This is a genomic window from Cupriavidus sp. Met-2 (assembly GCF_049843575.1).
Lineage (GTDB): Bacteria > Pseudomonadota > Gammaproteobacteria > Burkholderiales > Burkholderiaceae > Cupriavidus > Cupriavidus metallidurans.
Map to the genome: position 1 here is coordinate 1 of NZ_JBBHZL010000004.1, position 57,193 is coordinate 57,193.

At 61.8% G+C, this 57,193-nt stretch carries 53 protein-coding genes, 2 tRNA genes and 1 pseudogene (1 of these 56 cut by a window edge); 17 read left to right on the forward strand and 39 right to left on the reverse strand.

Translation table 11 applies throughout. The features are described 5' to 3' along the window. Together WD006_RS10515 and WD006_RS10520 are read right to left on the reverse strand one after the other, a co-directional pair. The coding region (locus WD006_RS10515; RefSeq protein ID WP_425648199.1) for a reverse transcriptase domain-containing protein at positions 1–401 on the reverse strand (401 nt) is incomplete at its 3' end. A 561-nt stretch (positions 402–962) separates the two neighbouring features. After that, a pseudogene (locus WD006_RS10520) lies at positions 963–1,475 on the reverse strand (IS5-like element ISPre1 family transposase); the annotation flags it as partial. A 193-nt stretch (positions 1,476–1,668) separates the two neighbouring features. On the opposite strand from WD006_RS10520, the gene WD006_RS10525 reads away from it, so the two are divergent. The 4 genes from WD006_RS10525 to WD006_RS10540 all read left to right on the forward strand — a co-directional run bounded on the left by WD006_RS10525 (position 1,669) and on the right by WD006_RS10540 (position 7,200). After that, positions 1,669–2,694 (forward strand): IS110 family transposase, encoded by a 1,026-nt coding sequence (locus tag WD006_RS10525; protein WP_141123344.1) that lies wholly within the window; start codon positions 1,669–1,671, stop codon positions 2,692–2,694. Positions 2,695–3,201: 507 nt separating this feature from the next. Beyond that, positions 3,202–4,143: a LysR family transcriptional regulator gene (locus WD006_RS10530; RefSeq protein WP_058655490.1), complete on the forward strand. Its 942-nt coding sequence runs from the start codon at positions 3,202–3,204 to the stop codon at positions 4,141–4,143. Positions 4,144–4,658: 515 nt separating this feature from the next. Then, entirely contained in the window at positions 4,659–5,825 is a 1,167-nt protein-coding gene (locus WD006_RS10535; protein WP_226929782.1) for a glutathione-independent formaldehyde dehydrogenase, read from the forward strand. Positions 5,826–6,309: 484 nt separating this feature from the next. Beyond that, a complete protein-coding gene (locus WD006_RS10540; protein ID WP_017514782.1) occupies positions 6,310–7,200 on the forward strand; it encodes a LysR family transcriptional regulator in 891 nt (296 codons plus the stop codon). A gap of 22 nt (positions 7,201–7,222) precedes the next feature. On the opposite strand, the gene WD006_RS10545 is transcribed toward WD006_RS10540, so the two are convergent. Continuing rightward, positions 7,223–7,516 carry a helix-turn-helix domain-containing protein gene (locus WD006_RS10545; RefSeq protein WP_009459591.1) on the reverse strand — a complete coding sequence of 98 codons (294 nt, stop codon included), beginning with the start codon at positions 7,514–7,516 and terminating at the stop codon, positions 7,223–7,225. Here WD006_RS10545 and WD006_RS10550 point away from each other — a divergent pair. Further along, on the forward strand, positions 7,474–8,289 hold the full coding sequence (locus WD006_RS10550) for a substrate-binding domain-containing protein (protein ID WP_017514781.1): 816 nt from the start codon (positions 7,474–7,476) through the stop codon (positions 8,287–8,289). The genes WD006_RS10545 and WD006_RS10550 overlap by 43 nt on opposite strands. Positions 8,290–8,407: 118 nt before the next feature. Continuing rightward, positions 8,408–9,376 carry a Dyp-type peroxidase gene (locus tag WD006_RS10555; RefSeq protein WP_020924940.1) on the forward strand — a complete coding sequence of 323 codons (969 nt, stop codon included), beginning with the start codon at positions 8,408–8,410 and terminating at the stop codon, positions 9,374–9,376. Positions 9,377–9,413: 37 nt separating this feature from the next. Here the strand turns inward: WD006_RS10555 and WD006_RS10560 are convergent, their stop codons facing one another. The 5 genes from WD006_RS10560 to uvrC form a co-directional block, all read right to left on the reverse strand. Further along, a complete protein-coding gene (locus tag WD006_RS10560; protein ID WP_009876631.1) occupies positions 9,414–11,357 on the reverse strand; it encodes a tyrosine-type recombinase/integrase in 1,944 nt (647 codons plus the stop codon). A 226-nt stretch (positions 11,358–11,583) separates the two neighbouring features. Then, a tRNA-Gly gene (locus tag WD006_RS10565) sits at positions 11,584–11,659 on the reverse strand. 83 nt (positions 11,660–11,742) lie between these two features. Beyond that, positions 11,743–11,818, reverse strand: a tRNA-Gly gene (locus WD006_RS10570). Positions 11,819–11,998: 180 nt separating this feature from the next. Continuing rightward, a complete protein-coding gene (gene pgsA / locus WD006_RS10575; protein WP_011517005.1) occupies positions 11,999–12,598 on the reverse strand; it encodes a CDP-diacylglycerol--glycerol-3-phosphate 3-phosphatidyltransferase in 600 nt (199 codons plus the stop codon). A gap of 133 nt (positions 12,599–12,731) precedes the next feature. Further along, positions 12,732–14,753, reverse strand: coding sequence for an excinuclease ABC subunit UvrC (gene uvrC / locus WD006_RS10580; RefSeq protein ID WP_029307406.1), 2,022 nt, complete (start codon positions 14,751–14,753; stop codon positions 12,732–12,734). Positions 14,754–14,865: 112 nt separating this feature from the next. Between uvrC and earP the strand changes: the two genes are divergently transcribed. Further along, the gene (gene earP / locus WD006_RS10585) at positions 14,866–16,017 is read left to right on the forward strand and encodes an elongation factor P maturation arginine rhamnosyltransferase EarP (RefSeq protein ID WP_011517007.1); all 1,152 of its coding nucleotides are present in this window, start codon (positions 14,866–14,868) and stop codon (positions 16,015–16,017) included. Between the two features lie 129 nt (positions 16,018–16,146). After that, on the forward strand, positions 16,147–16,707 hold the full coding sequence (gene efp, locus WD006_RS10590) for an elongation factor P (protein WP_008642375.1): 561 nt from the start codon (positions 16,147–16,149) through the stop codon (positions 16,705–16,707). Between the two features lie 119 nt (positions 16,708–16,826). Here efp and nagZ read toward each other — a convergent pair whose 3' ends face one another. The 21 genes from nagZ to WD006_RS10695 all read right to left on the reverse strand — a co-directional run bounded on the left by nagZ (position 16,827) and on the right by WD006_RS10695 (position 36,425). Continuing rightward, positions 16,827–17,876, reverse strand: a complete 1,050-nt coding sequence (gene nagZ, locus WD006_RS10595) for a beta-N-acetylhexosaminidase (protein ID WP_029307405.1) — start codon at positions 17,874–17,876, stop codon at positions 16,827–16,829. A 14-nt stretch (positions 17,877–17,890) separates the two neighbouring features. After that, positions 17,891–18,322: a holo-ACP synthase gene (gene acpS / locus WD006_RS10600; protein ID WP_011517009.1), complete on the reverse strand. Its 432-nt coding sequence runs from the start codon at positions 18,320–18,322 to the stop codon at positions 17,891–17,893. Then, positions 18,319–19,101 carry a pyridoxine 5'-phosphate synthase gene (gene pdxJ / locus WD006_RS10605; RefSeq protein WP_029307404.1) on the reverse strand — a complete coding sequence of 261 codons (783 nt, stop codon included), beginning with the start codon at positions 19,099–19,101 and terminating at the stop codon, positions 18,319–18,321. Before pdxJ ends, acpS begins: the two co-directional genes overlap by 4 nt. Positions 19,102–19,129: 28 nt before the next feature. Then, complete coding sequence (recO, locus tag WD006_RS10610) at positions 19,130–20,026, reverse strand: DNA repair protein RecO (RefSeq protein WP_011517011.1); 897 nt, start codon at positions 20,024–20,026, stop codon at positions 19,130–19,132. Between the two features lie 5 nt (positions 20,027–20,031). Further along, a complete protein-coding gene (gene era / locus WD006_RS10615; RefSeq protein ID WP_011517012.1) occupies positions 20,032–20,970 on the reverse strand; it encodes a GTPase Era in 939 nt (312 codons plus the stop codon). Continuing rightward, positions 20,967–21,737, reverse strand: a complete 771-nt coding sequence (gene rnc / locus WD006_RS10620) for a ribonuclease III (protein WP_008644793.1) — start codon at positions 21,735–21,737, stop codon at positions 20,967–20,969. Before rnc ends, era begins: the two co-directional genes overlap by 4 nt. A gap of 4 nt (positions 21,738–21,741) precedes the next feature. Continuing rightward, a complete protein-coding gene (locus WD006_RS10625; RefSeq protein WP_011517013.1) occupies positions 21,742–22,134 on the reverse strand; it encodes a DUF4845 domain-containing protein in 393 nt (130 codons plus the stop codon). 53 nt (positions 22,135–22,187) lie between these two features. Next, positions 22,188–23,087 carry a signal peptidase I gene (lepB, locus tag WD006_RS10630; protein ID WP_011517014.1) on the reverse strand — a complete coding sequence of 300 codons (900 nt, stop codon included), beginning with the start codon at positions 23,085–23,087 and terminating at the stop codon, positions 22,188–22,190. A 45-nt stretch (positions 23,088–23,132) separates the two neighbouring features. Further along, positions 23,133–24,926 (reverse strand): translation elongation factor 4, encoded by a 1,794-nt coding sequence (lepA, locus tag WD006_RS10635; protein ID WP_011517015.1) that lies wholly within the window; start codon positions 24,924–24,926, stop codon positions 23,133–23,135. 247 nt (positions 24,927–25,173) lie between these two features. Next, complete coding sequence (locus tag WD006_RS10640; protein WP_011517017.1) at positions 25,174–26,679, reverse strand: DegQ family serine endoprotease; 1,506 nt, start codon at positions 26,677–26,679, stop codon at positions 25,174–25,176. A 129-nt stretch (positions 26,680–26,808) separates the two neighbouring features. Beyond that, the gene (locus WD006_RS10645) at positions 26,809–27,888 is read right to left on the reverse strand and encodes a MucB/RseB C-terminal domain-containing protein (RefSeq protein WP_011517019.1); all 1,080 of its coding nucleotides are present in this window, start codon (positions 27,886–27,888) and stop codon (positions 26,809–26,811) included. 8 nt (positions 27,889–27,896) lie between these two features. Next, positions 27,897–28,553, reverse strand: coding sequence for a sigma-E factor negative regulatory protein (locus WD006_RS10650; RefSeq protein ID WP_011517020.1), 657 nt, complete (start codon positions 28,551–28,553; stop codon positions 27,897–27,899). A gap of 136 nt (positions 28,554–28,689) precedes the next feature. Next, positions 28,690–29,289, reverse strand: a complete 600-nt coding sequence (gene rpoE / locus WD006_RS10655; protein ID WP_008644807.1) for an RNA polymerase sigma factor RpoE — start codon at positions 29,287–29,289, stop codon at positions 28,690–28,692. Positions 29,290–29,544: 255 nt separating this feature from the next. Further along, on the reverse strand, positions 29,545–30,777 hold the full coding sequence (gene fabF, locus WD006_RS10660) for a beta-ketoacyl-ACP synthase II (protein ID WP_011517021.1): 1,233 nt from the start codon (positions 30,775–30,777) through the stop codon (positions 29,545–29,547). Between the two features lie 211 nt (positions 30,778–30,988). Next, positions 30,989–31,228, reverse strand: coding sequence for an acyl carrier protein (gene acpP, locus WD006_RS10665; protein WP_008644813.1), 240 nt, complete (start codon positions 31,226–31,228; stop codon positions 30,989–30,991). Between the two features lie 169 nt (positions 31,229–31,397). Continuing rightward, positions 31,398–32,147 (reverse strand): 3-oxoacyl-ACP reductase FabG, encoded by a 750-nt coding sequence (gene fabG / locus WD006_RS10670; protein ID WP_029307401.1) that lies wholly within the window; start codon positions 32,145–32,147, stop codon positions 31,398–31,400. A gap of 20 nt (positions 32,148–32,167) precedes the next feature. Further along, positions 32,168–33,103 carry an ACP S-malonyltransferase gene (gene fabD / locus WD006_RS10675; protein WP_029307400.1) on the reverse strand — a complete coding sequence of 312 codons (936 nt, stop codon included), beginning with the start codon at positions 33,101–33,103 and terminating at the stop codon, positions 32,168–32,170. Positions 33,104–33,176: 73 nt separating this feature from the next. Continuing rightward, a complete protein-coding gene (locus WD006_RS10680; RefSeq protein WP_024569908.1) occupies positions 33,177–34,157 on the reverse strand; it encodes a beta-ketoacyl-ACP synthase III in 981 nt (326 codons plus the stop codon). Between the two features lie 78 nt (positions 34,158–34,235). After that, positions 34,236–35,315: a phosphate acyltransferase PlsX gene (plsX, locus tag WD006_RS10685; protein ID WP_011517025.1), complete on the reverse strand. Its 1,080-nt coding sequence runs from the start codon at positions 35,313–35,315 to the stop codon at positions 34,236–34,238. A gap of 192 nt (positions 35,316–35,507) precedes the next feature. Further along, positions 35,508–35,687, reverse strand: coding sequence for a 50S ribosomal protein L32 (rpmF, locus tag WD006_RS10690; protein WP_008644820.1), 180 nt, complete (start codon positions 35,685–35,687; stop codon positions 35,508–35,510). Positions 35,688–35,807: 120 nt separating this feature from the next. Continuing rightward, complete coding sequence (locus tag WD006_RS10695) at positions 35,808–36,425, reverse strand: DUF177 domain-containing protein (protein ID WP_029307399.1); 618 nt, start codon at positions 36,423–36,425, stop codon at positions 35,808–35,810. 166 nt (positions 36,426–36,591) lie between these two features. Between WD006_RS10695 and WD006_RS10700 the strand changes: the two genes are divergently transcribed. Both WD006_RS10700 and WD006_RS10705 read left to right on the forward strand, forming a co-directional pair. Next, positions 36,592–37,191 (forward strand): Maf-like protein, encoded by a 600-nt coding sequence (locus WD006_RS10700; RefSeq protein WP_029307398.1) that lies wholly within the window; start codon positions 36,592–36,594, stop codon positions 37,189–37,191. A gap of 3 nt (positions 37,192–37,194) precedes the next feature. Continuing rightward, positions 37,195–37,926 (forward strand): SAM-dependent methyltransferase, encoded by a 732-nt coding sequence (locus WD006_RS10705; RefSeq protein WP_011517029.1) that lies wholly within the window; start codon positions 37,195–37,197, stop codon positions 37,924–37,926. A 56-nt stretch (positions 37,927–37,982) separates the two neighbouring features. Here the strand turns inward: WD006_RS10705 and WD006_RS10710 are convergent, their stop codons facing one another. Genes WD006_RS10710 through WD006_RS10725 form a run of 4 tightly spaced genes read right to left on the reverse strand, consistent with a single transcriptional unit; the run spans position 37,983 to position 41,288 of the window. Further along, entirely contained in the window at positions 37,983–39,143 is a 1,161-nt protein-coding gene (locus WD006_RS10710; protein WP_029307397.1) for a S49 family peptidase, read from the reverse strand. A gap of 41 nt (positions 39,144–39,184) precedes the next feature. Next, positions 39,185–39,568, reverse strand: a complete 384-nt coding sequence (locus WD006_RS10715; protein WP_011517031.1) for a Rieske (2Fe-2S) protein — start codon at positions 39,566–39,568, stop codon at positions 39,185–39,187. Continuing rightward, a complete protein-coding gene (locus WD006_RS10720) occupies positions 39,561–40,220 on the reverse strand; it encodes an HAD-IA family hydrolase (RefSeq protein WP_011517032.1) in 660 nt (219 codons plus the stop codon). The genes WD006_RS10715 and WD006_RS10720 overlap by 8 nt, the downstream gene beginning before the upstream one ends. 57 nt (positions 40,221–40,277) lie before the next feature. Then, a complete protein-coding gene (locus WD006_RS10725; RefSeq protein WP_029307396.1) occupies positions 40,278–41,288 on the reverse strand; it encodes an RluA family pseudouridine synthase in 1,011 nt (336 codons plus the stop codon). A 981-nt stretch (positions 41,289–42,269) separates the two neighbouring features. Here WD006_RS10725 and WD006_RS10730 point away from each other — a divergent pair. The 5 genes from WD006_RS10730 to WD006_RS10750 all read left to right on the forward strand — a co-directional run bounded on the left by WD006_RS10730 (position 42,270) and on the right by WD006_RS10750 (position 49,210). Continuing rightward, entirely contained in the window at positions 42,270–45,350 is a 3,081-nt protein-coding gene (locus tag WD006_RS10730) for an Rne/Rng family ribonuclease (protein WP_060784183.1), read from the forward strand. A 245-nt stretch (positions 45,351–45,595) separates the two neighbouring features. Next, on the forward strand, positions 45,596–46,720 hold the full coding sequence (gene moaA, locus WD006_RS10735) for a GTP 3',8-cyclase MoaA (protein ID WP_029307394.1): 1,125 nt from the start codon (positions 45,596–45,598) through the stop codon (positions 46,718–46,720). 37 nt (positions 46,721–46,757) lie between these two features. Next, positions 46,758–47,369 (forward strand): molybdenum cofactor guanylyltransferase MobA, encoded by a 612-nt coding sequence (gene mobA, locus WD006_RS10740; protein WP_008648393.1) that lies wholly within the window; start codon positions 46,758–46,760, stop codon positions 47,367–47,369. A 94-nt stretch (positions 47,370–47,463) separates the two neighbouring features. After that, positions 47,464–48,750: a molybdopterin molybdotransferase MoeA gene (gene glp / locus WD006_RS10745; RefSeq protein WP_029307393.1), complete on the forward strand. Its 1,287-nt coding sequence runs from the start codon at positions 47,464–47,466 to the stop codon at positions 48,748–48,750. Positions 48,751–48,928: 178 nt separating this feature from the next. Beyond that, complete coding sequence (locus tag WD006_RS10750; protein WP_008648396.1) at positions 48,929–49,210, forward strand: hypothetical protein; 282 nt, start codon at positions 48,929–48,931, stop codon at positions 49,208–49,210. A 153-nt stretch (positions 49,211–49,363) separates the two neighbouring features. Here WD006_RS10750 and WD006_RS10755 read toward each other — a convergent pair whose 3' ends face one another. The 6 genes from WD006_RS10755 to WD006_RS10780 all read right to left on the reverse strand — a co-directional run bounded on the left by WD006_RS10755 (position 49,364) and on the right by WD006_RS10780 (position 55,818). Then, positions 49,364–50,710 (reverse strand): DNA recombination protein RmuC, encoded by a 1,347-nt coding sequence (locus tag WD006_RS10755; RefSeq protein WP_029307392.1) that lies wholly within the window; start codon positions 50,708–50,710, stop codon positions 49,364–49,366. Between the two features lie 19 nt (positions 50,711–50,729). Next, positions 50,730–51,725, reverse strand: a complete 996-nt coding sequence (locus WD006_RS10760; RefSeq protein WP_029307391.1) for a 2-hydroxyacid dehydrogenase — start codon at positions 51,723–51,725, stop codon at positions 50,730–50,732. Between the two features lie 5 nt (positions 51,726–51,730). Next, complete coding sequence (locus tag WD006_RS10765) at positions 51,731–53,161, reverse strand: sodium:proton antiporter (protein WP_011517040.1); 1,431 nt, start codon at positions 53,159–53,161, stop codon at positions 51,731–51,733. Positions 53,162–53,259: 98 nt separating this feature from the next. Then, positions 53,260–53,946, reverse strand: a complete 687-nt coding sequence (locus WD006_RS10770) for a LutC/YkgG family protein (protein ID WP_011517041.1) — start codon at positions 53,944–53,946, stop codon at positions 53,260–53,262. Between the two features lie 75 nt (positions 53,947–54,021). Then, complete coding sequence (pncB, locus tag WD006_RS10775) at positions 54,022–55,200, reverse strand: nicotinate phosphoribosyltransferase (RefSeq protein ID WP_029307390.1); 1,179 nt, start codon at positions 55,198–55,200, stop codon at positions 54,022–54,024. Between the two features lie 87 nt (positions 55,201–55,287). Then, on the reverse strand, positions 55,288–55,818 hold the full coding sequence (locus WD006_RS10780) for a hypothetical protein (RefSeq protein ID WP_011517043.1): 531 nt from the start codon (positions 55,816–55,818) through the stop codon (positions 55,288–55,290). A 418-nt stretch (positions 55,819–56,236) separates the two neighbouring features. On the opposite strand from WD006_RS10780, the gene fdxA reads away from it, so the two are divergent. Together fdxA and WD006_RS10790 are read left to right on the forward strand one after the other, a co-directional pair. After that, on the forward strand, positions 56,237–56,560 hold the full coding sequence (gene fdxA / locus WD006_RS10785; RefSeq protein ID WP_008648407.1) for a ferredoxin FdxA: 324 nt from the start codon (positions 56,237–56,239) through the stop codon (positions 56,558–56,560). 75 nt (positions 56,561–56,635) lie between these two features. Further along, positions 56,636–57,193, forward strand: partial view of an NAD(P)/FAD-dependent oxidoreductase gene (locus WD006_RS10790; protein WP_008648409.1) — the 5' portion only. Its footprint extends 546 nt past the window's final position; 558 of the gene's 1,104 nt are visible here — the first part of the coding sequence; the start codon lies at positions 56,636–56,638; its stop codon lies beyond the right edge, outside the window.

A 57,193-nucleotide genomic window follows, 5' to 3' on the forward strand; every position in this document is an offset into this window, starting at 1 on the left:
ATGTGATCAAAAGCCGCCTTGATATCAAACTCCACCACCCAGTCGTATCGCCAGCAGCGCTCGCGTGTGATCGCTATGGCCTGTTTGGCTGAACGCCCTGGTCGGTATCCATATGAGTCCGGATGGAAAAGCGCATCCAGCTTCGGCTCGATGAGGAGTTTGACTACAGTTTGTGCGATACGGTCGCTGACCGTAGGCACTCCCAGCCTGCGTATACCCCCCGATGCCTTCGGTATCTCAACAACCTTGACCGGCGGCGGGAAATAAGACCCCGACGACATTCGATTCCATAGCTTGTAAAGATTCTTCGGCAGGTTCCGCTCAAAATCGGCAATGGTCTCATCGTCGATTCCAGCAGCTCCCCGGTTGGTTCTGACCTGCTGATAGGCCTCCCATATCACGCGCTATGTTGTAAGGTTTGTTCGAACTCACGCCACTCATCCCCTGAGGTTGACAGCGTTCGTTGACAGGATAACGCCTCCCCTTCGCTCCGCCTTCATTACAAAGGCTTCATCACTACTACAGGAGGCTCCGCCCCTCATTCCAGCATTGGTATTCTTCCTCATGGTTTTAGCCATTTGTCATTTTCCTTTGCATCTGGAACAAGGTTCTCACGTTCCGTACCCAAGCCTGTATGGAGATCATGCCGCCTTTACACCGGCTGCCACTGGGGCCGTAAGCAGGTAACGCCCCAACTCGTCCTGAAGCCAGTACTCAACCTCAGTTTCGACAGCACTTTAGGGAATAACGATGCGTCATCGGACGGTTTGCTTTCGCTCATCTTCTCCATACTCACCTGCCATCATCATGGGATGACTTTTCCTCGGTTGCTCACCACCGCACCTTTTGGATGCAGCAGCACCGGGTGGTTTGAAGCCTGCTCCTGCAAGCCGACTTCGGAAGGCCTACTTCCATCTTCGGTACAGCATCACAGGTCATACGACCTGTGTTCGTGACACACAGTACTGGTTACCCTTCTTGGTCTGATGCATTTCCGGGTCGCGCTTACCGTCCTTGTTCTTGGTCGAACTCGGCGCATTGATCAGCGTGGCATCGACGATCGTGCCTTGGCGCAGCGACAGCCCTCGGTCGCCCAGATAGCCATTGATGACAGCCAAGATGCCGGCGGCTAGTTCGTGCTTCTCCAGCAAACGACGGAAGTTGAGGATGGTGGTTTCATCGGGGATACGCTCCAAGCTCAGCCCCGCGAACTGGCGCAAGATGGTGGTCTCGTACAGCGCCTCTTCCATCGCTGGATCGCTGTAACCGAACCAGTTTTGCATCAGGTGCACGCGCAGCATCGCCATCAGCGGATAGGCCGGACGACCGCCTTCACCCTTGGGATAATGCGGCTCGATCAAGGCAATCAAACCCTTCCACGGCACCACCCGATCCATCTCGATCAGGAACAACTCTTTGCGGGTTTGTTTGCGCTTACCGGCGTACTCGGCGTCAGCGAAGGTCATCTGCTTCATGGGGAAACTCAGCGGGTGGAATCCGGGTATTTTGCCAAAATCTGGAAGTCTTCTTCAGATGGTATGGACGCCTCCCCCCGGCAGCGGGCCGACCGCCGCACTGTGCACGACAAGCGGATCTCGCGGCCCCGATATACAAGTGTCAAAGTAACGCGTGTGAACAGCAAGAACACCTCTAACAGGAGGATCCACCATGAAACAGAGTGTGATTGGTATGGACATCGCCAAGAAGGTTTTCCAACTGCATACCGTCGATCAGCGCTCCGGAAAAATCGAACGTTTCAAGCTGCGGCGTGAAGAGGTTTTGGCGTTTTTCGCCGAGCGTCAGCCCTACTTGGTAGCGATGGAGGCTTGTGGCAGTGCGCACTGGTGGGCGCGCCAGCTTCAGCAGTTGGGGCATGAGGTGCGCTTACTGGCTCCTCGCTCGGTACGCCCATTCGTACTCAGGAACAAGACCGATGCGGCTGATGCCCAAGCGATATGGACAGCAGTGCAGCAGCCCGACGCCCACCAAGTCGCAATCAAACAAGCTGATCAGCAGGCCATCCTCTCGCTGCACCGCATCCGCGCTCAACTGCTGAAATTTCGCATTATGCAAAGCAATGCATTGCGCGGCTTGTTCTATGAGTTCGGGATTGTGTTGCCGGAAGGCTACACCCCGCTGACCAAGGCGGTGCCTAACGCCTTCGTCGATGCGGAAAATCAAGTACCCCATGTGCTGTTGGAAAGTCTGCGCGAGCAGTGGGCACGGGTAATCCGGCTGGACGAAGAAATCCAAGCGATTGAACTCCGTTTGAAACACTGCATGCGTGAGCGTCTCGATTGTCAAAAAATTGCAGAAATCCCCGGAGTAGGCTTGTTGACGGCCACAGCCGCAGTTGCCTCGCTGGGCGATGCCAAAACCTTTCGCTCCGGTCGGCAGTTTGCCGCTTGGGTGGGACTGGTTCCTCGACAGACAGGCACAGGTGGTCGAGTTCGGCAACTGGGGCTGAGCAAGCGCGGTGACACCTATCTGCGAACACTGTTTATGCATGGTGCCCGCTCAATCATTGCCAGGGGGCAGAAGTCTGAGTGGGTTGAGCGCTTGCTTGCCAGGCGACCGTATAACGTGGTGGTGGCCGCAGTTGCCAATAAACTCGCGAGAACCGTTTGGGCTGTGCTGGTCAAAGGCTCCCGATATCGCGCAGAACTCTTTACGGCATGCCCTGTAGGGCATTGAAAAAGCTTATAGACAAAAGGCTTCACAAGGAGCGCACGCGGTAGATACGTGATGGCGAAATAGGTCAGACCGTGACGAGGTAAACCTGGTAGGGAATATGAGCTATGGGCACACCATCAGCTCGATTTTCAGATGAGGGCCTCGTCAGCGGATTCCATCAGGGCCAGTAGGCTTGTCGGCCTGCACAAACAGGCCGGATATAAGACTGCTCCTACCTATACGTCAGCATGACTACCCCATTGAGCTTCGGGAGGCGTCCATATAAGTTTCCCTAAGCTACATGAGGACGACTCGCCCACAGCGCAAAGCACCTGTGTTCGCGCTATTGGCTGTCCCGTGCGTTGTGGTGCTGACCGTCGATGACGAGTCGAACCTACTGTATGGACACTGCGCGCGGCAGCCTTTCATGCGTGCCAGCTACGTGCCCAAGGTTGGACGCGGATCGAAGCGTGCGCAGGGTTTTTCGTGAAAGTATAAAATCCAATCAACTTTATCAGAAGAAAATATATGATCGTAAGAAACTTTGAATACTTGCTTGCTTTGCACCGTGAAGGCCATTTTGGCAACGCGGCCAAAAGCTGCAATGTTTCTCAGCCGACACTCTCCGCGGGCATTAAGCAATTGGAGGAAGACATGGGTGTCGAGATCGTGCGTCATGGCCGACGCTATGACGGCCTCACTTCTGAAGGGATGCGCGTACTGTCTTGGGCTCAGCAGATGTATGACGACTGCAAAGGGCTGGAGCGAGAACTCTCCGCACTACGGCGAGGTATAGAGGGGCAATTCCGGCTAGGGATACTCCCAGGAACTGCCGGTGTAGCGCCCACATTAAGCATCGCCCTTGCTGAAAAAACACCCTTACTTCAACAATCAGTTCTGGTTTCCGGCGCTTCTTCCCTGCTACAGGCGATTCGAGAAAACAATTTGGATATCGCACTCATGCATTTGGAGGATATCCCAGGGGAAGACTTCGATACTCACCTTCTGTACCGTGAACGCATTTTCCTTTTTCACGCCGCGAGAACACAGCAACCCCGAAGCACAACGTGGGACCATGTTCTCAATAGACAACTCTGCGTGCTGAACTCGGCAGTACCTGAACCCATTCAAGATAGGCTGATGCAATGTACCGCGCAGACTATTCGCACTGATTCAATTGACGTGCTATCGGCACACGTGGCGACAGGAAAATATTCGGCAGTTCTTCCGCAATCTCTCGCCGGCCAACTCGCGCACATTCCAAATCTCCACGCAATCGCAATCAATGGACCAATGTCGCACTCAAATGTCGGATTCGTTGCTGGGAAAAATGCGTTCGAGGCACCGTCATCGCGTGCATTGCTCGAAATGGTGCACACCCCCGAACTCGCCACCACTCTTCAATCCGTTATATCGATCCATCGTCGGTTCCAGCCCAAAGCAGACTCATCTCAAAGCCCCCTGAAATAGCGAGTCTTGAAGAGCAACTCTGTATTGCTTCAACCAGGCGAAGATTGCAGGCATGCCGTGTGCGCCGCTAACAGGCGCCACGTGCTGAGCAACCCATCGAAGGCCACTAGGTCCAGGGGCAACTCGGGGGGGCAGGAGTACCTGCTGCATGCGGCCTCCTCATGTCTCGCTGGGTCGAGCTGACTGTTCCTAGATCAAGCTAGGAGGCGCGATGTAGCGATGATCGTTGCCCTCTCCCGGCTAGGAGACGAGCACGGCTCGACGATCCCGCGTAGATAGATCGTGCCTATCTGCACATAGATTATTCCAGTTTGACCACTTCTGAGCTTGATCCGATGCTGTCAAGACCGCAGAAGGAGACGCGGCCAACGGCTAGGCAATACCACGATCGTTCTTCTTGACAGCGGTAAATTTCGTTTCCCACTTCGATTTAGAAGATGGAAACATTAACGCACAGAGGTGACGAAATGACTCCGACCGGTAACCGAATCGTGACTTTCGAGAAGCCCTTGGAAATGAAGGTCAACACCTTCAAATTTCCAGAGCTGATAACCCCTCAAGGGAAAAGCGCACCCCATGGCGCTATCCTCAAAATAGTTACCACAAATATCTGTGGCAGCGACCTTCACATTTATCGCGGTTCGTTTGCTGTTCCCAAGGGAATGACCATGGGCCATGAAATGACCGGCGAAGTGATCGAAGTGGGATCAGACGTCGAAGTCGTGAAGAAGGGCGACATCGTTTCCGTTCCCTTCAATGTGGGGTGTGGGCGTTGCTACAACTGCAAGCATATGCGCTCCGATGTATGCGAGAACACCAACCCCGAAATCGACTGCGGAGCCTACGGGTTCAACCTCGGTGGCTGGACGGGGGGGCAAGGTGATTATCTCTTCGTACCGTATGCGGATTTCAATCTCCTTCGCTTCTCTGACAAGGATGCCGCCATGGAAAAAATCCGCGACCTGACCCTTCTCTCTGACGTATTACCCACAGCTTTCCATGGGTTCGCTGGCCCAGACTGGCCAGCCGCGCCGGCCTACGTCGTCGGCGAAAACATCCTGATCTTCGGTGCCGGGCCGGTCGGCAGAGCGGGTGCCGCCTGCGCCAGACTTCTGGGTGCAGGCGCCATCATCGTTGCCGATTACATTCAAGAGCGGCTGGACCTTCTCAAGCCACACGGCGTGGAAACCATCAACCTTTCCGACGGCGTGCCGATCGAGGAGCATCTCGAACGCATTACCGGGCACAGGGAGGTGGATCGCGTCATCGACTATGTTGGTGTGGACTGCCGCGGGTTTGGCGCGGAGGCTGACAAGATCGTGGAGAGCGCTGTTACCAACGCAATGCTCAAATATGTCCGCTTCGGCGGAATGACCAGTACGGTCGGTGTGTACTGCGCAAACCCGATCTCGAAAGACCCGAAAGCCAAGAAAGGCCATATGGATCTGGAATGGTCCAACGCCTGGATCAAGTCGCCGCGAATGTCGGCTGGTCAATCTCCGACGGCCAACTACAACCACGCGTTAATGCGGGCGATACTGAACGATCGCATGCCTTACCTTTCGCCGATGATGAACACTAAGTTCATCAAGCTCGAAGACGCGCCCGCCGCGTACAAAGAGTTCGACGCGGGTTCTGCATACAAGTACGTCATCGACCCGCATGGTTCAGTGCGGCATTAAGCATCCGGCGCGGGCTAAGCATCAGGATGTCTCACACTTTCTGGTGAGAGGCATTCTGGTCCCGCCAGTCTCCGGGCAGCAACTGGAGCCGGCGAATATTTTCGCCGGCATTTGCCGTCTGCCCCAGGGTACTTGCCTTGGCTCGGACCAGGAGCAGAGCCTCAGCAATCCGCAGGTGATGATCAACCGCAAGCGTGTTCAAGCGCTTGGTTCGCAATCGGCCAAGGGTCAGACGGGGACGATGCACGGCATCCATTGACGTGCGTGGCTGGAGATAGCCTTCGTCTGATCCTTATCACCCCACGGACTTGATCAGGCTCGCCTGGTGTTGTGCCTGCCTCGGGCCATCGCACGGTCAACCCAGCCCTGGCTCATTCAGCCAGAAGTTTCCAATGATGTGGCCGAACTCGCCGCCGCCAGAATGGCAGTCACTTCTATAGGGAGATAGCACAGTGTTGGATAAGTCGGAACGGGAGGGTGGCCTATGGAGCTGCGCCATCTTCGCTGCTTCGTAGTTCTTGCTGAGGAGCTACATTTCACGCGGGCGGCTGAGCGCCTGCATATCGAACAACCACCGCTATCACGAGCCATCAAGGAACTTGAGGACGAGTTGGGCGTAGTGCTCTTCGACCGAAACCGACGAGGAACAGTTCTAACGGCGGCGGGCGCGGTCTTCTTGCAAGATGTTCGCCGTCTATTCACAGTGCTGGAACAGGCTCGTGAAAATGCCAAGGCTGTGGCATCGGGCTTGCGCGGTAGCCTGCGCATCGCTGTATCAGATGGGGCTATCGATCCACGGCTGTCGGCATTTCTGGCTCGTTGCCGCGCCGAGGAGCCGGAGATCGAAATACGCTTGTCAGAAGTGCTTCTGGCAGAGCAAGTGCGTGGCTTGCGTTCGGGCGACTTCATGATCGGGTTCGCGCACACGGGCGATGTCGGCGACGGTATCGCTGCCGAACCAATCTGGCACGACCCGCTGGTGATTGCGGTGCCAGCTCGTCACTCATTGCTCACCTACAAGGAGGTGCCACTTCAAGAACTTCAAGGCCATCCACTTGTCCTGTGCGACCCGCAGGTATGCGAGGGCTATTGCCGCGAACTCAAGCGGCTGCTCAACACGTTGGAGCACAAGCTGAATGTTGTCGAGGAAGTGTCCTCGCTGGACATGATGCTCACGTTGGTCGGCGCCGGCTACGGCATCGGCTTCATGACGGCGACCAAGATTCCCATCTCCCAACGGCCGGATGTGGTGATCCGCCCCTTGGCGATGGATTCTGCCGTGATCACCACCTACCTGCTTCGGCCCGACGGCGGCAATTTATCGGCTTCGGTGGAGCGATTTATCGTTCGCCTTCGCGACTCTTCGGACGGTTGACGGAGCCTGGCAGGCTAGACACTCAGGGATCAGTGTCGGCACGCAGATTGCGTTCGGTCGCCGTCATCAGGTCAGCCGCGCTTATTCCAAGTGCCGTAGAAATTTTCAGTATGAGCGGAAGCGTGGGCACGTGCTCACCACGCTCGATCTTACCCATGTGAGAACGCGAAATGCTTGCCCGAGATGCGAACTCGTCTTGCGCGACTCCTTGAGCGACGCGCGCAGCGCGCACGGCCTGTCCGAAGGCTAACGCCGACTCGGATTCATACGTCGATGTGCCAGAAGGACGGCCTGGCTGAATTGTTGATTTCTGCATTAGCAGAAGCGTCAAACAATCTGCCACAATTAACCACGTTAAAGATAACGACGTTAAACTTCACTCTTTCCTGCAACGCTGGTTTGCCTTTCTGGACAGATCGCTTATTGGGGGCCCTCATGCATGACGCCACCAGCCAGTTTTCCCATTTCAGGCTTGCTATCGCGCCCGGAGTGCCATCCTCTTGCCTCACAACGCTTCTTGCCCTACAGCGCGCGGAGGAACCAGAAGTCACCATCACGTTCTTTGAGACCTCAGCCGATGATCTGTTGACGGGCCTTGAGGAAGGCCGCTACGACGCTGGAATGACGCTTCGGAACGCTGGTGCTCCGGCCGTGAAAAGCCAACCGCTCTGGGTGGAGAACGTGGCTGTTGCAGTGCCGCTGGGGTCCCCCTTAGTTGCCCAGGCGAAGATCACGCTTGCCGAGCTTCTGGACTATCCGGTGTTTCGCTGGCCGGCGGAGGCTTGCCTACTGCTGGATCAGCGACTGTCCTTTCTTCCGTTGAGCCAGCAGAGCATTCAGCACGTGACTTCGTTCGAGATGATGGCGCTTTGGGTGACCGCTGGCTACGGAGTGGGGCTCTCCGCGCAATCGCGCATTGAGCGTGCCCATGCGTGGGGGATCACTATGCGACCGCTTTCAGACGGCCCCTACGAGATCGTGACATATCTGCAGCGGCCCCACGGACGAGCCAATGTTGTTTCTGAGCGGTTCGAGCACAGGGCAATGTTGGTTGCCAGGGACAGGGCGGCTTGCTCGAATACCCCATAGCCCGCTCTCGCCGAGGCTGCGTGCGGGTAATTGCAGCGGCACGCGCCTGTTAGCGCGCCAGTGATAGCGCTTCCATCTCTGGCAATATGATGAATTAACATGGTCTTTGGAGGCACGAATGGTTGGAAGTGGTTGGGATCGAGTACCAATTGACTCGCAAAGCATCGATGCGCCGCTGTCGCGCGCGGCGGTGTTTCTCACGTTGACAGTCGCCGAGGGCCACGAGGCCCTTCAGGCGGTCGCCGGCGTCTTGGACGGGCTGGACGACCTGATCAAAACGGTGGGCTTCCGCGATCTCAACGGCCGGCTGTCGTGCATCACTGCACTGGGATCGGCGCTATGGGACCGTTTCCAGACCGGGAAGCGCCCGAAGGAACTACGGCCCTTCGTGCCCATCGAGGGTGCCAAGCACACCGCGCCTGCCACGCCCGGCGACCTGTTCTTTCACATCCGTGCCGAACGCGAGGACCTCTGTTTTGAATTCGAGCGCCTGCTGCTGGACCAACTGGGCAGCAGCGTGACGGTGGCCGACGAGGTGGTCGGTTTTCGCTACTTCGACTCCCGCGACCTGCTTGGCTTTGTCGATGGCACGGCCAACCCGACCGGGCACGACATCGGCGCCTCGACGCTGGTCGGCAGTGAAGATCAGGCGTTCGCCGGCGGCAGCTACTTGGTGGTGCAGAAGTATCTGCACCAAATGCAGCCGTGGGCTCGGCTCGCCAAGGACGAGCAAGAGCGGATCATCGGCCGGGAGATCGTCAGCAATGTCGAATTGCCCGACGCGACGAGCGGCCAGAAATCGCACAAGACCCTCGCCACGATCGTGGACGACGACGGCACCGAGCACGACATCCTGCGCGACAACATGCCCTTCGGCCGCCCCGGCCAGGGCGAATATGGCACCTACTTCATCGGCTACTCCAGGCATCTGTGGGTGACGCAGAAGATGCTGGAGCGCATGTTCCTCGGCGATCCGCCAGGCATGCACGACCGCCTGCTCGATTTCTCGACGGCGCACACCGGCGCCGTGTTCTTCGCTCCCGCACCGCGCACGCTGAGCGAACTCGTGGAGGCGGTGCAAGCGTAATGCAGGGGCCGCAAGGCCCCTGCAAGGTTTGAGAGCCCTATGCTCCGTCTAGAACTACTGCGCTATCCACCAGCCGACGAACGCTTTGCCGCACATCCTCGGGGATGGGGTACGGGGCAATGGCCTCGGGCATATCCGCATAGTGCTGGTAGTCGCCCATGATGACCTGGATGATCGCCGGCACGTTGGTCGGCGTGACCGCATCAATGGCCGCGCGGTCCCCCAGGTCAGGGTGCGGCTGGGTCAGCATGCGGTACAGATCCCACGAATCCGCGTGCGGGCACTGGTTCATGAGCACCTGGGCCAGCTTGTGCTTGAGCGGCACCAGTTGCCAATCGGGAACACGCTGCCCCCGATTGCCCAAACTGATGGACAGCAACTTGCCCGCTTTCAGTTCGCGGTTGATCTGGTCCTTGGACTTTCCGGCCAGCTTGCCGAACAGCGGGACCGGCAAGCTGCTTGGAGACTCGTAGATGGTCAGCATTTCCTCGCGCTCGCGCTGGATCGCGGACACTTCCGGCTCTGGGGCATGCGTCGGAGGCGGCGGTACCTGAGACAGCCGCTGGAACGTGATGCCGCCGTTGCTCGGGGTTACGACAATAGGCGTGGCCACGACGGGCGGGACGCCGGGAGGAGTGGGCTCGGCCATCGCGAGGGTCGCATCCACCGCTTCCTCCACTTCTGCCATCGCCGGCACCCCGTCGATACGGATGGTCAGATGCGCGCTCGCGGCTTCCACTTCGCCCTGTTCGAGCAGGTCGAGCCGATCGGCCCAGTCCTGCATCATCCGACGGCGCGGCTCAACGTACTTGGCGTGGTTGTAGGACGAACTCACCTTGTTGGGGTCGGAATGGGAAAGCTGCGCGTCCACCCAAATCTTCGGGTAGCCAATCTCGTTGAGCGCCGTCGAGATAGTGCCGCGGATGCCGTGGCCGGTCAGGCGCCCCTCATAGCCCATGAGCTGCACGGCCTTGTTGAGGGTGTTCTCGCTGATGCGCTTCTTGAGTTCGCTGCGGTGTGACAGCAAGTACTTCTGCGCCGGCCGCATCACCCCCAGGAGATAGCGCACGATCTCGATGGCCTGCAGGGATAGCGGCACGATATAGGGGGGCACATCCTGCGGCCGCTTCCCTGCCTTGCGCATTTCATCCTGGAGCTGCTTGACGATCTGCGGTGGGATGATCCACAAGCCCCTGTCGAGGTCGAACTGTTCGGGTTCGGCCAATCGCAGTTCGCCGGTGCGCACCCCGGTCAGGAACAGCAGCCGGACGCCAAGCTGGGTCTGCCAGCCACGGGGGTTGTAGAGCCGGAGCTTCTGGAGGAACTCGGGCATCTCGGGCAGGTGCAGGTAGGGATTGTGGGCTACGGGGGGCTTGGGCTCTGCCACCACGTCCAGGTCGGCGGCCGGGTTGACTTCCAACCCCTCGGCAATGACCAGGGCATAGCGGAACAACTGGTTGAACCAGGTGCGGACCTTCTCGGCGGTGGTGAACGCCTTGCGTTTCTCGATCGCCGCCAAGACGCCCAGGAGTTGGGGGCGGCGAATGTCGTAGATCGACATTCTTCCCAGGGTGGGCAACACGTCCTTGTTGAAGATGCGCAGGATCTGCGACAGCGTGCTTTGACGGCCTTCCTTGAGTTCCTTGCGGCGATGCTCGACCCAGGCATCGAAGACGGTCTTGAAGGTGTATTCGCCCGCCAGCTTGGCCGCGTGCCGTTTCTGGTCGCGCTCGACCTGAGGATCGATCCCCCTGGCGAGCAGGGCCTGGGCCTTGTCTCGCTCGATCCGGGCCTCGCGCAGGCTGAGAGCAGGATAGCCGCCCAGGCACAGGCGCTTTTGCTTGCCCAGCCAGTAGTAGCGGAATTGCCATGACTTGCCGCCTGCGGCTGAGACCATCAGGCCCAGGCAGTCGTTGTCGGAGAGGGTGTAGCGTTTTCCGGTGGTCTTCGCCTGCCGGACGGTCAGATCAGAGAGCGCCATTTCGAGACTCCTAAGTAATGACTTAGGCCCTATGCTCGTCATGGTCCCCGCTCAGCCCCAGCAACTATCCGGTAGCCGACCCACCCGTATTCTTGTGCCTTATTTGGTCACTCAAAAACGGTAGCTGTGGGTGGATTTCCGTGGCACTCGCTGGAATGAAAAAAGGAGCCGAAGCTCCTTTTTTCAATGACCTACAGACCCCAGTAGAAGTCTGTGGATCAAAATTTGGAGCGGGAGACGAGTCTCGAACTCGCGACCTCAACCTTGGCAAGGTTGCGCTCTACCAACTGAGCTACTCCCGCGTACAACTTTTACTGCTGTGGCAGCTTTGCTGCCATTCCGATGACTTGCACATGCTTCGTCATGTCACCGGATGCCATTAACCTGGAGCGGGAGACGAGTCTCGAACTCGCGACCTCAACCTTGGCAAGGTTGCGCTCTACCAACTGAGCTACTCCCGCAGGGCCCTGCATCTTACCGAAAAGCAGACTATCGCGCAACTTCTTTTAAACGCGCAGCTTTATGCTGCCATTTCGCGCTATGTACCGCTTATCTTGCTGCTTTCGTTTGCGTCGTCAGCAGCGAGAACGAGATTATTGCAAAGGACGATCCGGCTCGTCAACAACTTTTTGCAGCAAATCTCACTTTTGTGTCCGAGCCCCGCTGATGACCTCGCTGCGCTCGCGAATCTGCGGCCAGGCGAGCTTCATGTAATAGAACATCGACCACAACGTGAGCACGGCCGCCAGGTAGATCATCCAGCCACCAAGCAGCGATGCGTCCACACCGAACAGCGCGTCGTTGAACAGCAGCAACGGGATCGCGATCATCTGCACGGTGGTCTTCAGCTTACCAAGGAAATTTACCGCTACGCTCTTCGAAGCGCCGATCTGGGCCATCCATTCGCGCAGTGCCGAAATCGTGATCTCACGCCCGATGATGATCAGCGCGATCAGGTCGGCCACCCGCCCCAGCGCCAGCAACGACAGCAATGCGGCTGTCACCATAAGCTTGTCGGCCACCGGATCGAGGAAGGCGCCGAAGGCCGAGGTCTGATTCCAGCGCCGCGCCAGAAAGCCATCGAGCCAATCCGTCACTGCCGCGATGACGAAGAACGATGCCGCGGTGACGTTCTTGGTGTGCATCGGCAGCCAGGCCTCGGGCAGGTAATAAACCCCGACGACCAGCGGGATCATGGCCACGCGAAGCCAGGTCAGCAGAATGGGAATGTTAAGTGGCATGGGCGGTGCTAGGGCAGTGTGTTCCCGGGCAGACAACGCCGGATTGCGATGTCGATTGCCGCGATTGTCGCCGATTTCGGACCCGACACGTAGTTTCGGGCCGAAAACCGCCCAATTCGTGGGCACGCGAGGCTCAGTGCAACTGTCGGTAGATCTCCTCGGCCAGGGTGCGCGAAATGCCTTCAACGCTGGCCAGCTCGTCGATGCTGGCCGCCATCACACCCCGCAAACCACCGAAGCGCGTCAAAAGCTTCTGCCGGCGGCGCGCCCCCACGCCTTCGATTTCCTCGAGCCGCGAAGTGGTGCGTGCCTTGGCCCGGCGCGCGCGCATACCCGTGATCGCGAACCGGTGCGCCTCGTCGCGGATCTGCGCAACCAGCATCAGCGCCGCGCTGCCCTGCCCCAGTTCCAGCGACGGCCGGCCGTCGGCAAACACCAGCGTCTCGAGACCCACCTTGCGTCCCTCGCCCTTGGCCACGCCAACCAGCAGGCCGATATCGAGACCGAGTTCTTCGAACACCTGCCGCGCGACCTCGACCTGCCCCTTGCCACCGTCGATCAGCACCACGCGGGGCATGCGGGGCACACCGTCGCCGCCATCGCCAGCCGGATCGCCACCCGCCTCCTGCAGTTGCTCGACGAGCTTCTGGTACCGGCGCGTCAGCACCTGGCGCATCGCAGCGTAATCATCGCCCGGCGTGATATCGGCGATGTTGTAGCGTCGGTACTCGCTGTTCTGCATCTCGTGATGATGGAACACTACGCACGATGCCTGCGTGGCCTCGCCAGCGGTGTGACTGATATCGAAACACTCGATGCGCAATGTCGCCAGATCCTCCAGGTCGAGGCCAATGGTTTCGGCCAGCGCGCGCGTGCGCGCCTCCTGGCTGCCCTGCTCTGCCAGCCGACGAGCCAGCGCCAAGCCCGCACCCTGCGCTGCCATCTCCAGCCAGGTCTTGCGCTGACCCTGAGGCTGGCGCACCAGCGTGATCTTCCGGCCCGCCTGCATCGACAGCGCCTCGACCAAGGCGGAATCGGCCGGCCGATGACTCACCACCACGATGGGCGGCGGTGCCTGATCCAGATAGTGCTGCACCATGAAAGCGGACAGCACGCGAGCGGCGATGCGGTCGATGGGCAACTGATCCGTATCGGCAGCCGCTCCTTCATGCGCGCTACCTTCTACCTCATCTCCCTCCTCCACGATCATCGCCGCCTCGTCGACGTGGGCCGGAAAATACGCCTTGTCGCCGAGATGACGACCACCGCGCACCATTGCCAAGTTCACGCAGGCACGCCCACCCTGCACCGCCACGGCCAGGATGTCGATGTCGCGCGCCTGGCCGACTTCCTCCACGGCCTGCCGCTTGAGCACGGTCGACAGCGCGGCGATCTGGTCCCGAACCGCCGCAGCCTGCTCGAACTCCAGCTGCACCGCATGGGCTTCCATCTTGGATTGCAAACCCTCAAGCACCTCGGTCTCGCGGCCCTGCAGGAAGCGCGCCGCGTTCGACACGTCGCGCGCGTAGTCGTCCTCGCTGATCGCGCCGACGCACGGCCCGGTGCAGCGGTGGATCTGATGCAGCAGGCACGGCCGCGTGCGATTGTTGAAAACCGTATCCTCGCAGGTTCGCAACTGAAAGACCTTCTGCAAGATCTGCATGCTCTCGCGCACGGCGTGAGCGCTTGGGAACGGCCCGAAATACTGGTGCTTGCGATCGGTGGCGCCACGGTAGTACGCCATGCGCGGGAACTTGTGCCCAGTCAGCTTGAGGAATGGATAGGACTTGTCGTCGCGAAACAGAATGTTGTAACGCGGCGCCAGGGCCTTGATGAGGTTGTTCTCAAGCAGCAGCGCTTCCGCCTCGGTCCGCACCACCGTGGTGTCGATGCGCGCGATCTTGGCCACCATCATCGCAATGCGCGGCGACAACTGCGTCTTGTTGAAATAGCTCGAGACCCGCTTCTTCAGGTCGCGCGCTTTGCCGACATAGAGGATGTTGCCGTCGGCATCGAAGTAGCGATAGACGCCAGGCAACCCCGGCATACGCGCCAGGATCGGGCGCGGGTCGAACGCCGGCGCGTCGGACGATTCCGGGGTATCGGATTCGGGCGACGTTGTCTCGGTGGGAGGGACGGGTTCCTGCTCGGGCATCGGGGACGGAAAGTGTGTGACGTAACGCGCCAACGTGGGGCGCTCGCTCTAGAATCGCAAGTTTAGAGCAATTCTCCCGCCGGACTTTCCGCAGGCGGGCACCGTCATCGTCATGCCAATCCGTTCCTGGGACATCTTTTGCACCGTCATCGACAACTTCGGCGACATCGGCGTCTGCTGGCGACTGGCGCGCCAACTGGCGCAGGAGCACGGTCATGCGGTGCGACTGTGGGTCGATGACCTGACCAGCTTTTCCCGACTGGCACCCGAGATTGATGTGACGGCCACCCGCCAGCGGCTGGCCGGCGTGGACGTGCACACCTGGGATCCAAAGCCGGAGGCACCGTTCGAGCCCGTCACGCCACACGACGTGGTGATCGAGGCCTTTGCCTGCCATCTGCCCGAGCCGTTGCAGGCCGCCATGGCCGCGGCCGATCGCAAACCCGTCTGGATCAATCTTGAATACCTGAGCGCCGAGGCCTGGGTGAGCGAACATCATGCGATGGCCTCGCCCCACTCCCGGCTGCCACTGACCAAGTACTTCTTCTTCCCGGGATTTGCACACGGCACCGGAGGCCTCTTGCGCGAATCCATGCTCGGCGCATCACGCGCGGCATTCCTGGACAGCCCGGCCGCGCAAGCCACGCTTTGGCACCGTTTGGGCGTGGAGCCGATCGCAGGCGCCCTGCGGACGAGCCTGTTCGCTTATTCGAACCCGGCCTTACCTGCGCTACTCGAACAATGGCGCGACGGCACGACGCCGGTCCAATGCCTTGTGCCACAAGGATTGGCCGCCACGCAGGCGGGCGGGTGGCTCGGCGCGCCGCTACAGCCGGGTGAATCGCACCAGCGCGGCAATCTGACCATGCAATGCATCCCGTTCGTGCGCCAGGAACACTACGATGAACTGCTGTGGGCCTGCGACATCAACTTCGTGCGCGGCGAGGATTCATGCGTGCGGGCGCACTGGGCCGCCAAGCCAATGATCTGGCACATCTACCCCCAGGATGACCACGCGCACCGCGAGAAGCTCGACGCCTGGCTCGGCCGGTTCTCACGCTCCGGCGTGGTGCCCGAGGCTTCCGCCGCGCTGACGAATTTCACGCACGCGTGGAATGGCTACGGCCATGCACCGGATTGGGCGGCGTTACAGGCACAATTACCCGCCCTCACTTCCGGTATGGACCGCTGGCAGCGGCAGTTGCAGCACTTGGGAGATCTGGCGGCGAATCTCGTGGCCTTCTGCGAAAATCGGGTAAAATAGCCGGTTGATTTTTATGGCGAGCCAAGTTCAAAGGCCCAAGAACAGCAAACGCCGGCTGCGCCCTTCGCCATACCGATTTCCGGGCACCTACAACGATCCCGGACCATTTTTTTCAGGAAAACAGTTCAGATGAAAATCGCACAGGAACTCCGCGTCGGCAACGTGTTCATGATTGGTTCCGACCCGATGGTGGTTCAGAAGGCCGAGTACAACAAGTCAGGTCGTAACGCCGCTGTCGTCAAGATGAAGTACAAGAACCTGCTGACGGAAGCCCCGGGCGAATCCGTCTTCAAGGCCGACGACAAGTTCGAAGTCGTGGTGCTGGAGCGCCGCGAGTGCACGTACTCGTACTTCGCCGACCCGATGTACGTGTTCATGGACACCGAGTACAACCAATACGAAGTCGAGAAGGACAGCATGGGCGACTCGCTGAACTACCTCGAAGACGGCATGGTGGTGGAAGTGGTGTTCTACAACGACAAGGCCATCTCGGTCGAAATGCCGACGACGCTGGTTCGCGAGATCATTTACACGGAACCGGCCGTCAAGGGCGACACCTCGTCGGGCAAGGTGCTCAAGGGCGCCAAGATCAACACCGGTTTCGAACTGCAAGTGCCGCTGTTCTGCAACATCGGTGACAAGATCGAAATCGACACGCGTACCGGCGAATACCGCAGCCGCGCCAACTAAGATCTCTTAGGGCATACGCAAAAAAGGGCAGCTTCGGCTGCCCTTTTTCTTTCCACGGATCCATTCCTGCTGATTCATGTCTGGGTGGTGTCGATTCACCACCCGGCGGCCGGAGTCGCTCAAGCGATAAGATCGTGTTCCTTCAGCAGGCGCAGCGCGGCGCGGTATTCGCCTTCTTGCTGCAACTTGTTCCAGTCCAGCGGCTTGCGGCGACCGAACAGCTTGCGGATGCGCCGCTGCGAGGCCTTGCCGATCGACACATCGAGTTCATTCAAAAGCTGGTCCGCGCGATCCGGATGGTTGCAGATCAACACCATGTCGCAACCCGCCTCGAGCGCGGCACGTGCGGCCTGGGTAACGGTACCGGCCACGCTCGCGCCCTCCATGCTGAGGTCGTCACTGAAAATCACGCCCTCAAAACCAAGCTGGGTCCGCAGGATGTCCTGCAGCCAGTAGCGCGAGAAGCCTGCAGGGTTCGGATCGACGGTCGGGTAGATCACGTGGGCAGGCATCACAGACGCTAGCGCCGGGCCCATCCAGTCATAGGGACGGGCGTCCTGGGACAGGATTTCATCAAGACCGCGCTCGTCCACCGGAATGGCCACATGCGAATCGGCTTCGACATAGCCATGCCCCGGGAAGTGCTTGCCGCAATTGGCCATGCCGGCCAGCAGCAGTCCGTGCGTCAGATGGTTGGCCAGCATGGTCACTACACGAGGATCGGCATGGAACGCACGATCGCCAATGACACCACTGCGGCCATAGTCGAGGTCGAGCACCGGGGTGAAGCTCAGGTCGATGTCGCAGGCACGCAGTTCGGCCGCCAGCACGTAGCCGCAAGCCATCGCCACTTTGGTGGCAGCCAGCACGTCACGGTCCCACAGCGCCCCAAGCCGGGACATCGCCGGCAGGTGCGTGAAGCCATCGGTTTTGGCGCGCTGCACGCGGCCACCTTCATGGTCGATGCAGATGAGCGCATCGTCGCGGACTTCACGAATGGCCCGCGTCAGCGCCACCAGTTGCGCGCGCGATTCGAAGTTGCGCGCAAACAGGATCACGCCACCCGTCAACGGGTGGGCAATGCGACGCGCATCGTCAGCGGTGAGTTCCTTGCCCACGACGTCGAGCACTACCGGGCCCGGCCGCTTGCCGGAGACTTTCTTGTTCATATCGAATATCGAATTCAGTTCGAAGCGGGTTCGGATTGCGGGGCCGCCAGCTGACCACCCCGCTCGGCGATCGCGAACGCGACCGCATATTCATGTTCGTCACTGACACTGACACGAACGGTCAGGCCGCGTTCCCGCACCCATTCCGCCAGTTCGCCAGTGCAATGCGGCGCGGGCTCGCCCGATGGCTGGTTCAGCAGTTCCATCGCACGCCACGTCATCGGCCAGCGCATCCCCAGGCCGATGGCCTTCGAGAATGCCTCCTTGGCCGCGAAACGCGTGCACAGGAATGCCAAGCCGCGCTTTTCCGAGCGCGCCTTGCGTGCAAGATAGATCTTCATCTCACGCGGCCCGAGAATCTTCTCGACAAAGCGCCCACGCGTGCGCTCCATCACGCCGCGCACGCGATCAATCTGGATGATGTCGGTGCCGACGCCGTAGATCACGCGGGCTGACCGGGAACCGGGTAACGGGTACCGAGGCGCGCCGCCACCATGATGGCCTTCATCTCGCGCACGGCGTTCTGCCACCCGGCAAACACCGCATGGGCAACGATCGCGTGACCAATGTTGAGCTCCTTGATCCCCGGCAGCGCAGCAATCGGCTGCACGTTGGTGTAGTGCAGGCCGTGGCCGGCGTTGACGATCAGACCATGCTTCTGCCCCACTTCCACGCCCGCCGCCACACGGCGGAACTCGACTGCCTGCTCCTCCGCCGTATGCGCATCGGCGTAGCGGCCAGTATGGATTTCAATTACCGGCGCCTTGCACGCGGCAGCGGCGACAATCTGGTCAGGGTCAGCATCAATGAACAGCGATACACGGATACCCGCGTCGGCCAGTTGCCGGCATGCGGCGCTGACCTGCTCGAAATGGCCCGCTACATCGAGTCCGCCTTCGGTGGTAACTTCCTCGCGCTTCTCGGGCACCAGGCAGACGTCCTGGGGCTTGATCTCGCACGCAATGTCGAGCATCTCGGAAGTGATCGCGCATTCCAGATTCATGCGCGTGGCCAGCTTCGGGCGCAGCGCGCGCACGTCGGCGTCGCGGATATGGCGACGGTCCTCGCGCAGATGCAGCGTAATCAGGTCGGCGCCGGCCTCCTCGGCCTGCAGCGCTGCCTGGATCGGATCGGGATACACCGTGCCGCGCGCGTTGCGCAGCGTGGCCACGTGGTCGATATTGACCCCGAGGTCGATGACACCGGGGTTCGCGTGGAAAATCATGCCGGCTTCTCTCAGGAGAATTGGGATATTAAAGGTACTGCAGATCGATCAGGATCTGGCGCGTCTTCAGTGGCGCACCCTGCAAATAATAATGCAGCAGGAACCGCATCAGTGCGCGGCTTTGCGAAACGGTCTGCGCACGCGAATAATCATCCTGCGCCATATCCAGCAGCGTCTGTCCCGACACCACGGGCCAGCTCGACGGATCTGACGCATGCGTGCGCCGCACCCCGCGCTCAGGCTGGTAGACGTAATCGAGCCCCGGCTGCACGCGTTCGCCCGATCTGAGGCACTGATCGAACGCTACCGCAAACCCCGTCTCCTGCAGCAGCACCCGCTCGAAGCTGCGCAATACGAAGCTGGCCGGCTCGCCATGTGACAGCCGCGTCAGCGTCGCCATGTAGTGGCGGAACAGGGTCGGATGCGCGTCCTCGCGCGGACAGAAGCGCAGCAGCAGTTCGTTCAGGTAGAAGCCGGAAAGCAGCGCGTCGCCGGAAAGCGGCAGCATGCCGCCCACGTACTCCGCCTTGGTCAGCGTCTTGACCTCGCCGCGGCCGGTCCAGGACAGGGCGATCGGATGAAAATGCTGCAGCACCGCGCGCAGTGCGGAATGCGGCCGCTTGGCCCCTTTCGCGACCATGGCCACGCGACCGTGATCGCGAGTGAAGACATCGAGAACCAGACTGGTTTCGCGATAAGGATGCGCATGAAGCACGAAGCCCGCCTCATTGGTGACGCGCAGTTCCGAGCGAGCCGGAACGATACGCATCGCGCGATCCATCATTTCGCGGCCGGCCGCCACCGAGGGGCTGACCGCCGCGTTCATGGCAGGTACCGCGCCAGACCCCAGCAGCTCCGCCGCTTCCTCGGCAATCGGGTCGGCACTGCGCGCACGCGGCGCGGCAGCGCGGCGCACGTCAGGCATCTTGCTCACTCGTAGCCGTAGGCGCGCAGTCCGGCTTCGTTATCGGCCCAGCCGCTCTTGACCTTGATCCACATCTCCAGGTAGACCTTGCCATCAAACAGCTTCTCCATATCCAGGCGTGCCTCGGTGGAGATCTGCTTGAGCTTGGCGCCCTTGTTGCCGATGATCATCGCCTTGTGCGCGTCGCGTTCGACCAGGATCGTCGCGAAGATCCTGCGCAGGCGCCCTTCGGTCTCGAATTTGTCGATCACGACAGTGCTGGTGTACGGCAGTTCGTCGCCGGTCCAGCGGAACACCTTTTCGCGGATGATCTCGGACGCCAGGAATCGCTCGCTGCGATCGGTCATAGCATCGACGTCGTACATCGGCTCGCCTTCCGGCAGATACGGCCGGATGATCGCCAGCAGACGCTGGATATGATCGCGCGTCTTGGCCGACATCGGCACCACCTCCCGGAACGGGAAACGCTGCCCCATCTGCTCGAGGAACGGCATCATGACTTCGCTGCGGCCTTCGCCGATTCGGTCGAGCTTGTTGCAGACCAGCAGCACCGGAACGTTCTTGGGGAGCAGCGACAGCACCTTCTCGTCATCGGGGCCAAAATAGCCGGCTTCGACGACAAATAGCACGATATCGACCGACGACAGCGTCGACGTCACGGCGCGGTTCAGGGAGCGGTTCAGCGCGCTGGCGTGGCGGGTCTGGAAACCAGGTGTATCCGCGAACACATACTGGGTATCATCGGTCGTCTGAATACCGACGATACGATGCCGCGTGGTCTGTGCCTTGCGGGACGTGATGCTGATCTTCTGGCCGACCAGCGCGTTCATCAGCGTGGACTTGCCAACATTCGGACGGCCAACGATGGCCACTGTGCCGCAGCGAAATGCCACGGCACCTGAGGGTTCCGCCGCATCTTGCTGCGGAGGGAGAGAATCGGTCATTCCTTCAACCTGAGAGACAACTGGGGATCGGGCGGCACCGGCTGCTTGCGCGTCTTGCCCGTACGTTCGGCACGGCTGCGCTTGAGCAACTGCGGCACGAGCTTCTGGACTTCGTCGAGCGCGAGCTTGGCCGCGGCCTGTTCGGCGGCGCGACGCGACGCGCCGGTTCCGAACACGCGCACCTCCAGTTTAGGCACGATGCATTCGACTTCAAATTGCTGGCTGTGCGCCGCACCGTGCGTGGCGATGACGTTGTATTGCGGCAGGGCAATCTTGTGGCCCTGCAGATACTCCTGGAGCAGCGTCTTGGCGTCCTTGCCCAGCGTGCGCGGGTCCACCTGCTCCAGAATCGGGATATACAGCTTGCGGATCAACGCGCGCGCCGCGTCGAACCCCGCATCGAGAAACACGGCACCAACGATAGCCTCGAGCGCATCGGCAAGAATCGAGGGGCGGCGGAAACCGCCGCTCTTCAACTCGCCTTCACCCAGACGCAGCGCATCGGAAAGCTGCAGCATCTGGGCGATCTCGTAGAGCGCCTGCTGCTTGACCAGATTGGCCCGCACCCGTGAAAGATCGCCTTCGTCGAGCTTGCCAAACATGCCAAAGAGCATATCGGCCACGGCGCAGTTCAATACCGAGTCGCCCAGGAATTCCAGGCGCTCGTTGTGCTGGGCGCTATGGCTGCGATGCGTGAGCGCCTGCTGCAGCAATTCGGGCTTGCTGAATCGGTAGCCGAGACGTTGCTGCAAGGCGTCGAGGGTCATGTCGTTACTGCGTTCCCGAGTAGGTAATCAAAAAACTCAACGGACCATAAATCTGAACTTCGGTCCGGTACTCGAAGCCGACCGCGCGGATCCGCCCGGTTTCGTCCTCTTCAATATCCAGATCCTCGCCCTTGATCGACGAAATGCGATCGATCGTGGCCTGTTTGTCGAAACTGGCTGCGACTTCACTACGTTTGGTACCAGTACCCTTGGCATAGTTGACGGCGCGCTTGATGGAGAAATACTCGATCAGGCTTGGAATTACCTTCAACGCCGGTACGGCGACCGCCCCCACAATGATGAAAACGACAAGCAACGATCCCAGCGAGAACCCGCGCGCCCGATGAATCACATCGAAACGAACCCGCCCCTGTGAACCCAACCGCTTTTGACCCATGTTGCGCTTCCCTCTTTTTTGAGTGTCTTGCGCCGCGTGAAACCGTACGAGCGTTACTTGAACGATCCCACGCGCCCGAAATTACCCAGATTCATCCAGATCAGGAACGCCTTGCCCACGATATTCTGATCAGGCACGAACCCCCAGTATCTGGAATCCAGGCTGTTATCCCGGTTGTCACCCATCACAAAATAGTGACCTTCCGGCACTTTACACGTCACGCCCTGCTGATTGTAAGTGCAGTTATCGCGGAACGGAAAATCGGGATCGGCACCGGCCACGAAGGCGGGGCGATCATTGTCATTCAGGATGCCGTGCTGGGGTCCGCCCGGCAACTGCTCGACAAAATGCTTCGAGTACGCCAGACGTTCTTCGTCGAGATAATCCGGCAGCGGGCTGTATTCGGCCGGCTTGCCATTGATCGTCAGCTTCTTGTTTTCGTACTGCACCACATCGCCCGGCACGCCGATCACGCGCTTGATGTAGTCGAGCGACTCGTCCCGCGGATAGCGGAACACCATGACATCGCCGCGCTGGGGCTCGCCGAGGCTGATGATCTTCTTGTTCACGACCGGCAGACGAATGCCGTAGTCGTACTTGTTGACCAGGATGAAGTCGCCAATCAGTAGCGTGGGGATCATCGATCCCGACGGAATCTTGAACGGCTCCACCACGAACGAGCGCAGCACGAACACCGCCAGGATCACCGGGAAAAAGCTCGCCGAATATTCCAGCCACCACGGTTGGCGCAGCTTCTCTTCCGCCAGACGCGCACGCGAGCGATCGATGTCTGCGCCGCCCTGCATCGACTGCATGTCATTACGACGCGCATCGAATTCGGCCAGCGCGAGTTGCGCCACGCTCCGGCGCTGTCGCTCGAACACCAGCTTGTCCGCGACCCAGGCTATGCCTGTGATGACCACCAGCACAAAAAGTATCAGTGCAAAATTCATAACGGCTTCAAGTGATGTCGATGTTGTGTCGTCGCTGGGGTGCGCTTACTTGTCGTCCACCTGCAGGATCGCCAGGAAGGCCTCCTGCGGAATTTCGACGGTCCCCACCTGCTTCATCCGCTTCTTGCCTGCTTTCTGCTTTTCCAGCAGCTTCTTCTTCCGGCTGATATCGCCGCCGTAGCATTTGGCCAGCACGTTCTTGCGCAGCGCTTTCACGTTCTCGCGCGCGATGATATTCGAGCCGATGGCGGCCTGGATGGCCACGTCGTACATCTGACGCGGGATGATCTCGCGCATCTTGGCCGCCACCTCGCGACCGCGATACTGCGAGTTTGAACGGTGCACGATCACGGACAAGGCATCGACCTTGTCGCTGTTGATCAAGATATCCACCTTCACCACATCCGACTGCCGGTATTCCTTGAACTCGTAATCCATCGATGCGTAGCCGCGCGATACCGACTTCAGGCGATCGAAGAAATCCATCACGATTTCCGCCATCGGGATCTCGTACGTGAGCTGCACTTGCTTGCCGTGATAGCTCATATTGATCTGCGCGCCCCGCTTCTGCGTGCACAGCGTCATCACCGAGCCGACATAATCCTGCGGCATGTACAGGTTGACCGTGACGATCGGCTCGAGAATGGCTTCGATCTTGCTCGGATCTGGCATCTTGGCCGGGTTCTCGACGGTCAACACCGTGCCATCACGCTGCTGAACCTGATAGACCACGGTCGGCGCGGTCGTGATCAGGTCCATGTCGAATTCACGCTCCAGACGCTCCTGCACGATCTCCATGTGCAACAGACCCAGGAAGCCGCAGCGGAAACCAAAGCCGAGTGCCTGCGAGACTTCCGGCTCGAACTGCAGCGATGCATCGTTCAGACGCAGCTTCTCGAGCGATTCGCGCAGGGCCTCGTACTGATTCGATTCCACAGGGTACAGCCCCGCGAACACCTGCGGCTTGACTTCCTTGAAGCCCGGCAGCGGCGCTTCGGCGCGGCGCGTCATAGTGGTGATCGTGTCGCCAACCTTGGCTGCCTTCAGCTCCTTGATGCCCGCAATCACGAAACCCACCTGCCCCGCCGTCAGCTCATCTCGCTGGATCGACTTCGGCGAGAACACACCGACCTGCTCCACCAGATGCTGGGCGCCGGTGGCCATCAGCAGAACTTTGTCCTTGGGGCGAAGCGTGCCGTTGACCACGCGCACCAGCATCACCACGCCAACGTAGTTGTCGAACCAGGAATCGATGATCAGCGCCTGTAGAGGCGCGGCGGCGTCACCCTTGGGGGGCGGAACCTTGGCGATCAGCGCCTCGATCACGTCTTCCACGCCCTGGCCAGTCTTGGCCGAGCACGGTGTAGCGTCCTGTGCGTCGATGCCGATCACGTCCTCGATCTCCTGGATCGCATTGGCCGGGTCGGCCTGCGGCAGATCGATCTTGTTCAGCACGGGCACGACTTCGACGCCCAGTTCGATGGCCGTGTAGCAATTGGCAACGGTCTGGGCTTCCACGCCCTGCGAGGCGTCAACCACTAGCAGCGCGCCTTCGCATGCGGACAGGGAGCGGCTGACTTCGTAGCTGAAGTCGACGTGTCCCGGCGTATCGATCAGATTCAGGTTGTAGACCTGGCCGTCGCGCGCCTTGTAGCTCAGCGCGGCGGTCTGGGCCTTGATCGTGATGCCCCGCTCCTTCTCGATATCCATCGAATCGAGCACCTGCGCTTCCATTTCGCGATCGGACAGCCCGCCACAGCGCTGAATGATCCGGTCGGCCAAGGTGGATTTACCATGGTCGATGTGGGCAATGATCGAGAAATTACGAATGTGGTCCATCTAACGTTCTGGGAAGCACCGGCGCGCTCATGGGTAGATCTGTCGGGCGCGGGAGCAAAAAAGTTGGGGCGCACGGAGCTCGCGCCAATCCGCGATTTTACCGGATTTTCAAGGACTTCCGTCCGCGAATTGAACTCGGGCGGCGCGGGGCGCGGTGCGCCAAAATGACGTTTGACGCACCCACCACGAAACAATCGCGCCGGAACTTGTCCGGCGCGATTGTTTGAAGGCTCGATCCAGGGCCTGGTCAGCGCGTCTGATTGGGACGCAGCGTCAGCACCTGGGTAGCATCGCCGCGGCGCACGAACACGGCAGCCATCTTGTTCTTGTCCAGTCCCTTGACGAGATCGTTGAACTGCCTCGCACTGGTCACGTCGGTATCACCGAGTCGCAGGATGATGTCGCCCGGACGGATCCCGGCGCGAGCGGCCGGACCATCAACCGTGTCGACCTCCACCCCTGACTTCAGCTTGAGCTCGCGCATCCGCGCCTCGGGGATGTCGTTGACGATCAGGCCCAGTGCATTCGGCTTCGGCGCGGGTGCCTCTTCGTTACCTCCGCCGCGCTTGTCGCCGCGGCGCGGCGTGGCGCGAGGGGTGTCGGGCTCAAGCTCCGCCACCGTGATCATTACCTCGCGGGTCTGCCCCTTGCGCCACACCTGCATCGGCACGCGCGTACCCGGCTTGGTGTCACCGACCATCCGCGGCAGATCCGCAGCCTTCTCAATATCCCGGCCGTTGTACTTCAGGATGATGTCGCCCGCCTCGATACCGGCCTTTTCGGCAGGACCGCCCGGCTCGACGCTACCAACCAGCGCGCCGCGAGTGCGCCCAAGGCCCAGCGAGTCCGCCACTTCCTTGGTCACATCACCGATCGCCACGGCGATCCGCCCACGCGTCACCTTGCCAGTCGCCTTCAGTTGCTCGGTCACACGCATCGCTTCGTCGATCGGGGTCGCGAACGAAATGCCCATATAACCGCCGCTGCGGCTGTAGATCTGCGAATTAATGCCGATGACTTCGCCGCGCAGGTTGATCAGCGGGCCACCCGAATTACCAGGGTTCACCGCCACGTCAGTCTGGATAAGCGGCAGGTAGTCGCCGGTGTCGCGCGCCTTAGCCGATACGATACCGGCGGTCACGCTGCTGTCCAGGCCGAACGGCGAACCAATGGCCAATACCCACTCGCCAGTGCGGACCTTGTCCGAATCCCCGAGTGGCAGGCGTGGCAGACCCGTTGCATCGATCTTGAGCAGCGCCACGTCGGTACGCTTGTCCGCACCAATCAGCTTGGCCTTGAATTCGCGCTTGTCAGGCAGCGTCACGTAGATCGTGTCAGCCTCTGCCACCACGTGGGCGTTCGTCATCACGTAGCCATCCTGGCTGATGATGAAACCGGAACCCACGCCCCGGCTCATCTCTTCGCCCTGCCCCTGACTTTGGCCCTGTCCTTGCGGAGGCTGGCCACGGCGCGGCTGTCCCGGCGTTCCGGGCATTGGCACGCCGAAGAAGCGACGGAAGAACTCCGCCATTTCGTCGTCATCGGGGGAATTGCCGCCACGCGAGCGCACGCGCTCTGTCGTGCGGATATTCACAACCGCCGGGCTCACCTTCTCGACCAAGTCGGTAAAGTCGGGCAGGTTGTAGTTCTGGGCCGCCGCCTGAGCGTGCCCCAATTCGGAAACAGCCGGACCGAACACGAGCATGGCCACCATGACCACGACCCTTGCCAGGGCTGGAGATCTGGAAATCATCGACAAAACTCCCGGGAGATCAGCGAGAAACGGATGCTTCACAGCGCATAAGGCCGGGGGACGCCTGCAAAGCGTACTGCCTGGCGGTGTTGCGGGACTGCCACTCCACCGCCGCCGGACCAATTTCGGTCAGTGTACCGCTTTGGGCGGGCGGTATTCCACGCCGGCCGCAAACTGCCTCACCGTAGAAGCAGGCACTTCGCCGACCACGGTAATCCAGAAATCGGCCACGCGCCGTACCACGACCTGGGTGGCACCTAGCGACGCCACGCCCTCGCGGCGGGCACGCTGTTCGGATACGGGCTCGATGAAGACCGAAAGCCCCGTCAGGCCATCACTGTAGACGACCTGCAATACTTCGAAGACCTGCCCGGACTTGTTGGCCGAGGTCGGGGCATGCAACTCGCCCAGTGGGCGGCGCACTTCCCGGATCTTCTGAAAGCCCTTGATTGGCGTGTTGATCGACCAGCCTTCGTCGGCGATGCTGGCAGGCTGATAGGTAACCTCGTAATGACTCCAGGAGCTCGCGCCCTTGATCGCATTGAGGATGCGCTGCTTGTCTGAAGGCACGCCGATATCGACCTGCGAGAATGCGACCTGCTCGAGTACCTTGCCGCCTTCGCCGATCGTCTGCGCGCGCATCAGCAGGCCCGAATTCCTGTCGGCCCACAACCGCACCGCGTAACGTGCCGTGTCGTGAGGGTCCAGCGAGAAGACCTCGCACTCGACGCCGGCGACACGTTCGGCCGGCAGCTTGTGCATGTCGTACAGGTCGAGCACGTCGCTCTTGTTCGTCGCCAGCAGCGCCGGGAAACGGTCCTTGGCCTCCTGCTTCTCCACGACCACAAGCTTGGCCTCGGGAATCAGGCTGTGAACCACATCATTCTGGCGCAGCACCTCGCGCGGTTTGCCGTCCAACGTTTCCAGTCGTTCGTACTCGTTGTGTACGAGATCACTGTAATGCTGGATCCGCGATGCATGGATGATGCTGCCGCGCTGATAAATCAACGTACCAACGTAGTTCTCCCGCTGGGCAGCACGATGGATCTTGTTCAGCCACGCCGTGGCGTCACGGCGGTTCAGCGTGGAGTCAGACGGCTGCGCAGTCGCGGCGGCAGCGGTCAGACATAAGGCCAGAAAAAAGGACCTCCGCAGGCCCTTCTTTCCGTGTACGCCCGCTGCATTGGCGAGCGACGGTCCTTTATGCATGTCCGGCATTATTCCTGCGAATTGTCCTGAGAGAAGTTGACACCATTCACCACCGTACGCATGGTCGGCACAAAGGCATCGGTTGCGACCGACGTGCGATGGGCACGCAGGTATTCATCGAGACGGGGATCGCGAATCATCTGGGCACTATCGGCGGAGACCGCCATGATCGAACCCGCGGCCGCCGGCGCAGCAACGCCAGCCTTTACCGTCGCACCGGCCGGTTGCTCGACGCTTGCAACCACAGCATCCGGAGCGCCCACACCGCCTGGCCCACGCATCTGCGGCACCACGACCCAGCTCACAGCAGCCACTGCGGCGGCAATCGCGGTACCCGGCACCACACGGCGCACCCACGATGGACGCACCAGCAGTCGATGACGGCCAGCCTGCGCGACAGCCGGCACCAGCACATGCGGCTCGGCTTCAAGCTGCGCGGAGAATCGGGAGAGGAAGGCTTCGGTCGACCCTGCGTGCGTCAACTCTTCCGAACGCATCGCATCGCCGATCAACTGGTACATCGACCAGTCGGCCATACCAGCGTCGTCTTTGGCAAGGCCGAGCGCGGCATCCACGTCGTGCGGCGCCAGCTCGCCGTCCATCAATGCGGAGATCTGCTCCGCGGCTTCCATTACATGAACCGACTGCTTATGAGCCTGACCCATTTCCAACCCCAAGAAATTCCATCGAACACCGATAAATCCCGTCACTACTGCTTGTCGTTTATCGATGCAGGAATAGGCTGCAACGCTGGCTGCACGACATTCAAACTGAGAGACACCAGCATCCTGCTGACATCCCCTACCACCGCTTGCCCTCTGCCGTTCCCAGCAGCGGGCGCAACTTCTCGGCGATCGCTTCGCGCGCCCGGAAAATCCGCGAGCGCACCGTACCGATCGGACACCCCATCGCCTCCGCGATCTCCTCATAGCTGAGGCCTTCGATCTCGCGCAGCGTAATGGCGGTGCGTAATTCTTCCGGCAATGCCTCCATGGCGCGGTTCACCGTATCGGCAACCTGGCGCGTGTGGAGCATCGACTCCGGCGTATTGATATCCCTTAGTTGCTCACCGTCCGCAAAAGTTTCAGCCTCTTCGGCATCGATATCGCTGGACGCTTCCGGCCGCCGTCCCTGGGTGGCCAGGTAGTTCTTGGCCGTGTTGACGGCGATCCGGTACAGCCACGTGTAGAAAGCGGATTCGCCCCGGAACTGGGGCAGCGCGCGATATGCCTTGATAAAGGCATCTTGCGCCACATCCTCCACTTCGGCGGGGTCTCGGACAAGGCGGGAGATCAGGCGGATGATCTTGCGGTGATATTTGGTCACCAGCAACTCAAAGGCCCGTTTGTCGCCCTGCTGGACGCGTTCAACTAGAAGCTGATCGGCTTCGCGTTCACTCACGAATAGTTCACCTGCTGCAGTGTATCTCTTGGTTTCGTCGTCAAGACAAGCGTTGTATTTTACCTACGATCCAGGCGATTTCGGGTGTCGCGGAGCGCATTCTGTGACCACAACTGCGCAATAAGGTTCCGCCTGGCCACGAACGCGGTTGCACCTGCGTGCAACCCAAGGATTCGGGGAAATGCCGGGGAGTACAGGATGGGACGGGGGCCGCTGTCACCAGCCGGCCCCGTTTCATGCGAAACGCGCGCGATATCAGACGCGGCGGAAGACAAGCGTACCGTTGGTACCGCCGAAGCCGAAGTTGTTCTTCACGGCGACATCAATCTTCATGTCACGTGCCGTATTGGCGACGTAATCGAGATCACACTCGGGATCTTGATTGAAGATGTTGATGGTCGGCGGCGAGATCTGATTGTGAATCGCCAGAACCGTGAACACCGACTCCAGGCCCCCAGCGCCACCCAGCAAGTGACCGGTCATCGACTTCGTCGAGTTGACCACCATCTTGTAGGCGTGATCACCGAATGCCAGCTTGACGGCATCGGTCTCATTCTTGTCACCCAGCGGCGTCGAGGTGCCATGCGCGTTGAGGTACTGCACTTCGTCCGGATTGATTCCGGCATCCTTGATCGCAGCGACCATGCAGCGGCGCGGACCGTCGGTGTTCGGCGCCGTCATGTGGAACGCGTCACCGCTCATGCCGAAGCCGATGAGTTCAGCATAGATTCGCGCGCCGCGCGCCTTGGCCGACTCATACTCCTCGAGCATCATCACGCCGGCACCCTCGCCCAGCACGAAGCCATCGCGGTCCTTGTCCCACGGACGCGACGCCGCAGCAGGGTCATCGTTGCGAGTGGAAAGCGCGCGCGCTGCCGCAAAACCGCCGATGCCGAGCGGCGACACCGTCGACTCCGCTCCGCCAGCCAGCATCGCATCGCAGTCACCCGCCTGAATCAGACGCGCCGCCAGGCCGATGCTGTGCAGCCCGGTCGTGCAGGCCGTCACCGCAGCCAGGTTCGGGCCCTTGAGGCCGTGGATGATCGACAGGTGACCGGAGATCATGTTGATGATCGAACCTGGCACGAAGAACGGCGAGATCCGGCGCGGGCCGCGTTCGGCCAGCGTCATCTGCGTATCTTCGATCATCGGCAGCCCGCCAATACCCGAGCCCACCAGCACACCGATGCGCTCGGCGTTGGCCTCGGTCACTTCCAGGCCGCTGTCCTTGAGCGCCTGCGAACCGGCGGCGATGCCGAAATGGATGAAGGTATCCATGTTCCGGGCTTCCTTGGCCGGGATGTAATCCTCGGCATTGAAGCCCTTCACTTCGCCCGCAAAGTGCACAGCAAAGGGAGAGTGATCGAACTTGGTGATGGTGGCGATGCCGGACTTGCCGGCAACCAGATTGGCCCAGCCTTCGGCAACCGTGTTTCCGACGGGAGACACAAGGCCAAGCCCAGTGACGACGACGCGACGACGGCTCACTATTTTTTCCTACGAGTACGTGAAGCGGAATTGGATTGATTCAGGATCTCGCTGCTCCTGCCGATAGGAAGTGATTCCTTGCGAGAGGAAGCGGCTGAGATCATTCCGATTCTGCTTCGTCGAACAGACGAAAGCCACAGAAAACAGCGTGACAGGACCGTAACGGCCCCGCCGACCTGCCTTCTGTGGCTCGGAATATGAAGACGACGGCTTAGGCCTTGACGTGCGCGGTAGCGTAGTCAATAGCTTGTTGCACGGTCGTGATCTTTTCGGCTTCCTCATCGGGAATTTCCATGCCGAATTCATCTTCCAACGCCATCACGAGTTCAACCGTGTCCAGCGAGTCCGCACCGAGATCGTTCACGAACGACGATTCGTTCTTGATGTCTGCCTCGGCCACGCCAAGCTGCTCAGCAACGATTTTCTTGACGCGTTGTTCGATATTGTCCATGTAACCCTCCAGGGAAGTTCGACAAAAAGTGGGCGCATTTTAGCAGGTTTGGACCACAAAAAATCCGCCTGCCGAGCTTTGCAAGAATCACGCCCGTTTGGTTTGAAAAACAACAGCTTCGCCCGGCTTCTTTCGGCTTCTCCCTCGAAACCGATCCCGGGCGGAACCATCAATTCATGTACATCCCGCCGTTCACGTGCAGCGTAGTGCCCGTGATGTAGGCGGCCTGCGGACCAGCCAGGAACGCCACCGCATTGGCGATGTCTTCCGGCTGGCCAAGACGACCCAGAGGAATCCGGGTCTTCAGCGCCGCATGCTGCTCTTCCGACAGTACCTTGGTCATGTCGGTATCGATGAATCCGGGGGCCACGCAGTTGACGGTGACGTTGCGGCTGCCGATTTCGGCGGCCAGCGCGCGCGTCATGCCCTCGACACCAGCCTTCGCCGCAGCGTAGTTCATCTGACCGGGGTTACCGGTGGAGCCGACCACCGAGGTGATGTTGATGATGCGGCCGCCACGAGCCTTCATCATCGGGCGCAGTACGGCACGGGCCAGACGGAACACGGCCGTCAGGTTCGTGTCGATGACGGCGCTCCAATCCTCGTCTTTCATGCGCATGGCCAACTGATCCTGCGTAATGCCGGCGTTGTTGACCAACACGTTCAGACCGCCGTTCGCCTTGATGATCTCGTCGATCACTGCCTCGCAGCGCGCCGCGTCGTTGACGTTCAGCACCACACCGCCGCCCTTCAGGCCTTCGCCAGCCAGGAACTCGCTGATGCCAGCAGCGCCCGACTCACTCGTGGCGGTACCGATCACCGTTGCGCCCTGCCGTGCGAGCTCCAGCGCGATGGCACGGCCGATCCCGCGCGATGCGCCGGTCACCAGTGCGACCTGATTCTCCAGAGTCTTGCTCATGTTGCGTTTGTTCCTTGGTCTTACTTCAGCAGCGCCAGCGTTTCCTGCAGCGACGCCGGATCAAAGATTGCACCACCAACGAGGTTGCCGTCGATGCGCTTGGTCATACCGGCCAGCACTTTACCCGGACCGCACTCGATCACGTGTGTCACGCCCTCGGCGGCCATCTTCTGCACGCACTCGACCCAGCGTACCGGAGCGGCTGCCTGACGAACAAGCGCGTCCTTGATCTGAGCCGGGTCACTGATGATTGCCACGTCGACATTGTTCACCAGCGGAATGGCCGGTGCCGAAAACGACAGGCCAGCCATGCGCTCGCGCAGGCGATCGGAGGCAGGCTTGAGCAGCGACGAGTGGAACGGGGCGGACACCGGCAGCGGCAGCGCGCGCTTGGCGCCCTTCGCCTTGGCAATCTCGCAGGCCTTTTCCACGGCGCCCTTGTTGCCGGCGATCACCACCTGCGACGGGGCATTGAAGTTGACAGCCTCGACCACGCCAGCGCCTGCCGCCGCAGCCTCGGCGCACGCGGCGCGCACGTCATCGTCCGACAGGCCAAGGATCGCGGCCATGCCGCCCTCACCCACCGGCACCGCTTCCTGCATCGCCTGGGCACGGAAGCGAACCAGCGGCACCGCCTCGGCAAACGGGATCACCCCTGCGGCCACCAGCGCCGAGTACTCGCCCAGGCTATGGCCTGCAACCAGCGCCGGAGCCGGACCACCGGCGTCGAGCCATGCGCGGTACACGGCCACTGCGGCCGTCAGCATCACGGGCTGCGTGTTGGTCGTCAGGTTCAGTTCTTCGGCCGGGCCTTCCGCAATCAGCTTGCCGATGTCCTGACCCAGCGCCGTCGAAGCTTCTTCAAGCGTGGCACGCACCACTGGGTTATCGGCAAAGGCATTGAGCATGCCAACCGACTGCGAACCCTGTCCGGGGAAAACAAATGCGAATTTCATCTGAAATCCAGTCCTAGCAATTCATCTTGTCAACTGGCGCACCGCGTTCTACGCGCCGCGCGCCGGCCGCATCTTACATGCGCAGCAGCACCGCGCCCCAGGTAAAGCCGCCGCCCACACCCTCCATCAGCACGGTCTGCCCGGGCTTGATGCGGCCATCGCGTACCGCGACGTCGAGCGCCAGCGGAATCGAAGCGGCGGAGGTATTGCCGTGTTCATGCACGGTGGCAATCATGCGCTCGCTCGGCAGGCCGAGCTTCTTGGCCGTGCCCTGCATGATGCGAATGTTGGCCTGGTGCGGGATCAGCCAATCGATCTCGTCGGCCTGCATCTCGGCCGCCGTGATGGCTTCGCGCGCGACCTTGTCGAGCACGGTCACAGCCAGCTTGAACACAGCTTGTCCGTCCATATGCAGGAACGCATTGCCGGTGATCGCGCCACCGGACACATTGCCCGGCACGCAAAGGATGCCCACGTGGCTACCGTCCGAATGCATGGCCGTGGACAGGATGCCCGGCTCATCGGACGCGGTCAGGACCACCGCACCGGCGCCATCGCCAAATAGCACGCAGGTGGTGCGATCGTTGAAGTCCAGAATGCGCGAAAACACCTCGGAGCCGATCACGAGCACATTCTTGTGCGAGCCGCTGCGGATGAACTTGTCCGCCGTGGCCAGCGCATAGACAAAGCCGGAGCAGACGGCCTGCAGGTCGAATGCCGCGCATTGGTTGGTGATGCCGAGCTTCTGCTGCACGAGGCAAGCGGCGCTCGGGAAAACGTAGTCGGGCGTGGACGTGGCGACGATGATCAGGTCGATGTCCTGACGGTCGATACCGGCCGCCTCGATCGCCCGTTCGGCCGCCTTGACGGCCAGGTCGCTCGACGTGACGTCGGGCTCGGCCCAGTAACGCGCCGAGATGCCGCTGCGCGAGACGATCCACTCGTCGCTGGTCTCGATGCCCTTCTCGGCGAGCTGAGCCGCCAGGTCGGCGTTCGTGACGCGCCGAGGAGGCAGATAGCTCCCTGTACCGATGATTTTTGCGTACTTGGTCATGTCGTGTCGGATCGTGATGCTCACCGGGTCGCCCTGTGCGCGGTCGCGCAGGCTGCCCGCCGCAGCGGGCAAGCGGCCTCAGGCGGCGCGAGAATCGGGATGTGGGTTCGGTGCGTCTGTCTCCGGGCTGCCCGTCGCGGCGCCACCGGCACCTGACTTGTGAGCGAATGCCCTTGCTATGCGTTCGATGACGCCATTTCTGGCGGCATCATACCCGCGTTTGATGGCCCACTCAAAAGAATGGGCATCGGCCGAGCCGTGACTCTTGATCACGAGCCCACGCAGGCCCAGCAGGGAAGCGCCGTTATAGCGGGCCGGATCGAGCCGTCGCGCCAGGCGCGACAGCACCGGCATGGCCACCACCGCCAGCAGCTTCGTGAACCACGAACGCGTGAATTCTTCCTTGATCATACTGCCGATCATCTTCGCGAGGCCCTCTGTGCTCTTGAGCGCCACATTGCCAACGAAACCGTCACAAACGACGATATCGGTCGTACCCTTGAAGATGTCATTGCCTTCCACGTTGCCGTAGAAGTTTAGCTCGGAAGCACGCAGCAACTCGCCGGCGGCCTTGACCACCTCGTTGCCCTTGATCACTTCCTCGCCGATATTGAGCAGCCCGACGGTCGGGTGCTCCTTGTGATCCACCACCGACACCATGGCATCGGCCATACGCGCGAACTGCAGCAGGTGTCCGGGCTCGCAGTCGGCATTCGCGCCGAGGTCGAGCACCGTGGTGCCCCAGCCTTGTTCATTTGGAATCGTGGTGGCAATAGCCGGGCGCTCGATACCTTCGAGCGTTTTGAGCACATAGCGCGACACCGCCATCAGCGCGCCGGTGTTGCCGGCGGAGATGCAGGCATCGGCCTTGCCTTCCTTGACCTGCGTGGCGGCCACGCGCATCGAAGAATCCTTCTTCTTGCGCAGCGCCACTTCCACCGGGTCATCCATGGTGATGACCTCGGTTGCCGGCACGACGGTCACACGCGGATGATCCGTTGCATGCAGCTTCTTGAGCTGCGCGCCGATGGCGTCGGGCAAGCCGACCAGGATCATCTCGGCGTCGTCGTGACTGGAAAGAAAACTGATCGCCGCCGGCACCGTCACGGATACGCCGTGATCGCCGCCCATGCAGTCGATAGCGAGCTTGATCGTCATTATTTCCTGATACGGAAAGCGCGCCGGCACCCGTCGCCTGGGGCTGCGGGGACGCAATCAGCCGGACGCGCGAATACGTTGCGGTGCGGGAGCCGAGCGCCCAACAAAAAAGCGGCAACGAGCTTGCCGCTTTCCTGTCTTACACCTGACAACGTGCGCGAGCGGGACACTTGGTCACGCCAGACGACTTGGTCAGTCGTTCTTGGTCTTGATGACCTTGCGACCACGATAGTAGCCGTTCGGGCTCACGTGGTGACGCAGGTGGGTTTCGCCGGTGGTCGGCTCGACAGCCAGCGGCGCGACCGACAGATGGTCGTGCGAGCGATGCATGCCGCGCTTGGACGGCGACTTCTTGTTCTGTTGAACAGCCATGATGACTCCTTCGAGAATTTTGCGATATTAACACACGCATCCTGCGCAAGGCGTAGCCGGGGCCCGGCCGGATGCTTCAACTGCTACCGAAAAGACGCTTGCCGTGCCGCGTCCGCGGCGTCAATGCTTCGTCTTCAGGCTGGCCAGCGCCGCGAAGGGCGACGGCCGCTTTTCTTCCTCAGGTGGCGCCTCTGGCTCCACCTCGCCGTCCGCGCCGGTCACGAGCGACTCGTGCACCGACGGACAGACCGCGTGCTTCGGCGCTGTCGGCAATGCCAGCAGCACCTCGTCTTCAATCAGTTCCAGCACCGAGAATTTCTTCGAACCGACAATGACATCGGTTTCGTCGTCATCCATTGGCGCCGCTTCGGCGGCCGCTTCACTGACCACCACTTCAAAGCACATTTCCGTGGCGATCGGCTCGGCGTACACCCCGAGACACCGCTGGCAATCCAGCCAGACACGTCCATTGACCGCCACATCGAGAAACAGTCGCTGCACGACCGGCGCGCCGGGCTCCACCGCCTCATCGCGAACGGAACCTGCCACCATATAGTGGAATGTCTCGTCCGGCGCCGAAGCTGGCGCATCGGCGGCCGTCTCGGCTAAGATGCGCGGCAAATCGCGCGTGGCCACATCCCCCGCCGCATTGCTGCCCTTACGGCAGAAGGCGAAGAGATCGGTTTCGCGCAGATCGAATGCCCCGGCGGACGCCACGGGCTGGGTTGGCTGACTCATACGGGCTGAATCGCTCAAAATGCCTTGTCTGCCACACAAATCCCGGCAACGTGCGTGCCTGTGCAGCTAAACGCGCGATTATACGTTGAAAAACCCGAAGCGGTCAAAGTATACAAGCAGTACGCCGCCCACCACAGCTTCTGCCTCTCTGCTCTCTGTTAACAATATGTCTTCCGACACCCGCCCTGCCTTGATTCTCGGGTCGAGCTCCCCCTATCGGCGCGAATTGCTGTCGCGCCTGCGCATCCCGTTCGAGGTTGCCACGCCGGATATCGACGAAACTCCCCTGGCCGGCGAACGTCCCGCTGCCACGGCCTTGCGCCTGTCCCGCCTCAAGGCGGAAGCAATTGCCGCGCTTCACGCCGGCGCCCTGGTGATCGGCTCCGACCAGGTTTGCACGCTCGACGACCAGCAGATTGGCAAACCCGGCACCCATGCCAAGGCGCTGGCCCAGCTCCAGTTGATGCGCGGAAGAACGGTCACTTTCCATTCCGCGCTGTGCCTGCTTGATGGGCGCACCGGCGAGGCCCAGATCGCCGATATCCAGACACACGCCACTTTCCGCAACCTTTCCGATGCCGAACTCGACGCCTATTTGCGACTCGAGACGCCCTATGACTGTGCCGGCAGCGCCAAGGTCGAAGGACTGGGCATCATGCTGCTCGAGCGCGTCGAATCCAACGATCCGACCGCGCTGATCGGCCTGCCGCTGATCGCACTCACCGGGATGCTGCGTCACGTCGGCTATCCATGCTTCGGAGCCTGACCGATGGCCGGTAACCTGTTCCTGATTCCCAACACACTGGGCAAGCGCGACGAATTCGACCCGGTGATGGACGTGATCCCAGCGGGCGTCCAGCAGATCGCGGCGCGCCTCGACTACCTCGTCGCCGAGAACGCCAAGACCGCACGTGCATTCCTGAAAAAGCTCAGCGAAACGACCCCGCTCGCGCAGCCGATCCAGCAGATCGAGATCCGCGAGTTGAACGTCAATACCCGCCCGGACACACTGACGGCCTTGCTTGACCCGATTGCCGCGGGCCGCGATGGCGGGCTGCTCTCCGAGGCTGGCGTACCGGCCGTGGCCGACCCCGGCGCGGACCTGGTGCGACTGGCGCATACGCGCGGCATCACCGTGCGCCCGCTGGTCGGGCCCAGTTCGATCCTGCTCGCCGTGATGGGCTCGGGTCTGAACGGCCAGAGCTTCGCGTTCAACGGATACCTGCCCGTCGACGCCGATGTCCGCGCGCAGAAGCTGCGCGAACTCGAACAGCGCTCCCGCAAGTCGCATCAGACGCAGGTGTGGATCGAAACGCCCTACCGCAACGGTGCGCTGCTCGAGGCGCTGCGCCAACACTGCTCTGGTACCACGCTGCTGTCGATCGCAGTCGACCTGACACTCCCAACCGAAGCCATCGTCACGCTGCCGATTTCAGCATGGCGCCCCGACCGGCTCGACCTGCACAAGCGCCCCGCGATCTTCTCGCTGCTGGCGCAGTAAGACAAAAACAAAAGCCCCCGGAAATCGGGGGTTTTTGCATGGGCGCATCGCACCGATTACCGCACCGAAGGCACGGTTGCACTCATCATCATCAACTTCATCGCCGCCGATCCAGCGGCCGCGCCGAAGCGCTTGGCCATGCGTTCGGCGATGTTCTCCTTGACCGTGTAGTCGACGATGTCCTCGGCCTTGAACAGGTCCCGGGCCACGTAGTCCGCGCTACCCAGGCCATCGGCCAGCCCAAGCTCCACAGCGCGCTCACCCGACCAGAAGAGCCCCGAGAACAGTTCGGGATCGTTCTTGAGCCGATCGCCACGACCTTCCTTCACCACGTCGATGAACTGCTGGTGGATCTCCTTGAGCATGGACTCCGCGTAGCCCTTCTGGCGTGGCACTTCCGGCGAGAACGGATCGAGCATGCCCTTATTGGCGCCGGACGTGTACAGGCGGCGCTGGACGCCGACCTTGTCCATCAGGCCCGTAAAGCCAAAGCCATCCATCAGCACGCCGATCGACCCAACAATACTGGCCTTGTCGACATAGATCTTGTCGGCTGCGGCGGCCACGTAATAGCCGCCAGATGCGCAGATTTCCTCGACCACCACGTAGAACGGCTTGTCCGGATACAGCTTGCGCAGGCGGTGAATCTCGTCGTTGATGATGCCGGCCTGTACCGGCGAGCCGCCTGGCGAGTTGATCTTCAGGATCACGCCAGCTGCCGATGTGTCCTCGAAGGCCGCCTGAAGCGCGGCGTTGATAGAGTCCGCGCTGGCCGTGGTGCCGGCGGCAATTTCGCCGTCGAGCGTGACCATGGCGGTATGGCGACCGCTCGTCGAACTCAGCACATCCCCCTTGAAGTCGATCACCGCGTAGAGAATCAGTGCAACGATGGCGAGGGTAAGAAAGCGGAAGAAGATCTTCCAGCGTCGCGCCGAGCGCTGCTCGCGCAGGGAGGCCATCAGCACCTTCTCGAGCACGTCGCGCTCCCAGCCGCCACTACTACCACTGCCACCGCCGCTGCTGCCACCAACGGGACCGCCCTTGCCTGCCAGGCGGGCGCGCCGCTCGTCGGCTTCGCGCTTGGCCGCGTCGTCGCCAGCCTGCAGTTCCCGCTCCAGCGGGAATTCGGCGTGCTTTGCCGTCTCCAGCTTGCTGTCCTCGCCTGCGCGATCTTGCGGTTGACCCGGTTCGTTCGGCGGATTTTGCTGTTCTGTCATGCGAATGGACTCGATAAAGTCAGATGACGTCCCGCTCAGCCTTACTCGGCGTCGAGCGGGAAAAATGGGGGTTCAGGCAACCAGAAGACCGCGCCCTCGCGCTCCTCGATCCGGAGCTTGGCGAGCGCGGCCCCCTTGCACGGGCCACCCACGCACAAGCCGGTGTCCGGCGCGTAGGTCGCGCCATGTGTAGCGCACATCAAGTATAAGCCCGCACTATCGAAAAACTGGCCTTCCTGCCAGTCCAGTTCCATCGGCACATGGGCGCACTGATTCAGATAGCCGTGCGCGGCGCCGTCGTATCGCACGACGAACGCGCCGATCTCCCGCGTGTTGAGACGCACGGCAAAGCGCACACCTGCGCCACCGTCGACCAGTTCCTCTGCCGCGCAAAGGCGCCGCGGTTCCAGCGATGCTTCAGGCATGAGCGAGCAGCCAGGCCTGCAGGTCGGAAATCGACGTTGCGCAATGCACAGGCGACATCTCACGCAGCGATTCCGCCGGATGCGCGCCGTAGGTGACGCCAAGCCCCTGCGCGCCAGCGTTGATGGCCATCTGCAGGTCGTGGGTCGTGTCGCCGATCATCACGGTCCTACCGATATCCTGGCCAAGTTCGCGCGTCAGTTCGTGGAGCATGGCCGGATGCGGCTTCGAGAACGTCTCGTCGGCGCAGCGCGTAGCATCGAACAGCTTGCCGATGCCAGTTGCCGCCAGGGCACGTTCGAGTCCGACTCGGGTCTTGCCGGTGGCCACGCCCAGGAAGTAATGCTCGGCGTGAAGCGCCTCGAGCATGTCGAGCACGCCCGGAAACAGCACCAGCTCGGCGTCACGCGTCAGGAAGTGATAGCGGTAGCGTTCCGCCAGACGCGGATAGTCGGCGGGATCGAGCGTCGGCACCGCATACGAGAGCGCGTCTTTCAGGCCGAGTCCGATCACATGGCTGGCCGCGCTGTCATCCGGCACGGGCAGTCCCAGGTCACGGCTGGCGAGCTGTATGCATTTGGCGATGGTCGGGGTGGAATCCATCAGGGTTCCATCCCAGTCGAAGACGATCAGGTCGAAGCGCTGCCTGGCCATTGCGGTCCTTGTTGGATACTGAAAGTGTGTGAGCGCTAACAGCGACGTGCGTACGGATCAGTCCGCGTCGCGCGCTGGTCGCCCTTGCCGCAATTGTTGCAGAAATTCAACACACTCGGCGGGCAATGGCGCGGACACCGTCATCGGCGCGCCGGTGGCCGGATGCGTCAGCGTGAGCCGGTGCGCATGCAGGAACATGCGTTTCAGCCCCGGCTTGGCGCCGCTGCGAGAAAGCGCCTTATTGAGCGCAAAATCGCCATATTTATCATCGCCAACGATCGGGAAGCCAATCGATTGCAGATGCACGCGAATCTGGTGCGTCCGCCCGGTCTTCAGTTCGGCCTCCAGCAACGTGTAGCCATCGAAGGCCTCCATGCGATTGAAGACCGTATGTGACGCCAACCCGTCCGCCTGCACACGCACGCGGCGTTCGCCGTCCGGCGTGCTGTATTTATATAGAGGTAGCTTCACATGTTGGCGCGTGTTCGGAAACTCGCCCGCCACGCAGGCGAAATACCGCTTGTCCATGCCGTTGCCACGAATCTGCTCGTGCAGGTGCACCAGCGCGGAACGCTTCTTCGCCAGCACCAAAATTCCGGACGTTTCCCGATCGAGCCGGTGGACCAGCTCGAGGAACTTCGCCTCCGGCCTGGCGCGGCGTAGCTGTTCGATCACACCGAAGGCCACCCCAGACCCGCCATGCACGGCCACGCCGGCCGGCTTGTCGATCACGAGCAGCGCGGCATCCTCAAAAAGCACAGGAAACTCGCCGGCGGGCACGAAACCACCGGTCGGGGCAGCCTTCTCCGCCACGCGCATCGGCGGGATACGCACCACATCCCCGTTCTGCAGCCGATAAGTGGCGTCGACCCGACCTTTGTTGACGCGCACTTCGCCCGAGCGCAGCACGCGATAAATGTGGCTTTTGGGCACGCCCTTGGCCACCTTCAACAGGAAGTTGTCGATGCGCTGCCCTTCCGAACTTTCGTCGACGGTCACGTACGCCACTTGGAGCCCGCTGGGGCGCGATTGCGGCTCCGTTGCAATTTGATGGCGTAACTCATTCATTTTCAATATAATTTCCCGGCCGTTACCGGCCAAAGACCGGAAACGCACGACCTGTGTAAGCGAGGTTTGGCGCGAGCCCTGAAAACCTGCCCGGATTTGCCAGCCATTTTTCGCAGCGCATCGGGCAGGAACATGCGGGACACCCAACAGATTGAATTGGGTAGTCCCACCAGTATCCGCGCAAGATTTCGCATTTTACACTTCGGGTTGCCATCGACCCGGCCCGTCCCCCGCTTATTGCGTACCCCGCAAGCGCCGGACAGGCGAATGGTGGCAATCAGCAGCACGCACGCGCCGCGCCGGCACGCAGGAAGTTGCCCAGAGGTAACTTCGGCATCGAACCGGTCGACACGTGGAAACTGAGTGTTCAGGTAGAAAAGAATTCAATGTGGATGCCCGCCATCGGGCATCCACATCGGTGAGAGAAGACCGCCCGCACCGGGAATCGGTGCCGGCCCGGCAGGCCAGCCTGCCAACCGACCTGCAAATCGGCCGCGATCCGGCGTGGTTCATAACACCCGGATCGTCTGGCGCCCTGACGTAGAACGCCAAGAAGCAGTGGCGCGCCCGCCAGCACACAGGTCGGATTGGTATCGGCATGCGCACGCCGCGTCCGGATAACTTGCTCTTTGACGCGTCTTGGCCACCCCGGCCCGGCTGCGAGGGGAAACGAAAGCCTGTGCCGCCGGCACGGCGTACACGTCCCCCCGCCCCCGGCCAGCCGGTATCCGCCAGAGGTCGCTGTATCAGGAGCAATATTGCATTGCTCTCCCGACCCAACTGACTGCCCGTCCACAGGGACGGCCAATTCGCCGACAGCTTCTCCTTTCACCCGCGCCCAGCCGGCCGCGTTTTTGCGCGCGCTGGCGTCTTTGGCAATTCTCCCACCCTCGCTCACTTTCCTCGCGTGCTCCCTGGACCGTTGCGGGCATGGCCGATTCATGACATTTGGCACCCGCAGCACTGGAGTGAGGTATTGCGATGAAACGCATGCTGTTTAACGCGACGCAACAGGAAGAACTGCGCGTCGCCATCGTCGATGGTCAGAAACTGATCGACATCGACATCGAAACTGCCGGGCGCGAACAGCGCAAAGGCAACATCTACAAGGGTGTCATCACCCGGATCGAACCCTCGCTGGAAGCGTGCTTCGTCAACTACGGCGAAGAGCGCCATGGCTTCCTGCCGTTCAAGGAAGTGGCGCGCGCCTTCTTCAAGGACGGCGTGGACGTGCGCAACGCGCGCATCCAGGACGCCCTGCACGAAGGCCAGGAACTGATCGTCCAGGTTGAGAAGGAAGAGCGCGGCAACAAGGGCGCAGCCCTGACCACGTTCATCTCGCTAGCCGGCCGCTACCTGGTGCTGATGCCGAACAACCCGCGCGGTGGTGGCGTTTCGCGCCGCATCGAGGGCGAAGACCGCCAGGAACTGCGCGAGACGATGGCGCAACTCCAGGTGCCGGAAGGCATGAGCATCATCGCGCGCACCGCCGGTATCGGCCGTGCCGCCGAAGAACTGCAGTGGGACCTGAACTACCTGTTGCAGCTGTGGAAGGCCATCGACGGCGCCGCCGGCGACAACAAGGCCCCGCTGCTGATCTATCTGGAATCCAGCCTCGTGATCCGCGCGATCCGCGACTACTTCCAGCCCGATATCGGCGAAATCCTGATCGATACCGACGAGATTTATGAGCAGGCCCGCGCCTTCATGAGCGTGGTCATGCCAGACAACATGAGTCGCGTGAAGAAGTACCGCGACGACGTGCCGCTCTTCTCGCGCTTCCAGATCGAGCACCAGATCGAATCGGCCTACTCCCGCATGGTGATGCTGCCGTCGGGTGGTGCCATCGTGATCGACCACACCGAAGCCCTCGTTTCCGTCGACGTGAACTCGGCCCGCGCCACCAAGGGTGCGGACATCGAGGAAACCGCGCTGCGCACCAACCTGGAAGCGGCCGACGAAATCGCCCGCCAGCTGCGCCTGCGCGACCTTGGCGGCCTGATCGTGATCGACTTCATCGACATGGAGTCCGGCAAGGCCCAGAAGGACGTGGAAACGCGCTTGAAGGATGCGCTGCGCCACGACCGCGCCCGCGTGCAGATGGGCAAGATCAGCCGTTTCGGCCTGATGGAGTTGTCGCGCCAGCGCCTGCGTCCGTCCCTGTCCGAAGGCTCGCATATCACCTGCCCGCGCTGCAACGGCACGGGCCACATCCGCGATACCGAATCGTCCGCCCTGCAGGTGCTGCGCATCATCCAGGAAGAGGCGATGAAGGAAAACACGGCCGCCATCCACTGCCAGGTGCCGGTGGAAGTGGCCGCTTTCCTGCTGAACGAAAAGCGTCAGGAAATCAACCTGATCGAGTTGCGCTTCAAGGTCAACGTGCTGCTGATCCCGAACAAGCACCTCGAAACGCCGCATTACAAGCTCGAGCGCCTGCGCCACGACGATCCGCGCCTGGAAGAATCGACCGCCAGCTACCGCATGGCCGAGGCTGCCGCCAAGGAACTCGAGGCCGACACGAGCTACAGCAGCCGCAAGAAGGAAGAAACGCGTCCGCGTCAGGAAGCGGCCGTCAAGGGCATCACGCCCGACGCGCCGGCTCCGGTTTCGGTGCCGCGCCCTGAGCGCGTGCGCCCGGAGGCGCCTGCGGCGCGCCCCGCACCGGCAACCCAGCCGGTGGCCAGCGGCGGTTTCATTGCCTGGCTCAAGGGCCTGTTCGGCGCCAAGCCGGCCACGCCGCCCGAGGCACCGGCAAAGCCGGCAGCCGAAACCCCGTCGCGCGGTGGTGAAGGCCGCCGCGAGCGCGGTCAACGCGGCGAAGGCCGTGGTGAAGGCCGTGAGGGACGCGAAGGTCGTGAAGGTCGCGAGGGCCGTGGCCAGCGCGGCGAGCGTGGCGAACAGCGCGGTGACCGTCAGGGTCGTGGCCAGCGTGGTGAACGCAGCGAGCAGCAACGCGGCGAACAACGTGAGCAGCGTGAGCCGCGTGAGCAACGTGGCGAACGCCCTGCACGCGCGCCTCGCGAAGGCCAGGCCACCCCGGCAATCGCCCAGCCGGAACGTGCCGAGGCACGCCAGGAAGGCCGCCGCGAGCGCAGCCAGGAACGCCGCGAGCGTCAGCGCGAGCGTCAACGCGAGCGCAATGAGGCCCGCGAGACCGATGAGGCACTGAGCACCGAAGCGCCGCAGTTGGCCGTCGGCGCCGCCCAGGTAGCGCCAGTCGCCGCAGCCGCCGCAATGGTCGCCGTGACCACGGAAGCAGGCACCACAGAACTGCCGGCTGGCGTGGAAGGTGCCGAGACCGGTGAAGGCGAAGAACGCCGTCGCCGCAATCGTCGCGGCCGCAACCGCTATCGCCGCGACCGTGATGACACTGCGCAAAATGCCGAAGGTATTGACGGCGACGAAGCCAATCTGGCCGAAGTCAGCGCAGGCGTGACGGAATCGGAATCTGAGTCGACTGGCTTCCAGCCCGCTGTTGCCGAGGCCGATGAAAGCGTCAAGGCTGTCGAAACGGCCGTGGCGGTGACGCCGGCGGAAGTGGCCCCAGCAGCACCGGTCGCACCGGTCGCTCCGGTAGCCCCGGTGGCATCCGAGCCCGTCTTCGCAGCCGTGGCCGAGCCGCAAGCGGCGCCGGTAGTGACGCCCGCTCCGGTCGAGACTGCGCCGGTGGTAGCCGCTCCCGTGGCAGCTGCTCCGGTGATTTCGGAACCTGTCATCGCCACGCCGGACGTCGCGCCGGCCCCGGTTGCAGCCCCGGTTGCAGCCCCGGTTGCAGCCGTGGTGGAAACCGTGGCAGTCGTATCGGCCGCAACGCAGGTGACCGCCGCGCCAAGCGCCGAGAACCTGGAGCCGATGCTGGCTGCGGCTGGCCTGGAGTGGGTCCGTACGGACGGCGACAAGCACCGCGCCGCACAGGAAGCCGCTTCGCAGATCGTGCCGGCACCGCGCGTGCCGCGTGAGCGCAAGCCGCTACCGCCGCTGCCGGAAGGCCCGATGGTTCTGGTCGAGACCGGTGGCGTACAGCAAGCCGCTGCACAGCAACAGCAGCAACAGCAGTAATTGCCTCGCGCGCTGACCGCGCGCCGGCAAGGGGAAAGGGGACGGCCAGAAGCCGTCCCCTTTTTTTGTTTGCGGATTGATTGACTTGCTGCAATGCCGCAAGCTGTATTGCAGCTGCCTCGGGCAAACTGTGACCCTATGGCAATAATGTCATCCACGATGCCCGATGCCGCTCGGCTAGAATGGCTGACAGAAAGGCCTCCCTGGCGCCCGCGCGCCGAAGAGCCTCCGTCCTCACCCTGGCCATGACCGATACCGTCATCCCCATTCTCGACCTGCGCGACCATCGATACCGTTCGATGGTGCCGAGCATTCCTTCGCACCTGGTTGCGCCGAACGGACTCGTTGCCGATACGCGCGGCCGGCCGCTGCATGACCTGCGTATCTCGGTCACTGACCGCTGCAACTTCCGCTGCGTGTACTGCATGCCGAAGGAAGTGTTCGACAAGGACTACACGTTCCTGCCCCACTCCGAGTTGCTGAGCTTCGAAGAGATCGAGCGCACCGCGCGCATTTTCGTCTCGCAGGGTGTGGAGAAGATTCGTCTGACCGGCGGCGAGCCGCTACTGCGCAAGAACATCGAGCGACTCGTGGAAATGCTCGCGCGCATCGAAACCGTATCGGGCAAGCCGCTGGACCTGACGTTGACTACCAACGCATCGCTGCTCGCACGCAAGGCGCAGTCATTGCGCGACGCCGGACTGTCCCGCATCAGCGTGAGCCTTGATGCCATTGACGACGCGATCTTCCGCAAGATGAACGACGTCGACTATGCCGTGCGCGACGTGCTCCACGGCATCGAAGTGGCGCAAACCGTCGGGCTGGCGCCGATCAAGGTCAACATGGTGGTCAAGCGTGGCACCAACGACGGCGAAATTGTGCCGTTGGCGCGCCACTTCCGCAGAAGCGGCATCATCATGCGCTTCATCGAGTTCATGGACGTGGGCGCCAGCAACCACTGGCAGATGGGCGAAGTTCTGCCATCGGCCGAAGTCGTGCGCCGGATCGACGAAGTGTTTCCGCTGGAAGCCGTGGCCGCCAATTACTCGGGCGAGACCGCAGAGCGTTGGCGCTACCGGGATGGCGGCGGCGAGATCGGCGTGATTTCGAGCGTCACGCAGGCCTTCTGCGGAGACTGCAGCCGCATCCGGCTGTCGACCGAAGGTCGGCTCTATCTGTGCCTGTTCGCCACCGAGGGCTACGACCTGCGCGCCCTGCTGCGCGGTGGGCACAGCGACCTGGAGATCGCCAACGCAATCGCCCAGGTCTGGCAAGGCCGCACCGACAACTATTCCGAACAGCGCAGCGATCCGGCAATTCGCGCGGCACGCGCCGAGCGCAAGATCGAGATGTCCTATATCGGCGGGTGATGCCCTTCCGGGCGCCGCGCCCCAATCCTCAAGATCCATGATTTCACGCGACGACATAACCGGCCTGATCCTGGCCGGCGGCCGAGGCAGCCGCATGGGCGGCACGGACAAGGGCCTGCAACCGCTTCGCGGCGTGCCGATGGCCATGCACACGCTGATGCGCCTTTCCGCGCAGACCGGCGCGATGCTGATCAACGCCAATCGCAACCTTGCCGCCTATGAATCGTTCGGCGTGCCGGTCGTCACCGACTCCGTGCCCGACTTCGCAGGTCCCCTGGCCGGCATGCTGGCAGGGCTCGAGCAATGCCAGACCGGCTGGATGGTGACGGCGCCTTGCGATTCGCCATTCCTGCCCACGGATCTGGTGCAACGGCTGGCCCAGGCCATCGAGACCGAGGACGCCGAACTGGCGATTCCGGTCACGATCGACGCCGACGGCCGGCGCCAGACCCAGCCCGTGTTCTGCCTGATGCCGGCATCGGCCATCGACAGCCTGGTCGCCTATCTGAACGGTGGCGGCCGCAAGATCGAGACCTGGGCGGCCAGCCATCGGCTGGTGGAAGTGCCGTTCGACGATGCCGCGGCCTTCGCCAATATCAACACGCTCGACGAACTGCACATGCACGAAAGCGAAAAGCGCGCGGGTTAGACTTCCAGCCTACGCTCAAGACCTCGCCTTCCGAGTACACGCGCGCCGTCCACTGTTTCTGTTCAGACTGACACGCGCGCCACCAGACTACGCCATGCCTTCGCTCCAATCCGTCATCTCCTGCCTGTCAGACTACGACCCCTCCGCCCTGCCCGTGGCGAAGGCCAACGCCATCATTGGCGATGTGATCGAGCCTGTTGGCGGCATCGAACAACTGGCGATCCGCACCGCACTCGATCGCGTGCTAGCCGAGGATGTGATCTCGTCGATCGACGTGCCGGCGCATGACAACTCCGCGATGGACGGCTACGCGTTCAGCAGCGCGGCGCTGGCCGACGCCGGGAGCGACGTGGTGCTTCAGGTCATCGGTACGGCCTACGCCGGCAATGCGCTTGGTAGCCCGGCAGGCCCGGGGCAAGCCGTGCGGATCATGACCGGCGCGGTCATGCCCGACGGTTGCGATACGGTGGTGCCTCAGGAATTTGTTGAGATCCAGGCCGGTGGCAACCAGATCCGTTTCGCGGCTGATGCCGTGCGCGCCGGCGACAACCGCCGGCTGCGTGGCGAGGATCTGGCCAGCGGGCAGGCCGCGCTTGCTGCGGGCCGCATCCTTCAGCCAGCGGATATCGGCCTGCTGGCCTCGCTTGGTGTGGCCGAAGTCAAAGTGCGCCGTCGCCTGCGCGTGGCCTTCTTCTCCACCGGCGACGAGCTCCGCTCGATCGGCGAGGTACTGGACCCGGGCTGCGTTTACGACTCGAACCGCTACACGCTGCACGGTATGCTGCGCCGTCTCAATGTCGACCTGATCGACATGGGCGTGGTCCGGGACGACCCGGAAGCACTGGAATCCGCGTTCCGCAGCGCTTGCGAGAATGCCGACGCGATCATCACGTCAGGTGGCGTTTCCGTCGGAGAAGCGGACTACACCAAACAGATCATGGCGCAACTGGGCGACGTCACCTTCTGGAAGATCGCAATGCGCCCCGGCCGCCCGATGGCATTTGGACGCATCACGTCGAATGGCCGCGAAGCACTGTTGTTCGGCCTGCCAGGCAATCCGGTGGCCGTGATGGTCACGTTCTACCATTTCGTGCGGGCAGCGTTGCATCGATTGATGGGTGCCAAGGTCGCCCCACTCCCGCTGATGCGCGTGCGCAGCGCCGGAACCATTCGCAAGAAACCGGGCCGTACCGAATACCAGCGAGGCATTCTCGCCCCCGGTGGCGATGGCGCGCTGGAAGTCCGCGTCACAGGCCAGCAGGGCTCAGGGGTGTTGCGGTCCATGAGCGAAGCCAACTGCTTTATCGTGCTCGCGCATGAACAAGGCACCGTGGAAGCGGGGGAAAGCGTCGAAATCATGCTTTTCGACGGATTGATCTAAGCGCAGCGGTACGGCAACGTCCTGCGAGGGTGTCGTTTTTGTGCCGCATTCGGCGGCAAAAGCCGCGCCCCGCCATACGAATTGCCCACCCACAAGAGGGGCAGACTAGGCGTCGCAAGCCCCAATCGCTACACTTGCAGCACGAAAATCCGAATCCCCGAATATTGTGTCTGTCGTCATGAACCAGGAGATCGCGTACCTCCACCCTGTCAAAACCGCTCGTGCGCTGGTGCTGGTCTACCTGTGCTTTTCCGTACCGATCGTCGCCATGGGCCTGTTCGTCGCCTTCATTCGCTACGGCGACCTGCCCGGCATCACCGTCTTCACGGCCCTGATCCTCAACGCGTTGATCGGATTCGGACTGCTCTGGCTCGGTTGCAAGGCATACAACTGGGTGGCTGCCCGCTTCGGCGGCATCGAAGTTCACGTGCGCGAATTGACGCCCGAAGATCGTCAGTAAGCCGTTTCGACTGTCACTCAGGCGCTGCGCCGGTTCCGCGCAGCGCCACAAGCTGGACGTGCCGTAGGCAAATGTTGTAACTTTCGCCGCCTTCCTCCGGCGGCTGATCTACAGCCTTGTGGACGCTCCGAGAACGCTTCCGAATCTGAGAGACTAAAGGCCTTCCGCCTGCCCCTGCTCCGCAGCATCTGTATCCACTGAGGGCTTCTCGGCCGTTCCCAGTAGCTGTTCCGCCAAATCTCCAGGTAACGCCTCGACGGTACGCAGCTTGCGTTCCATTTGCCGGGTACGGACTTCGGCCTGTTCGATGTTCCGAGCCGCACGTACCAGCGTGTCACGCGTCTTGGCGAGGACTTCGCCGAATTTGCCGAACTCGGTTTTCACGGCGCCGAGCACCTCCCAGACTTCGCTCGATCGTTTCTCCAATGCGAGCGTGCGGAAACCCATCTGCAAACTGTTGAGCAACGCGGTCAGCGTCGTTGGGCCAGCCACAGTCACTCGATAGTCTCGCTGCAGCAGGTCAGTTAGTCCTGGGCGCCGCAGCACCTCGGCATATAACCCTTCGGTAGGCAGGAACAGAATCGCAAAGTCCGTCGTTGCGGGAGGCGACAGATACTTCTCCGAGATCGTCTGGGCTTCGCGCCGCACTGCGACCTCGAGCTCACGGCTCGCACTGTTCACCCCGTCCACATCACCCCGGTCCTGGGCGTCGATCAGGCGCTCGTATTGCTCCTTCGGGAACTTGGCGTCGATCGGCAGCCAGACCGCCCCGCTCTCCAACTCTCGCCCAGGCAGACGGATGGCAAACTCGACGCGTGCGCCAGAACTGCGGACCGTTTCGACATTCTTGGCGTACTGGTCAGGCGTGAGTATTTGCTCAAGCAGCATTTCGAGCTGAACCTCGCCCCATGTGCCGCGCGACTTCACATTGGTCAGCACGCGCTTGAGGTCGCCTACGCCCTGCGCCAGCACCTGCATCTCGCCGAGTCCACGATGGACTTGCTCCAGACGATCGGACACCAGCTTGAACGATTCACCGAGCCGCTGCTCCAGCGTGGCGTGGAGCTTCTCGTCCACGGTGCGACGCATTTCCTCAAGCTTGGCTGCATTGTTGGCCTCGATGTCGCGCAGCTTCTGTTCGAGCGTCGCGCGCACCTCCACCAGCCGCCGCTCATTGGCTTCCGACAACTGCGCAAGCTGCTGTTGCTGTACCGTCGCGATGCTCGTCAGATGCGTCGACAGCGTCTGCTGGAATCGCAGCATCTGCTGTCCGGCTTCACCGCGATTGGCGCGCGCGCTTTCGGCGATTTCCGTGCGCACTTCGCGTTCGAGCCGCTCCAGGCCACGCGCGGTATCCTCGCGCACGTCGTCACGCAACTCGCCGAGCAGCGGTTGCAGGTCCGCGCCAGCGGATCTGCGCTGCGTGCGCCATACCAGCACCAGTAGCAGCAGTACCGCCACCACGGCGGTCGCGAGGGTCAGGATGGAAACCAGTGACATGTCTCGGGCAGCCCAGCAATCAGCGACGACGCGCCATCACTTCAGGATTGACGACAGTTGGCGGCTTCCCGGCCTGCGGACCCACGTCCAGCGCGGCGATCAGATTGTCCGCGGCCAGGTTGGCCATGGCGCGGCGCGTCTTCTCGGAAGCGCTGGCAATATGGGGCGTCAGCACGACGTTCGGCACGGTCAACAGATCCGGATGCACGCTCGGCTCGCCCTCGAACACATCAAGCCCCGCTGCAAAGATCTTGCGTGCGCGCAGTGCCGCCGCAAGCGCGGCGTCGTCGACGATGCCACCGCGCGCGAGATTGATCAGCGTCGCAGTCGGCTTCATCTGCGCGATTTCAGCTGCGCCAATGGCGTGATGGCTTTCGACGCTATACGGCAGCACCAGGATGAGGTGGTCGGACTGCTGCAACAGTTCCGCCTTGCTCACGTATCGCGCATTGAGCGAACGCTCGACATCGTCCGGCAACTGGCTCCGGTTGTGATAAAGCACCTGCATGTCGAAGCCTGCCGCGCGTCGCGCCAGCCCCTGGCCGATACGCCCCATGCCGAGGATACCCAGCGTGCTGCCTTGGACGTCCATGCCGACCAGCATGTCGTAGCTCCAGCGCTCCCATTTGCCAGCCCGAAGATAGTGCTCCCCTTCGGTCACGCGACGCGCCGTTGCCATCAGCAGAGCCCAGCCGAAGTCCGCGGTGGTTTCCGTCAGCACGTCAGGCGTGTTGGTCGCGACGATGCCGGCCGCAGTCAGCGCAGGCAGATCGAGGTTGTTGTATCCGACCGCCATGTTGCATACGGCACGCAACTGCGGCAAAGCCCCCACCAGTTCGCCATCGATCCGGTCCGCAGCGTTGGCCAGAACACCCACCTTGCCCGCCAGTCGTTCTCGCAGTGCGCCGCTGTCGAGCACCAGATCCTCCTGGTTGTCATCGACGTCAAAGTACTGCGCGAGCCGTTCGATGACGTCGGGGAAGATTGCGCGGGTGACCAGAATGGAGGGCTTCATATCAGTCATACGTGGAAAAAGAGGAGCGTCATCACCAGGAACAGCGGCAGCAGCACAGTGCAGGACCAGGCCATGTAGCCGAAGAAGCTCGGCATCCGCACGCCACGGCTTTCAGCAATTGCCTTCACCATCAGGTTCGGCGCATTGCCGATGTAGGTATTGGCGCCCATGAACACCGCGCCAGCGGAAATCGCCGCCAGCGTCGAAGCATCGCGCGTCATCAGCGTGGCCGGATCACCACCAGCGGTATTGAAGAAGACAAGGTAGGTCGGCGCATTGTCGAGGAACGACGACAGGATGCCTGTGGCCCAGAAATACATGCTGTCGATAGGCTGCCCATTGCCATCGCTGACCGCGCGGATCACGCCGGCGAAAGCGCCATCCGTACCGGCCTTGAGCATGGCGATCACGGGGATAATCGTCAGAAAGATGCCGGCGAACAGCTTGCCGACCTCAAGGATCGGCTCCCAGTTAAATTCGTTTCCTGCGCGCGCCACATGCGGCGTGACGATGAGCGACGCCACGGTGACCACGACCAGCAGAACGTCGCGCAATACTGCCGGCAGCGGCACGTCCGTGCCCATCACATCGAACACGATGCCCGGCTTCCACAGCCCGCTCATCAGCACCAGGCCGATTACGACCAGCAGCAGCACGAAGTTCACCTTGCCGTCGATGCGGATGCCCCGCGAATCAGGCGTCGGATCCTGTCTGACCGGCAGTTCCTCTTCCCGATTCAGATAGTAGTGACGATCGATCACGTAGAACAGCGCCAGCAGCAGCACCCACATGAAGATCGTCTCGGGCAGGATGTTGCGCATGGTCCAGAAGAAGTCCACGCCCTTCAGAAAACCAAGGAACAGCGGTGGATCGCCGAGCGGCGTCAGCGCACCGCCTGCGTTTGCCACGAGGAAGATGAAAAACACGACGACATGCGCCACATGCCTGCGATTGTCGTTGGCACGAAGCAGCGGCCTGATCAGTAGCATCGCCGCGCCGGTGGTGCCCATGATGCTGGCCAGCAACGTGCCCAGCGCGAGAATGCCGGTGTTCAGCTTTGGTGTGCCATGCAGGTTGCCGCGCACGCAGATACCACCCGCCACCACATAGAGCGCAGTCAGCAGCACGATGAACGGGATGTACTCGGACAGCAGCGCATGCACGACGTTGGCCGCCGCGGTATGCATGCCAAAGACCGTCGCGAACGGCACCAGGAACAGCACGCCCCACGCCGCGGCGATCTTGCCGTAGTGGTAATGCCAGAGCTTGGGCGCGAACAGCGGAAACAGCGCAATCGACAACAGAATGCCGGCAAACGGCAGTCCCCAGATTGGCGCTAACGCCGCCCCGTCGAGGTCGGCAGCGTGGCCCCACCCCGGCAGCAGTCCAACAAGCGCAAGCAGACAATGGGGAAGCAGTGTGCTGACACGTCGCATCGTGTGGATTTCTCCTTTCTCGTGAAGAGGGCCAGTGTAAAGCAAACCCCTCGGAGAAAGGTCTCAAAATGCGCCTGTTGCGGCGCGTGGGGCGATGATCAGCCCTGATCGACGAGGATCACGTGCACCCGGTATGGGCCATGGGCGCCCAGCACGATGGTCTGCTCAATATCGCCGGTTCGCGACGGACCGCTGATGATATTGGTGGCGCGCGGCAGTCGACCATGCTCGGCGCGCATTTGCGCAAAGGCTTCTTCAAGATTGGCCACGATGCGCGACACCGGTACCACCGCAATATGGGTCTCGGGCAGCAGCGCTGCCGACGCAAACGTGTCCGGGCCCGATAGCAGCATCAGCGAGCCAGTCTCTGCAATCGCCACGAAGCAGCCCGTGATGCCGACCAGGTCGCCATGATCATGGTCACCTTGCGGATCGCGCAGCGGCGGGCGGCATTCGACCGTCATCCCCTGCTCCGCCCACGGCAAGCTGCCCAGGCTGGTCCATGCCACGGCACGGCGCACGAGCTTCAGCCCATCCACGTACCGCGCCACGGCCGCCGGAACTTCGGACAGGGTCGCCACGCGATCCACGGTCGAGGCCATTTTTTGCGCCTGCGCGACGAACCCAGCTGTACGATCGCCGTCAACCGGAGGCTGCGGCCCTTGTGGATGTCGCGCCAGATAATCGGCCACTGCCTCCCGTTCACCTTCGGTCACGGCGGGCCCCCGGCCCTGGGCAGCGCGGATGCGGGCGAAGATGCGGTCACGGGCGGCGTTGGTTTCCATGGCGATGTGAGTATGTGGCAGTTGAAGGGGCAGACCGATTGTAGAAAGCGTCCTGATGCGCGCGGTTGAAAGTTCCTAAGCGGGGGCCTGAACCGCGAACACCTGCCGCAGGTACGACAGATAGCCGGGATCGTCGCACATCGTCTTCTCGGGCGTGTCCGACAGCTTGGCCACGGGCTGCCCATTGCAGCGCACCATCTTGATCACGATCTGCAATGGCTTGTAGCCAAGATCATTGGTCAGGTTGGTGCCCACACCGAATGCGAGCTTGCAACGGCCACGGAATCGCTCATAGAGCTCGATGACCTTGGGAATGTCCAGCGCATCGCTGAAGATCAGCGTCTTGCCGCGCGGATCCACGCGGTTCGCTGCGTAGTGCGCGATCATCCGCTCGCCCCATTCGAACGGATCGCCCGAATCGTGTCGCACGCCATCGAACAGCTTGCAGAAATAGAGATCGAAGTCCCGCAGGAATGCGTCGAAGCCGTAGGTGTCCGAAAGCGCGATGCCAAGGTCACCACGATACTCGTGTGCCCACCGCTCCAGCGCGTAGACCTGCGAATCACGCAGGCGCGGCCCAAGGGCCTGGCAGGCCTGCAGGTACTCGTGCGCCATCGTGCCAAGCGGCGTCATGTTGTGCAGACGCGCGAAGTGGACGTTGCTGGTGCCGGCCAATTGCGGGCCAATGGCGTCGCGCATCGACAGCAGGACCTCCTCCTGCCAGTCGCACGAGAACCGGCGGCGGGTGCCGTAGTCCGCGATCACGCAATCCACATAGGGCGGCGCCGCGAGCAGCTCCAGCTTGGCCTGCAGCCGGCGACGGCCCTCCGCCAGATCGGGCTTCGGCTGGGTACGTCGGAAGTACACCTCGTTGACGATGGCCAGCAGCGGAATCTCGAACAGGATCGTATGAAGCCACGGACCCTTGATGATGATCTCGATTTCGCCATTACCCTTGGCCGACGGCAGCACCTGCACGTACTTCTCGTTCAGATGGAACAGCGCCAGAAACTCGACAAAGTCGCTTTTGATGAAGCGCAGGCCACGCAGGTAATTGAGTTCATCGTCGGTGAATCGCAACTGACAAAGCTGCGTGATCTGGGACCGGATCTCGTCGACGTACGGCGTCAGGTCGACCCCGGCGTTGCGGCACTTGAAGCGGTACTCCACCTGGGCCTGCGGGAAGTGATGCAGCACCACCTGCATCATCGTGAATTTGTACAGGTCAGTGTCGAGCAGGGAACGGATGATCATAACGAGGCCAGACGGGGGCATACCGGAAGTCAGGCCATCATGCTAACCGAAAGTATCGCGGAGGCGCGCTGGCGTGGCCTGGCGTCGTCAGCCGCCATCGAGCGAGCGCAGTCCTTGTGGCGGCTTCTGTTCCGACTTGCGGGGCGTCTGCACACACCAGAGCGGCACCCCCTGCTCGTTCGGGCAGGTGACCAGCGTGGCCTGCGCACGTGGCACCGCAGTCGGCAAAGGATCGGCGAAATTGGCCGATGCGACCATGATGCGCTCCTGGTAGACCGAACGGCCGGCCCGGTCGAAGCGCAGCACCTGGATCATCGAGCCGGGCGGCGGGTGCAGGTCCGGGCCGCATGGCACAAGACCTTCGCGGCTGCAATTGGCCATCGGGTCGCCGGCGGCCGCGCGGACCACGCTGAAGCTATCCCATTCGAACGCCGTCAGCGATGAAAGCGTGACCGGCTGATCTGTCCGCGCCCGCCAGGCCACCAGCCGGGAGACCACGCTATCGGCCATGGCCGCGGATCCGTCCGCCGGCGCCAACGACTGGGCGGCCAACGGCAGCGGCGCAAGCATCGCTGTGGTCAGGCAAACTGCGAATCGGAACAGATGGCGTGCCGGCATGGCATGGATCCCCGGTCGGATGCTGCGTGGTCTGAATGTCCCGCAAGGGCCCGTGGCGGCACTTTTACCCTGGGTAGCCACAGGCGTCGTAGGGAGAATATTAGCGGTTCGCCACCGGTTCCGATGCCCTGAACGCCACGAAAGCCGCCTGGCAGGCCGACTTTCGAATCGAATTGCCAACAAAACACATAAAGAAATAAGAAAACTATCTTACCCAGCTATATAGACTCGCTATTCTTGCGGGAAGGCTCGGCTACAATATCGGTCTTTGAAAGTCCACGGCCCCCGTTCGCCCCAAGTTATCCCGATTGACTTGCGCTGCGCTTGACGCATGTCGGGTGACTGGCGGGAACGCCGGGCAAGAATGCGGCCTTGGACCTCCCCCATTTGAAGACCGATCCGTTTTTCTGGAACCGAAATGACTCACGTTGTCACCGAATCCTGCATCCGTTGCCGCTATACCGACTGCGTTGATGTGTGTCCGGTCGATTGTTTCCGCGAAGGCCCGAACTTCCTGTCCATCGACCCGGACGAATGCATCGACTGCGCCGTGTGCGTGGCCGAGTGCCCGGTCAACGCGATCTACGCCGAGGAAGACGTGCCGGGCGATCAGCAACAGTTCATCGAACTGAATGCCGAACTCTCCCGGATCTGGCCGTCCATCACCAAGACCAAGGCCCCGCTGGCCGAAGCCGAGGAATGGAAGGACGCCACCGACAAGCTGCAATACCTGCAGCGCTAAAAAATACAGAGAGCCGTCCCCCGCGCTTTCTAGCAATGCCGGGCACATGTGTGCCCACAACGTATCAGGACGAATATGGACTTGAGCATTCCTAACCCCGTGGCCGACGCGACCCATCAGGCCGGCGGGAACCCTGGCGGTCAGCCGCTGGAAATTGACGCGCTGATCGTGGGCGCTGGCCCGGTCGGCCTGTTCCAGGTCTTTGAACTGGGGCTGCTCGAAATCAAGGCACACATCATCGACTCGCTCAAGGTAGTGGGCGGCCAGTGCGTCGAGCTGTATCCGGACAAGCCGATCTACGATATCCCGGCCGTGCCCATCTGCACGGGCCAGGAACTGACCGACAACCTGCTGAAGCAGATCGAGCCGTTCTCGCCGACGTTCCATCTGGGCCAGGAAGTGAGCGTCGTGGAGCGCCGCGAAGACGGCCGCTTCTTCGTCGAAACATCGCTTGGAACCCGCTTCATCACCAAGACCATCTTCATCGCCGCCGGCGTTGGCTCGTTCCAGCCGCGCACGCTGAAGGTGGAAGGCATCGACAAGTTCGAAGGAAAGCAGCTGTTCTACCGCGTCAAGGATCCGAGCCGCTTCCACGGCCGCAATCTGGTCGTCGTCGGCGGTGGTGATTCGGCG

Excerpts from the sequence above, each read along its gene's own strand:
- WD006_RS10525 (WP_141123344.1), top strand. The coding sequence starts at position 1,669 with ATGAAACAGAGTGTGATTGGTATGGACATCGCCAAGAAGGTTTTCCAA.
- WD006_RS10530 (WP_058655490.1), top strand. The coding sequence starts at position 3,202 with ATGATCGTAAGAAACTTTGAATACTTGCTTGCTTTGCACCGTGAAGGC.
- WD006_RS10535 (WP_226929782.1), top strand. The coding sequence starts at position 4,659 with ATGAAGGTCAACACCTTCAAATTTCCAGAGCTGATAACCCCTCAAGGG.
- WD006_RS10540 (WP_017514782.1), top strand. The coding sequence starts at position 6,310 with ATGGAGCTGCGCCATCTTCGCTGCTTCGTAGTTCTTGCTGAGGAGCTA.
- WD006_RS10550 (WP_017514781.1), top strand. The coding sequence starts at position 7,474 with ATGTGCCAGAAGGACGGCCTGGCTGAATTGTTGATTTCTGCATTAGCA.
- WD006_RS10545 (WP_009459591.1), bottom strand. The coding sequence starts at position 7,516 with ATGCAGAAATCAACAATTCAGCCAGGCCGTCCTTCTGGCACATCGACG.
- WD006_RS10555 (WP_020924940.1), top strand. The coding sequence starts at position 8,408 with ATGGTTGGAAGTGGTTGGGATCGAGTACCAATTGACTCGCAAAGCATC.
- WD006_RS10560 (WP_009876631.1), bottom strand. The coding sequence starts at position 11,357 with ATGGCGCTCTCTGATCTGACCGTCCGGCAGGCGAAGACCACCGGAAAA.
- pgsA (WP_011517005.1), bottom strand. The coding sequence starts at position 12,598 with ATGCCACTTAACATTCCCATTCTGCTGACCTGGCTTCGCGTGGCCATG.
- uvrC (WP_029307406.1), bottom strand. The coding sequence starts at position 14,753 with ATGCCCGAGCAGGAACCCGTCCCTCCCACCGAGACAACGTCGCCCGAA.
- earP (WP_011517007.1), top strand. The coding sequence starts at position 14,866 with ATGCCAATCCGTTCCTGGGACATCTTTTGCACCGTCATCGACAACTTC.
- efp (WP_008642375.1), top strand. The coding sequence starts at position 16,147 with ATGAAAATCGCACAGGAACTCCGCGTCGGCAACGTGTTCATGATTGGT.
- nagZ (WP_029307405.1), bottom strand. The coding sequence starts at position 17,876 with ATGAACAAGAAAGTCTCCGGCAAGCGGCCGGGCCCGGTAGTGCTCGAC.
- pdxJ (WP_029307404.1), bottom strand. The coding sequence starts at position 19,101 with ATGATTTTCCACGCGAACCCCGGTGTCATCGACCTCGGGGTCAATATC.
- recO (WP_011517011.1), bottom strand. The coding sequence starts at position 20,026 with ATGCCTGACGTGCGCCGCGCTGCCGCGCCGCGTGCGCGCAGTGCCGAC.
- era (WP_011517012.1), bottom strand. The coding sequence starts at position 20,970 with ATGACCGATTCTCTCCCTCCGCAGCAAGATGCGGCGGAACCCTCAGGT.
- rnc (WP_008644793.1), bottom strand. The coding sequence starts at position 21,737 with ATGACCCTCGACGCCTTGCAGCAACGTCTCGGCTACCGATTCAGCAAG.
- WD006_RS10625 (WP_011517013.1), bottom strand. The coding sequence starts at position 22,134 with ATGGGTCAAAAGCGGTTGGGTTCACAGGGGCGGGTTCGTTTCGATGTG.
- lepB (WP_011517014.1), bottom strand. The coding sequence starts at position 23,087 with ATGAATTTTGCACTGATACTTTTTGTGCTGGTGGTCATCACAGGCATA.
- lepA (WP_011517015.1), bottom strand. The coding sequence starts at position 24,926 with ATGGACCACATTCGTAATTTCTCGATCATTGCCCACATCGACCATGGT.
- WD006_RS10640 (WP_011517017.1), bottom strand. The coding sequence starts at position 26,679 with ATGATTTCCAGATCTCCAGCCCTGGCAAGGGTCGTGGTCATGGTGGCC.
- WD006_RS10645 (WP_011517019.1), bottom strand. The coding sequence starts at position 27,888 with ATGCATAAAGGACCGTCGCTCGCCAATGCAGCGGGCGTACACGGAAAG.
- WD006_RS10650 (WP_011517020.1), bottom strand. The coding sequence starts at position 28,553 with ATGGGTCAGGCTCATAAGCAGTCGGTTCATGTAATGGAAGCCGCGGAG.
- acpP (WP_008644813.1), bottom strand. The coding sequence starts at position 31,228 with ATGGACAATATCGAACAACGCGTCAAGAAAATCGTTGCTGAGCAGCTT.
- fabG (WP_029307401.1), bottom strand. The coding sequence starts at position 32,147 with ATGAGCAAGACTCTGGAGAATCAGGTCGCACTGGTGACCGGCGCATCG.
- fabD (WP_029307400.1), bottom strand. The coding sequence starts at position 33,103 with ATGAAATTCGCATTTGTTTTCCCCGGACAGGGTTCGCAGTCGGTTGGC.
- WD006_RS10680 (WP_024569908.1), bottom strand. The coding sequence starts at position 34,157 with ATGACCAAGTACGCAAAAATCATCGGTACAGGGAGCTATCTGCCTCCT.
- plsX (WP_011517025.1), bottom strand. The coding sequence starts at position 35,315 with ATGACGATCAAGCTCGCTATCGACTGCATGGGCGGCGATCACGGCGTA.
- rpmF (WP_008644820.1), bottom strand. The coding sequence starts at position 35,687 with ATGGCTGTTCAACAGAACAAGAAGTCGCCGTCCAAGCGCGGCATGCAT.
- WD006_RS10695 (WP_029307399.1), bottom strand. The coding sequence starts at position 36,425 with ATGAGTCAGCCAACCCAGCCCGTGGCGTCCGCCGGGGCATTCGATCTG.
- WD006_RS10700 (WP_029307398.1), top strand. The coding sequence starts at position 36,592 with ATGTCTTCCGACACCCGCCCTGCCTTGATTCTCGGGTCGAGCTCCCCC.
- WD006_RS10705 (WP_011517029.1), top strand. The coding sequence starts at position 37,195 with ATGGCCGGTAACCTGTTCCTGATTCCCAACACACTGGGCAAGCGCGAC.
- WD006_RS10710 (WP_029307397.1), bottom strand. The coding sequence starts at position 39,143 with ATGACAGAACAGCAAAATCCGCCGAACGAACCGGGTCAACCGCAAGAT.
- WD006_RS10715 (WP_011517031.1), bottom strand. The coding sequence starts at position 39,568 with ATGCCTGAAGCATCGCTGGAACCGCGGCGCCTTTGCGCGGCAGAGGAA.
- WD006_RS10720 (WP_011517032.1), bottom strand. The coding sequence starts at position 40,220 with ATGGCCAGGCAGCGCTTCGACCTGATCGTCTTCGACTGGGATGGAACC.
- WD006_RS10725 (WP_029307396.1), bottom strand. The coding sequence starts at position 41,288 with ATGAATGAGTTACGCCATCAAATTGCAACGGAGCCGCAATCGCGCCCC.
- WD006_RS10730 (WP_060784183.1), top strand. The coding sequence starts at position 42,270 with ATGAAACGCATGCTGTTTAACGCGACGCAACAGGAAGAACTGCGCGTC.
- moaA (WP_029307394.1), top strand. The coding sequence starts at position 45,596 with ATGACCGATACCGTCATCCCCATTCTCGACCTGCGCGACCATCGATAC.
- mobA (WP_008648393.1), top strand. The coding sequence starts at position 46,758 with ATGATTTCACGCGACGACATAACCGGCCTGATCCTGGCCGGCGGCCGA.
- glp (WP_029307393.1), top strand. The coding sequence starts at position 47,464 with ATGCCTTCGCTCCAATCCGTCATCTCCTGCCTGTCAGACTACGACCCC.
- WD006_RS10750 (WP_008648396.1), top strand. The coding sequence starts at position 48,929 with ATGAACCAGGAGATCGCGTACCTCCACCCTGTCAAAACCGCTCGTGCG.
- WD006_RS10755 (WP_029307392.1), bottom strand. The coding sequence starts at position 50,710 with ATGTCACTGGTTTCCATCCTGACCCTCGCGACCGCCGTGGTGGCGGTA.
- WD006_RS10760 (WP_029307391.1), bottom strand. The coding sequence starts at position 51,725 with ATGAAGCCCTCCATTCTGGTCACCCGCGCAATCTTCCCCGACGTCATC.
- WD006_RS10765 (WP_011517040.1), bottom strand. The coding sequence starts at position 53,161 with ATGCGACGTGTCAGCACACTGCTTCCCCATTGTCTGCTTGCGCTTGTT.
- WD006_RS10770 (WP_011517041.1), bottom strand. The coding sequence starts at position 53,946 with ATGGAAACCAACGCCGCCCGTGACCGCATCTTCGCCCGCATCCGCGCT.
- pncB (WP_029307390.1), bottom strand. The coding sequence starts at position 55,200 with ATGATCATCCGTTCCCTGCTCGACACTGACCTGTACAAATTCACGATG.
- WD006_RS10780 (WP_011517043.1), bottom strand. The coding sequence starts at position 55,818 with ATGCCGGCACGCCATCTGTTCCGATTCGCAGTTTGCCTGACCACAGCG.
- fdxA (WP_008648407.1), top strand. The coding sequence starts at position 56,237 with ATGACTCACGTTGTCACCGAATCCTGCATCCGTTGCCGCTATACCGAC.